The following is a 57,671-nucleotide window of genomic DNA, read 5'->3' on the forward strand; positions in this document are numbered from 1 at the left end:
TCAAAGAAGAGGCGGTACAGAAGGCAGTCGATCGGCTAAATAACCGCCCCCGCAAGTGTTTAGACTACCGGACGCCCGCTGAGGTCTTTGCTACTGCCCTCGCTGGTGCATTTGCAACTTGAATTGACAGCCCCCCTCCTCAGCTTCGAAGCTTTTCATCACGTCGGCCATGCTGCTGTACTCTTTTTCCGGCATTTTTTGAATTTCGTCTATCACGACCTTCTCGGCGTGCAGTTGTTGGGCGTGTTTGATCAGGTCCTGTTTTTCGGCCGGGAAGTCGATCCCTTTAAGGTGCTTGCTCACGTTGGCCTGCGAAACACCGGTTCCTCTGGTTGCCATATGAACCTCCTTTTACTTCTCTCCAGCTTTTGCTTCCTATTAAATTGTATTCTGCATAGATGCTGCCAGCAATTGAAAACGAACATCCTTCGATAGTTGCGATATTATAATTAGTCCCACCAATCCCGCCCCATAATGATCATCCTTTTAACGAAGTACTGCCCGCAGCTCCACCCTTTACCTGAACTTTAACGAAACAACCAGCATGGCGGCCAAGCCGGCCACCAGCCAGATCACGTAGTCGCCGATGTAGCCGGAGTGGATGGTCCGCAGCACCCCGGTCAGCCGTTTCATGGTGGCCTTAACTCCCCTTGCCCAAGGCGCCGGGAGCGGAAGGCCGAAAAGAAACCCGGCGGCGACCAGCACCGCCAGTCCCGCCGCCACCAGGGCCAGGGAGGGAAACCACATGTTCGCGCGGGTGGCTCCCCGGTAGCCGGAGGTCTCCGGGGGCTCGCGGTCCCCCGAGGTGGGGGCCGTCTCGGAGAGGGCGTTGGCGCTCCCGGTGCCGAAAAAGACCGTCGCGGCGACCCGCAGGACCGCTCCCCCGGTCAGCACCGAGGCGGCTAACAGGATCGGGGAAAACCAGGGGAAGCCGAGGTGGGAGGCGGCTATTTCGATGGTGGCCTTTCCCGCGGCCGTGCCGAAGGTGGGAGGCCCGCCGGCGCGAGTCCCCCCACCACGAAGAGGGGGGCGGTGAGCCACATCCCTCCCCCCTTGCCCCGCAGCTTCTCCTCGTCCAGCGATGCGTGATGGTAGATGATGATCCCGGCCCCGACGAAGAGCCCGGCCTTCACCAGGCCGTGCCCGACCAGGTACTGGAGGGTTCCCGCCAGGGCCGACGGGGTGAGGAGGCCGACCCCGACCAGCATCATCCCGCTGTGACTCACCGTCGAGTAGGCGAGGAGCCGCTTGATATGCCGCTGGAGGCAGGTCATCACCGCGCCGGTCAAGGCGGTGGCCAGACCGGTCCCGACCAGGAGAGCCCGCACCGCCCAGGCCATGAGTTGGAACCATCCCGGCCAGCGCTTCAGCTCTCCCTTCTCGTCTTCAGCCAGCAGCGCAGGGTCTCCGCCACGCTCCAGGCCTGGGCGATGCAGCCGCGCGGCTCGTAGGGGGATTCGGGGTCGCAGATCTCGCTGATCGATCCCACGCACTGCTCGCCAAGCTGGCTGGCGAGCCCGTCGAGGAAACCACGGGCGTCGGCCACCCGGTCGGGGTGGAGCCTTAACCAGGCGTCCACGAAGGGGCCGATCAGCCAGGGCCAGACGGTCCCCTGATGGTAGGCGGCGTCGCGCGCCCGGATGTCCCCCGTGTAGGTCGCCTTGTACTCCGGGTGCCCCGGGGCGAGCGTCCTCAAGCCGACCGGGGTGAGCAGCCGCTGCTGGACGGTCTCCAGCACCGGCTCCCACATCTCCCGCTCCAGGACCGGGTGATCGAGCGAGATCGAGAAGAGCTGGTTGGGGCGGCAGGCGGTGTCGTCGCCAGCTTCCCCGTCGACCACGTCGTAGAGATAGCCCCCCTCGCCGTACCAGAAGCGCCCGTTGAAGGAGCGGTAGCACTGCTCGGCAAGGCCCCCGAGCAGCTGCGAGTAGGGGCCGTCCTCCTCGGCCACCCACCCCTGCAGAAGCCTCAGGGCGTTATACCAGAGGGCGTTGATCTCCACCGCCTTCCCGCGGCGGGGGGGCACCACCCAGTCACCGACCTTGGCGTCCATCCAGGTGAGCTGGTACCCCTCGGCCCCCTGCCTCAGGAGGCCGTCCTTGGGATCGACCCCGATTCCGAAGAGGGTCCCTGCCAGGTGACGGTCGACGATCTGCCGCATCTGGGGGAGGATCAGCTTGAGGGTCGCCCAGTCCCCGGTCACCTCGAGGTAGCGGTGCAGGGCGTGGAAGAACCAGAGGCTCGCGTCGGCGGTATGGTAGAGCCCCTCGCTCCGCCCCTCGGGGAAGAGGTTGGGGATCAGCCCGTCCCTGACGTAATGGGCGAAGGTGCGGAGGATCCAGCCCGCTTCGTGATGGCGTCCGGTGGCAAGCGTGAGCCCCTCCAGCGAGATCATGGTGTCGCGACCCCAGTCGGTGAACCAGTGGTAGCCGGCGATGACCGTGCAGACCTCGTCCCCCATGGCGTGGGCCCGCACGGTGTCCTCGTGCCGGCCGGCCGGGGAGATGATGAACTGGTCGGCGGCCAGTACCAGCTCGGCCGGCACGCCGTCGTGGGCGTCCTGGGCCGTGGCCTTCAAGAGACGGCGCCGCTCCCTTTCGGTCACCAGGGCCTCGGCGGGGGAGAGGGCGCGGATGGTCTCCCAGCTCTCGGTGGAGGCGGTCAAGGCGGCATCCAGGCCGGGGGCGAGGTCCACGGCGAAGTACCCAGGGCTCCAGAGGCTCCCGACCGACTCGTAGCCGCGGGCGTCCTCCTGCGCGTAGAAGACGTTGGAGGTGTTGCGCTCCTCCAGGGTGAAGGTCCCCCTTCCCCCGGTGATGACCAGCCGGAGCTGGGGGGCGTTGGGGCCGGACGAGATCTGGTAGCGGTTCTCCACCGCCGAGAAGATGTAGGGGTGCTCCTCCTTGAGGTCGACCGGGGAGTCGTGGGGGCGAAAGTGCAGGGAGGGCTGGAGCTTCAGGCGGACCTTTCCCTCCCCCTCCACCATCCGGTAGATGAGGTGCGCGGTGTTCTGGCGGTGGGCGAGGATGAGCTGGCGTTCGATGACGGTGCCGTCGATCTGGTAGCGCCAGATGGGGAGCCCGTCCTCCAGGCGAAAGCCTGCCAGGTGCTCCATGCCGTGGAGTTCCAGGGCGCCTCCCTCTTTCTGCAGCCCCCCCAGCATGGTGGCGCTGCCGTCGGGAAACCTGATCACCTCGGTCACCCGGTTGAGGACCACGATGCGGCCAAGCGGGGCAGGGTAGGCGGCGATCAGCCAGCCGTGGTAGCGCCTGGTGAGCGCCCCGCAGACGGTCCCGGAGGCGTAGCCTCCCAGCCCGTTGGTGACCAGCCACTCGAGCTCCATGAGCTGGCGGTTCCTCTTCTCGGCATCCCTGTCGAGGACGATCTCCCGGGTCACGGTGGTCATTTTCCCTTTCCCTCCGGCACCTGCCTTAACACCACGGCAGCGTTACCTTGAACGATCCAGAAGCGTTCGGTATCGAGCTCCGCCGGGGTCCCCGATCCCCCGTACTCGATCCGTTCGCTGGTCCAAAGGAGCTCCCACCGGTACCCTTCCGGGGGGGCCAGCATCGGCTCGGGGGCGGGGGCGAGATGGAGCTCGCGCCCCAGGTTGAAGAGGAGGAGCCGGTGCTCGTCCTCGAGCTGGTAGCGGAGCAGGAAGGAGGCCCTCCCGAGCACGGCACCCTCGATGAAGGCGTGGTACCCCTTGCTGAAGACGGCATCGCTCTTTCTGAGCCGGATCAGGTCCCGGTACAGCGCGAAGACCTTGACGTTACGGGCCCGCTCGGAAAGGTCGAGCCGGGACTGCTCGAAGGTCGACTGGTCGTACGGCTTGTCGATCGCCTCGATGATATGGGGATTGTCGATGTTGGTGAACTGCTTGAGGAATTCGATGCGGCCGGTGTGCACCTGCCCGGAAATCTCGGGGCTTAGGTCGGCGAAGTACTGGAAGGGGGACGACGCCGAGAACTCCTGCCCCTGGAAGATGAGCGGCGTCTGCGGGGAGAGGAGCAGCAGGGTGACCACCGCCCGCAGCGCGCCGGGATTGGTGAGGGTGTGGATCCTCGCCCCCCAGGCCGAGTTCCCGATCTGGTCATGGTTCTGGATGTAATGGACGAAGCGGTTTCTCCCTATCCCCGCCGTCGAGGACCCGCGGCGATTTCCCTGCCAGTAGAAGCGCTGCCCCTGGTAGAGGTACCCCCACTTGATGCTGGAGACCAGCTCCTGGGGAGAGCCCAGGTACTCGGTGTAATAGGCATCGTGGTAGCCGGTCAGGGCGACGTGGGCGGCATGGTGGAAGTCGTCGTTCCAGACGGCGTCCATTCCGAAGCCCCCCTGGTCGGCGGGAAGCAGGCAGCGCTTGTCCTGGGGCTCGTTCTCCGCGAACATGAGGACCTTCCGCCCCCCCGCCGCGGCGCGGGCGGCGTCTGTGATGTCGCCTAATATGTGACGAGGGGAACGGTCGAGGATGGAATGGGTGGAATCGAAGCGGAGCCCGTCGAAATGGTACTCGTCCATCCAGAAGGCGCCGTTGGCGATGAAGAACTCCCTCACGGCGCCGCAGTTACGGTCGTCGAAGTTGATGGCCCGCCCCCAGCCGCTCTCCTCGGGGCTGTAGTAGTCGCGGGAGTACTTCTCCAGGTAGTTCCCCTCCGGACCGAAGTGGTTGTAGACCACATCCAGCACCACCCCCAGTCCCACCTTGTGAGCGCGGTCGACGAAGCGCCTGAGGTCGTCGGGAGTGCCGTAGTGGCGGTACGGGGCGAAGTGGTTGACCCCGTCGTACCCCCAGCCGAACCTCCCGGGGAAGCCGGCGACCGGCATGATCTCCACCACGGTCACCCCGAGGTCGAGCAGCGCTGGGAACTGCTCCATGGCGGCCGCCCAGGTGCCCTCCCGGGTGAAGGTGCCCACGTGGATCTCGTAGATGACGTGGCCGTCGAGGGGGATCCCTTTCCAGGCGGCGTCGGTCCACGAAAAGGCCGCCGGGTCGACCACCTGGGAAGGGCCGTGGGGCCCCTCCGGCTGGGAGCGGGAGGCGGGGCAGGGGAAGCTCTCGCCGCCGTCCAGGCGGAAGCGGTAGAGCGAGCCGCTCCCCGCCCGGTCGGTCACCCCGGAAAAGTAACCTCCCTTCTCCGGCTTCAACTCGAGGGCGGCAACCTCCGGGTGCCCCTCTTCCTCGCCCAGGATGACGGCCTCCACCCGGCGACAGTTCGGCGCCCACACCCGGAAGCTGACACCTTCCGGGACCACTTCCGCGCCGATGGGGTATCTCCTTTTTGTCCTCTTCGCCTTCGGCATCCGGCAACCTCTCTCCTTAAATTAATAACAATTAATGTAACATACTTTCCCTGTTTGAAAACCAGCCGGTCGGTTCCCGGAAGTCGCTCGTTCACTCACCTCAGGGGAGGCCAGAAGCGGTAACTCCTTACCAAGACCTATTATTTACAGGCACACATTTGACAGCAAAGTCGCCGCTGCTAATATTTAGAAAATATTAATTTAAATAAAATATAACGATATTCATTAGGGACGCAGGCGCCCTAAGTGAGTGATTTATGAAGGGTAGCGTGCTCATAACCGGGGGGGCGGATTCATTGGATCGCATCTGGCCGACGAACTGCTCCGTAGCGGCTACCGGGTACGGGAGCGGACCGTCCTCGTCACCGGCGGCGCCTGCTTCATCGGCACGAACTCGTGAAGCGCCTGGTCTCCGAGGGGCACCGGGGCATCGTCTACGACAACCTCTCCCGGGAGGGGGGGCGGCTCTTCTTGCAGTGGTTGTCCGATTCCTTGACCATGCCGGGGCGACCTGCCGGTTAAGCCTTCCGCCGGCAAATTGAGAGCGCCACCGGGTTGGAGGCCATCTGATGGGAGAAACCATGCAGGCTGCGGTGATCGCCGCACCCGGCCAGGCGGGGGTGCTGGAAGTCCCCCGGCCGGCCCCGGGAGTTGGGGAAGTGGTGGTGCGACTGGAGGGGTGCGGCGTCTGCGCGTCCAACCTCCCTCTTTGGCAGGGGAGGCCCTGGTTCAGCTATCCCGCGCTCCCCGGCGCCCCCGGTCACGAAGGGTGGGGGCGCGTGCAGGAGGTGGGGGAGGGGGTCACCGGCGTCTTAAAGGGGGACCGGGTCACCTTCCTTTCCTACAACGCCTACGCCGAGTACGACAAGGTGCCGGGCGATGCCCTGGTCAAGCTCCCCGCCTCGCTGGATGGGGTCCCTTTCCCTGGTGAGCCGGTCGGCTGCGCTCTTAACGTGTTCCGCAGAAGCGACATCGAGTCGGGGCAGACGGTGGCGGTGATCGGCGCCGGGTTCCTGGGGGCCATCGTCACCGCCCTGGCCCAGTCCCGGGGCGCCCGGGTGATCGCGATCTCGCGGCGTCCCTCCTCCCTCGAGATCGCACGCCGCTACGGGGCGTGGGAGACCGTTCCGCTCGACGACCACCAGGCGGTCCTGGACCGGGTCCGCGAGCTGACCGGCGACCAGTGGTGTGACCGGGTAGTCGAGGCGACCGGCTACCAGTGGCCGCTCGATCTGGCCGGCGAACTGGTCAAGGAGCGGGGGAAGGTCATCATCGCCGGCTTCCACCAGGACGGCGCGCGCCAGGTCAACATCCAGCTCTGGAACTGGAAGGGGATCGACGTGATCAACGCCCACGAGCGGGAGGCGAAGGTCTACCTGGAGGGGATCCGTCGCGGCATCGCCGCCGTGGAGAGCGGCCTTTTCCAGGTCGACGACCTGATGACCCACTCCTTCAGCCTCGACGAACTCGCGCAGGCCTACCAGGCGCTGGAGCAGCGTCCCGACGGCTTCATCAAGGGGATGATCCTGCTTTGACCGGTGAAGATGGAACGAGAGGATGGAAACCGCCATGACGATGCCCTTGACCCACGCAGACAACCACACGGCGCTGGAGCCCCTCCCCAGGCGGATCCTGATGACCACCGACGCCATCGGCGGGGTCTGGACCTATGCGCTCGACCTTTGCCGTGGGCTCTCCGAGTTCGGGGTCGAGGTCGCCCTGGCCACCATGGGGCAGCCGCTCACCGCACCGCAGCGGCGTGAGGCGGCGGATGAGGAGAACGTCACCCTCTACGAGAGCTGCTTCCGGCTGGAGTGGATGGACGACCCCTGGGACGACGTCCGTGAGAGCGGGGAGTGGCTTCTTTCGCTGGAGGCCAAACTACGCCCCGATCTCGTCCATCTCAACGGCTACGCCCATGCCGCGCTCCCCTGGTCGGCCCCCTGCCTGGTGGTCGGGCATTCCTGCGTCCTCTCCTGGTGGGAGGCGGTGCGGCACGAGGAGCCGCCCGCCACCCTCGATCCCTACCGCCAGTCGGTAGTCCGGGGTCTGGCCGGGGCAGACCTGGTGGTGGCCCCGTCGTCGGCCATGATGCAGGCGCTGGAAAGGATCTATAAGCCGCTTCCCAACGGCCGGGTGATCTACAACGCCCGCGGTCGGACCCGTTTCTCGCCCGGCAGGAAGAAGGAGTTCATCCTCTCGGTGGGGAGGCTTTGGGACGACGCCAAGAACATCGGGACGCTGGCCAGGACCGCCTACCGGCTGCCGTGGCCGATCTACGTGGCCGGAGAGCAGAAGCACCCCGGTGGCGGCACGGCCGCCTTCGACGGGGTCAACCGGCTCGGCTTTCTCTCGCCCGAGGCGCTCGCCCCCTGGTACTCGGCGGCCGCCGTCTACGCGTTTCCCGCGCGCTACGAGCCGTTCGGGCTCACCGTATTGGAGGCCGCCCTTTCCGGGTGCGCCCTCGTCCTGGGGGACATCCCGACCTTCCGGGAGCTTTGGGACGATGCCGCCATCTTCGTCGATCCCGAGGATGAGGAAGAGCTCGCCCGGGAACTTCGCACCCTCTGCATGGATTCCACCAGGCTTTCCGATTCCCGCGAACGGGCCCGGCTCCGGAGCCGGGCCTTCAACCTCGGCAAGATGACCGCCGGTTACCTGGCCGCCTACCGGGATCTCGTGCCCCGGCGGCAGATCGATCTCGACCAGGAGGCTCCGGCGTCGTGAAAAGAGGCGACCACCCGATGCGGATCGCGATGTTCTGCCATTCCATCCTCTCCGACTGGACCATGGAAATGCCCACTTCCTGCGGGGTGTGGTCACCGAGCTCATGAGCCGGGGCCACCACGTCCAGGTCTACGAGCGTTCCCATCTACAATGCCCTCGATCCCGACACCCACTTCCCGGTGGATGCGGACCCCCGCCTGAAGGCCGACCTCTCCTTTCTCGGCAACCGGCTTCCGGACCGCGAGAGCCGGGTGGAGGAATTCTTCCTGTCGGTGGCCGAGCGCCTACCCGGGAGATCGTTCCTGCTGGCCGGGGCCGGGTGGGGAGACAAACCGCGCAGCGGGAACGTCGCCTATCTCGGCCACCTGGGGACCGGCGACCACAACGTCTTCAACTGCAGCGCCCTGGCGGTACTGAACATAAGCCGGGCCAGCATGGCGAGAAACGGCTTCTCACCGGCGACCCGGGTCTTCGAGGCGGCAGGAGCCTGAGCCTGCATCGTCACCGACCAGTGGGAGGGGATCGACCATTTCTTCGAACCGGGGAAGGAGATCCTGGTCGCCTCCTGCGGGGACGAGGTGGTGGATATCATGAAGGGGCTCACGGCGGAAACCGCCGCCGGTATCGGGAGCCGGGCCCTCGCCCGCGTCCGTGCCGAGCACACCTATATGCACCGGGCCCGTCAGTTCCAGCAGATCTTCTCCGGCCGCGACCTCAAGATAATGCCGTCCCCCCTTTAGAAAAGGGCGTGTTTTTAATTAAATCCTGTACCAAAATTTCAGCAATTTCTCTGTGATGCCGATTTGTTAACCCCTCATTTCGGCGCGCCGAAATGAGACCTCCTCGCCCCTCCAGGGGAGATGATGGCCTACTAACCCCTCGCCCTTCAGGGGAAAAGGGTGGCCGATGGCCGCTATTGCTATACCCTCGCCCCTTTAGGGGAGAGGGTGGCCGAAGGCCGGGTGAGGGCAGGTTTTAAAACCTCCCTCACCCCTGCCCCTCTCCCCTAAAGGGGGGAGGGGGTACTTAACCGCAGAGTTATTCAATGTCATCGATCGGGGGGCACCCATGAACATCGTCGTCTTCGGCCGATTTGATCCCGCGCTACCGGCTCTACCTGTCGTTCACCGGCGGCCCCACCCTCAAGGTGCTGGAGCGGCAGTACGGCTCCCCCATGGCCCGTCCCCTGTACTGCTCGGTCGACCCCGCACTCCATTACCCGCTGGTGGAAAAGCCCACCTGGGACCTCGGTTACCTCGGCACCTATTCGAGCGACCGGCAACCCGGCCTGGAAAGGCTTCTCTGCAAGCCTGCCTCCCTCTGGCCACGGGGACGCTTCGTGGTGGCCGGTGCGCAGTACCCGGCCGAGATCCGCTGGCCTGCCAATACCGACCGCATCGAGCATCTGGCCCCCGACCACCACCGCGGCTTTTACTGTTCCCAGCGCTTCACCCTCAACTTCACCAGGCGGGCCATGCGGCGGGCCGGCTACTCCCCGAGCGGCCGTCTCTTCGAGGCGGGAGCCTGCCCGGAGGATGTTCGGCGCACCATGGGTGAGGGCGCACGCGCCCGCACCCTGCGGGAGCACACGGCATCCCGGCGTGCCGAGAAGCTGGAAGGGTATCTGCTGTCGGCCTGAGGGGCGCTACGCGTGATGGTGACGACATGAACGATCGACTACAGGCCGAGATTCGGGAACTTTCCCCTGGTTCCATAACCTCCACCTTCCCGATGGCACCCAGACCGATCCCGATCCCGATTCCCCCTCCTGCATAGGCACCTGGAACCGTGAAGAGTATCTCTCGGCGGCTCATTTAACTGAACCTGAGTGATAATCCGCACATTTTGGTGATTTGCCCCACATCTTTTTTGCTCATCGGCGGCGCTTATGCTATACATATGCCGCAAGAGAGGACACCGGTGACGTCAGTCGGGGCCTCTCTCTTATATTTTATGTCTGGAGGAAGGTAAATGAACCTGTCTCGAAGGATACTGTTTACACTATCTGCAGTCTTGGTCCTGTCAGTTGTGTCGTTACTGCCTGCCCTTGCGGCAGACAAGCACCAGACGCTGATTCTGGCCACCACCACCAGCACCCAGGACTCCGGTCTCCTCGATGTACTGGTCCCGATGTTCGAAAAACAGACCGGTTACTTCGTGAAGACCATCTCGATCGGCAGCGGCCAGGCGATGAAGATGGGGGAGCGGGGCGAGGCCGACGTGCTCCTCGTGCACTCTCCCGAGGCGGAGAAGGGGTTCATGGCCCAGGGGTTCGGCAGTGACCGCAAGCTCGTGATGCACAACGACTTCCTGATCCTCGGCCCCAAGAAGGACCCCGCCGGCATCGCCAGGTCAAAGACGGCCGCCGAGGCCTTCAACAAGATCGCCAAGGCCGGTGCCCTCTTCCTCTCCCGCGGGGACAACTCCGGTACCCACGCCAAGGAGAAGGCACTCTGGAAGACCGCCGGCATCAACCCGGAGGGGCAGAAGTGGTACCAGCAGACCGGGCTCGGGATGGGGGATACCCTGAACGTGGCGGCCGAAAAGGGGGGGTACCTGCTGGCGGACCGCGGTACCTACCTCGCCTTGAACAAGAAGCGGCACCTCGGCCTGGAAATCCTCGTCGCCGGCGAGCCGAAACTGCTCAACGTCTACCACGTCATCGTGGTGAACCCCGCCAAGTGGCCCAAGGTCAACAACGCGGGTGCCAAGGCCTTTGCGGATTTCATCGTCTCGCCCCGCGTGCAGGCGGTCATCTCCCGCTACGGGATGAAGGAGTTCCGCGCACCGCTGTTCTTCTCCGACGCGGGTAAGAAACCGGAGGCACTGGGCCTCTAGATGGATCTTGTCTGGGACGGTTTCATCACGGCCTTCCGGCTCCTTTTCTCGCTGGACGAAGAGGTGCTGGGGATCGCCCTCCTTTCCTTGAAGGTGTCGGGAATCGCCACCCTGATCAGCATCGTGATCGGGATCGGGACGGGAACCGTCGTCGCCCTCACCAGTTTCCCGGGGAAGAAGATCCTCGTCAGCCTGGTCAATACCGGAATGGGCCTGCCACCCGTGGTGGTGGGCCTTTTCGTCTCCATCCTCCTTTGGCGTAACGGTCCCCTCGGCTCGCTGGAGCTCCTCTACACCCCCACCGCCATGGTCATCGCCCAGTCGGTCATCGCCACCCCCATCGTCATGGGGATCACCATCGGCGCCATGCAGCATCTTCCCCCCGGCCTCCGCCTGCAGATCCTCGCCCTGGGGGCGACTCGCACCCAGATGGTCGCCATGCTGATCAGGGAGGCGAGGCTCCCTCTCATGGCGGGTGTCATGGCGGGCTTTGGCGGCGTCATCTCCGAGGTCGGGGCCTCGATCATGGTCGGCGGCAACGTCAAGGGGTATACCCGGGTGCTGACCACCGCCACCGTGATGGAGACCGGCCGGGGGAACTTCGACATCGCCATCGCCCTGTCGGTCATCCTCCTGGTCTTCTGCTTCGCCATCAACTACGTCCTGACCTGGATCCAGCAGAGAGAGCGGCCGCGATGACTATGGGACCGACCCTTTTGGAAATCTCCGGACTCAAGGTGGACCGGGGGGGAGTCCGGGTGCTGGATCTGGCCGACTTCTCCCTGACAGAGAATGAGTTCGTCTCCCTCATCGGTCCAAACGGTGCCGGGAAGTCGACCCTCCTCCTTACCCTGATGGGGCTTCTGAAGGCCGGTGAGGGGAGCATCTCCTACCGCGGGCGCCGGGTGAGCACCGGCCGCGAGTGGCTGGACGTGCGGCGCAAGATGTCCATGGTGCTCCAGGAACCGCTCCTCTTCGATACCACCGTCTACGACAACGTGGCCAGCGGCCTCAAGATCCGCGGGCTCTCCCGCACCGAGACCGCGGGACGGGTGGCCAAGTGGCTGGAGCGTTTCGGTCTGGCCGGGATGGCGGGCCGCTCGGCACGGAGGCTTTCGGGAGGTGAGGCGAGGAGGGTGAGCCTGGCGCGCGCCTTCGCTACCGAACCGGAGATCATCTTCTTCGACGAGCCGTTCTCCAACCTCGATGCGCCCACCCGGCAGTCCCTCACCGAGGACATGGACCGGATACTGCGGGACGCCGCCATGGCCGCGGTACTCGTTACCCACGACCAGTCCGAGGCGCTCAGGATGTCTACCCGGATCGTCGTCATGAACGGCGGGGAGATCGTCCAGTCCGGGTCGCCGGCCGCGGTCATGAATGCACCGGCCAACGAATTCGTCGCCAACTTCGTCGGGATGGAAACCATCCTGGAAGGAGAGGTGGTGGCCAACCTGGCCCAGCAGGTAACGGCGGCAGTCGCCGGGGTGGAGATCGACGCGGTGGGACCCTACCAGCCCGGCGAGGCCATCTACTGCTGCATCCGCCCCGAGAACGTCACCATCGCCCTCAGGACCCCCTCCGGCCCCACCAGCGCCAGGAACCTCTTTCCCGCCAGGGTCGGCGAGATCTCCTCGCTCGGCCCCTTTCTCAAGGTCCGCCTCGACTGCGGCTTCCCGCTGACCTCCTACGTGACCCGGGAGTCTTTTACCACCCTGGAACTGTATGAGGGAAAGGAAGTCTTTGCCTCCTTCAAGGCCACCTCCGTTCACCTCATCGCCCAGAGACGGAGCTGATTCCCCGCCAAGCGTCCTTTCCCGTTGCCATCTCTGTCACAACCTTTCACTTCAAACATTGTATGGTAAATTAGATTGTATTAATTCGCAGGCTGTGTCTGTCGGCATCCCGCCTGAGTCGTCCTGGCTGTCCGTGGAGGTGCTCGTGAACAAGAAACGGGGATGGGCTGTCAGTATCCCGGGGAAGGCGGGCGTGCATCCTCGCGTGCCAGCCTCGGCGCCCTCCCTCATTCGCGCGCTCTATCAACGGCAACGGAAAGGGCACACCGGCTCTCCCCTGGCGGACCGCGTGCTCTTCTCCGCCAGGGTGCAATGGACCTCCTTTTATCCCCGGCTCGCTCCGGGCTGCTCCGAGCCTCCCCCGGGTAGGGGCGCGGCGGCGGAAAAGGTCTTCCGGCATCTGCTGGAACTCGACCGCCGGCTGAACTGGGCCGCCGACCGTGAGGGGAGGGGAGGGGGGAGGACTTTGGGCGGGGAAGCGAAGGCCGAAGCCGGAGTGAGCCTTCCGTTGCCTTCCTCCCCTCATGACGCCGATCTCCGTGGAATGGTGGTCGAGGTGATGAGGCTTACCGTTCAACTTTGGGCGGAATCGACCGGCAGCACCAGGGCCGAACTCGCCCGCAGAAGCGGGCAGTGGTCGGTCTACGTCAACGAGGACGGGTGGGAGCGGACCCAGGGGCTCGACCGTTACCTCGACATCGTCACCCTGCCGTCGCACCCGAGGATCCGGAAGGTCCTCTCCACCGCCGATTTCGTCGTCGTCAGCTGTCTAGAACCGGCTCCGCTTCGGGTTCGTCTGCAGGACTCCCTGGCCGGGCTGCGCGACGCCTGCTCGTCCGGCGCGTGACAAGCCTGGGGCTTGCTCGCTCCGCAACGTGGCGGCCGCCGGCGCCCCCCCAGCCCGCTGCATGACGGGAGGTCGGCGCCTCGCCCACAGCATGATGTAACGGCGTGCCGGTGTCGCCTTCATTAGCAACCGGCGGCTCCAGCTCCTCTCGTCGCTTCCCACCCGGCACCCCCAACCCCGCAGCTTCACTGCAACCCCACCACTCATCGACTTCCATCAGCGCCCCAAACGTAACGGTTATAACGGTAAAGTCTCATTGGTTTTGATTAATATCCGTTTAAGCTTTTGCGAGGGAAGGAGCCGCTCGGCATCTCGCCGGCGGCTCCCGCACCCCTCGAATTCACCCGTGATGAGGCAAGTGCGGAAGGAGGAAACATGTTCAAGCGAACGGTCGTACTACTTTTTCTGCTGCTTTGGCCGGTGGTCGCCAACGCATGGACGGTGACGTTCACCGTCAACAACCCGACCCAAGGTGGGCTGTCGGGCAATTTGACCCAGGACGTGGCCGATCAGGGCTCCACCACCGCAGTAACCGCCACCGCCAATCCCAACTACCACTTCGTCGACTTCACCGGTACCGGATTCACCACCACCAACACCAATCCGCTGACCATCACCAATGTCACCTCCGACCTCGCCATTACGGCGAACTTCGCCCCCGACCGTTTCGACGTCATCAGCCATGGCCTTCTCGACGTGAAGGACTTCAAGGGTGGCGCCTCGCACTCGGTGGTCCTCAAAAACGACGGGTCGGTGATCGCCTGGGGGGGCGGCGACGGACAGAGCAACGTCAACGGCGAGACCTCGGTGAAGGCCATCGGGGCAGGGGTCTACCACTCCGTGGTGGCGAAGACCGACGATACCGTGGTCGTTTCCGGGAAGTGGTACGACAACAACAACGCCGCTGCACCGGTGACCGTTCCACCGGCGGTAACCACCTTCGTCAACCAGAATAACGGCATAAGGGCGGTGGCCGGAGGTTTCGGCCATACGGTGATCCTCTCCAACAACGGCACCGTCTTCGTCTGGGGTAGCAACGACTATTACGGCCAGCTCGACCTTCCCGGCACCTTGAGCGGGGCGACCATCACCGCCATCGCCGCCGGCCATAACCACACCCTTGCTCTCACCTCAGACGGGCATGTCATCGCCTGGGGGATGAACGACGTCGGGCAGTCTACCGTTCCCGGTACCCTGTCGGGGGTCGTTGCCATCGATGCCAAGGCGTACCACTCGGTCGCTCTCAAGGGTGACGGAACGGTCGTCTGCTGGGGCGCCGACGAGGCCGGGCAGAGTACGGTCCCCGGCGACCTCGCCGGCGTGGACGCCATCGCCGCCGGCGGGCACCACACCATCGCGCTCAAGCAAAACGGCACCATCGTCACCTGGGGGGACAACAGTCACGGCCAGCTCGACATCCCGACCGGGCTCAACGGCATCACCGCCATCGCGGGCGGCACCTACTTCACCCTGGCGAGAAAAGGGGACGTGGCCCTGATAGGGTGGGGGAACAACGCTTCCGACCAGTGCAACGTCCCCGCCACCGCCTACCTCGGCGTGAGCGGAGGGACCTTGACCTGCGATCCGGGTACCGTCGACTACCTCGGCTCTTCCACCTGCAGCGTCGTCCCCAACGGGACCTACGGGCTCTCCGGGCTCTTCATAAACGGCATCGACTCCCTCGCGGGGGTGGTTTCCGCTCCCACCCTCGGGAAGAATCCGTCCTTCGACCTCACCAGTATCCCGGCATTCAAAACCATCACCGGGGTCTACTCGACGGCACCGGGAGCGCCGTCCATCGCCTCGGTCGCCGCCGCCAACGGCCAAGCCACGGTCACCCTGAACCCGGGGCCCGACGGCGGCAGTCCGGTCACCCGGTACACGGTCACCTCCACCCCTTCGGGCGGGGTCGACGGTTCGGCCGCCACCGCCACCATCAGGGTCCTCACCGGCCTCAGCAACGGAACCCCGTACACCTTCACCGCCTACGCCACCAATATCGTGGGGGACAGCGCCTCGACGACTTCGGCGACCTTCACCCCGATCGGCACCGCGACCGTTGAACTCGGTAACCTTATCCAGAACTACAACGGAACGGCCAGGACCGTCACCGCCACCACCACTCCGCCCGGCCTGTCGACCTCCATAACCTACGACGGCTCCAGCACCCCCCCGGTCAATGTCGGGACCTACCCCGTGGTCGCCACCGTCGCCGCTACCGGCTATACCGGGAGCGCCAACGGAAGCCTCGTCATCAACCAGGGAAGCCAGGCGATCACCGTGACCACGCCGGCACCCGGCACCTCCCCGTACAACAGCACGTTCCCGGTCGCCGCGACCTCGAGCTCCTCGCTGGCGGTGGCCATCACCGCTGCCGGGTCCTGCCAGGTAGCCAGCGGTGGTTCGGCGACGGCGGTGATCCGCGTCACCGCCTCCAGCGGAACCTGCACCGTCCGCTTCAACCAGCCAGGCAACACCAACTATCTCGCGGCCAACGAGGCCACCTCCAGCGCGACCGCGACCATCGCCTCGCAAACCATCACCTTCGGCATCCTTTCCGATCGCACCTTCGGCGCCGCTCCCTTTCCCGTCAGCGCCACCGCGACTTCCTCCCTCACCGTCGGCTTCGCGAGCCTGACTCCGTCCGTCTGCACGGTCACCGGCACCACCGTCACCCTGGTCGGGGTCGGCACCTGCACCGTCCAGGCCTCCCAAGGGGGGAACAGCAACTATGCCGCGGCGACCCCGATCGACCGGTCGTTCCAGGTAGCCGCGGGGGCACTGGATCACTTCCTGGTCACGGCGAGCGGGCCGCAAACGGCTGGAACACCCTTCAGCATCTCCGTGACCGCCCAGGACTCCGGAAACCATACCGTCACCGGGTTCAGCGGCAGCGTCAACCTGACGACCACCGCCGGGCTGGTGACCCCGGCCACCATCGGCCCCTTCGTTAACGGCGCCTGGACCGGCAACGCCATGGTGACCACTGCCGGGATCGCCAAGACCATCACCGCGACCAACGCCGGAAGCGGCCAGACGGGGACCAGCCAGCCCTTCACCGTCCAGCCGGCAACCGCCATCGGCTTTACCGTCCAGGTCCCGACCAGTGCCGCGGCCGGCGCCCCCTTCACCGTTACCGTGGTCGCCAAGGACGCCTACGAAAACGTGGCGACCTCCTACCAGGGGACGGTCCATTTCGCCTGTTCCGACCAGAAGAACGGGGTCATCCTCCCCGCCGATTACCGCTTCCTCCCCGGGGACAACGGAAGCCACAGTTTCTCCTCGGGCGTCGCGCTGCAAACCGCCGTCCGCCAGACGGTAGACGCCAGTGACTCCACCGCCGGGATAACCGCCACCAGCAACACCATCACCATCAACCCGGCCGACGCTGCCAGGCTCCAGGTGACCGGTCCGGCTACCGCGACGGCAGGCGCTCCCCTTTCGGTCACCGTGACGGTGGTGGACGGCTACGACAACATAATCGCCGATTACGCCGGTACCGTTCGCCTTTCCTCCACGGACGGCAGGTCGGTCCTCCCGGCCGATTACACCTTCACCACGGGGGGATCCGCCGCCGACAACGGGGCCCATACCTTCACCGATCTGGTCACCCTCAAGACCTCGGGCGCCCAGAGCGTCACCGCAACCGATACCACGGCCGGTATGATCGAAGGGACCAGTGGCAGCGTGACGGTTTCGCCGGCCGCGGCGGCCGCCATCGAGTTCGCCCAGCAGCCGACCACCGTCACCGCCGGTTCCACCATCGCTCCTGCCGTCACCGTCCGGGTGGTCGACCAGTACGGCAACACGGTGACCGACAGCACTGCCACGGTGACGGTGGCGATCGCCAACGATCCGTCGGGCGGGGCACTCGCGGGGACCACCGTCCATGACGCGGCGGCGGGGACCGCCACCTTCGGCGACCTGAGCATCAACCGGAACGGCGCCGGTTACACGCTGGTCGCCACCAGCGATACCCTTGCCCCGGCGACCAGTGGCAGCTTCGACGTCACCGTGGGGGCTCTCGACCACTTCGCCGTATCGACGGTGGGAACGGTGACCGCCGGGGTCCCCTTTGCACTCACGGTGACCGCCAAGGACGCCTCCGGCAACACCATTCCCGACTTCACCGGCACCAGTTCGCTGGCCGTCTCGGCCGGGTCGAGCATCACCCCGGCGATAACCTCCGCCTTCACGGCCGGTACCTGGAGCGGTGAAGTCACCGTCCTCACCGCCGGCACCGGGCGGACCATCACGGGCACCAACAGCCAGGGGAGCCAAAGCGGGACCGGGAACCCCTTCGACGTCGTCAAGGCCACCCAGAACATCCAGGTGACCGGTGCACCCCCTGTCACTGCCGCTTTCCAGGAGTCCTTCACCACCACGGCGGCGGCGAGTTCCGGCCTTGCGGTCGCGATCAGCGCTTCCGGGGCCTGCAGCGGATCGGGCAGCGGCAGTGCGGTGATCACCATTACCAGCGGAAGCGGAACCTGCAGCATCAGCTACCTCCAGGCCGGGGACGCCGACTTCGAGGCCGCCACCGCGGCCACCGCCTCCTCCACCGCCACCAGGCTCCCCCAGAGCGTCACCGTCACCACGGCGGCCCCGCCATCGGCGGGCTTCGGCACGAGTTTTACGGTGGCGGCCACTGCCCCGGCTGGGTCGGTCACCTACGCTGCTTCCGGAGGCTGCACCAACAGCGGCGCCACCTTCACCATGACGAGCGGCACCACCCCCTGCACGGTCACCTACGAGCAGGCGGGGAACCCCGATTACCAGGCCGCCACCCCGGTCACTTCGAGCACCGCGGCGGTCAAGGCCGACCAGGTGATCACCGTCACCACCGCGGCTCCTTCCCGGGCGGTGCTGGGGTCGAGTTTCACCTTGGCCGCCACCGCTCCGGGCGGTCCGGTCACCTACGCTGCTTCCGGCGGCTGCACCAACAGCGGCGCCACCTTCACCATGACGAGCGGCACCATCCGCTGCACGGCCACCTATGAGCAGGCGGGTAACCCCGACTACCAGGCCGCCTCCCCGGTCACTTCGAGCACCGTGGCGGTCAAGGCCGAGCAGGTAATCACCGTCACCACCGCGGCCCCTTCCCGTGCGGTGCTGGGGGCTAGCTTCACCTTGGCCGCCACCGCTCCGGGCGGTCCGGTCTCCTTCGCGAGCGCCGGCGGGTGCACCAACAGCGGCGCCACCTTCACCATGACCAGTGCAACCACCTCCTGCACCGTCACCATCGACCAGGCGGGGAACGACGACTACGCGGCGGCTCCGCGCCACTCGGCCGAGACCGCGGCCCTCCCCACCGTCCCGGGGAGCCCCACCATGGGTGCCGTCACCGCGGTTAACGGACAGGCCTCCTGCACCTTCACCGCACCCGCCTTCGACGGCGGCAGCGCGATCACGACCTACACGGTGACCTCCTCTCCGGGGAACCTGACCGCCACCGGGACCGGTTCACCCATCGTCGTCACCGGGCTCACCAACGGTACCGCCTACACCTTCACCGTCCACGCCACCAACAGCGCCGGGGGGGGGAGCGAGTCCAACTCCTCGGCCTCGGTCACCCCGCTTCCGACCGGCGATATCAACGGGGACGGCGTGGTCGATATCCGCGATGCACAACTGGCCATCAAGGCCGCGGTCGGCGTGGCGCCGGCCACCTCCGCGATGGCCGCCCGGGCCGACGTGGCTCCGCTGGCCGGCGGCATCCCGCATGGCGACGGCAGGATCGACGTTGGCGACGTGACGGTCATTCTGCGGCGTGCGGTCGGGCTGGTGACTTGGTGATGGAAACGGCTAAATTCCCACAGGAAGGAGCTAACACTATGACAAGACTACTGTACGCGTTGATCGGATGCCTTTTGCTAATCCTGGCCGGCTGCGGTGGTGGCGGGGGCGGGGGCGGGACCACCTCCACGGTGTCGGGTACCGCATCCAAGGGGCTGATCAGGAACGGCACCGTGATCATCTACGCCATTAACCCCGACGGGACGCAAGGGGGGCAACTGGCCACGGCGACCACCGACTCCAACGGCCACTACAGCGCCACCCTGACCAACTACACCGGCCCCATCCTGGCGGTCGCCTTCGGGAGCTACGTCGACGAGGCAACCGGGCAGACGGTGACCCTTGCCGCGGCCAACCCGCTGAGAGCGGCCCTCCCGTCGGCCAGCGGCACGGTCTCGCTACCCGTCACCGGCCTGACCGAGTTGGCCGTGCGCCAGGCGGGCACCCTCACCCCCACCCACATCACGGACGCCAACGCGCTGATCAGCTCGGTCTTCAAGGTCGATATCCTCGCCACCACCCCGGTGGACGCGACCCCCTCTGCGCTCGGCGCGGCAGGCGTCACCCCGGGCCAGCGCGATTACACCCTGGCGCTCGCCGCCCTGTCCCAACTGGCCAGCACGAGCTCGGGGGGGACGCCGGGACAAAAACTCGATGCGGCCCTTGCCACGCTGTCGCAGGGGATCACCAGCAACATCAGCAGCCAGACGGCTTCCACCTTCGTAAACGCCTTGGACAGCTACCTTTCGAGTAACAGCGGGGTCAACGAAGTGGTGACCAGCCACGGCGGGAGCGCACTGGTAAGCGTGGGAAGCCGCAGGGCGGTGATCACGGTCGCGGTCTCCGGTGCCGGTACCGGGATACACGGCGCCGAGTTCAGCATGAGCTTTCCCGCCGGGGTCACCGTGAAGTCGCAAAGCGACGGGCTGACCGACAACTGCGTGCTGGGAGCCACCGCGGGCACCTCCGGAGCCCTCCTGGCCGGCAGCTTTACCGCGGCCTCCGGGAGCACGCCCGGCGTCCTCAGGGCGGTCCTGGTCTCGGCCACAGCGGTGACCGACGGCGCCATCCTGGTCATCAACGCGGACGTTGCCGACAGCCTCACCCCGACGGCGGCGGAATTCCCGATCTCCCTCGTTTCCGTGGTAGGGGCGGACGGGGCTCCGGTAAGCGCTGCGACGGTGGCAGTAACCGGGGTCAGCGTCCAGTAGCTCAAAATATCCGTCTCCGCTTATTCCATGACTCCCTCGACGACGACCGGCTGCCAGGCAGGGGCGTTTCTCCTGCGCTCCCGCCTGGTAGCCCTCTTTTCCTTTCGCACACGTGACAAGGGCTAATCCCTGGATCTCTTGAAGGAGGTGGCCATGCCTCGGAACCTGGTCGTCTTACTGCTCTTCGTTTGCCTGCTCATACCCGGTGTCAGCAGAGGGGATGTCCTTACCTATGCGGCGGACCCCAACGGCAGTGTCAGCGGACCCACCCCCCAGTCGGTCGCAAGCGGAGAACTGGCCCAGCCGGTCACCGCTTCGCCGGTTACGCCCGGCTACCGCTTTTACAATTGGACCTGGCCCAGCTCGAACGGTGACGGGGCCGTCTTCGGATCGATCGATAATCCGTTGGTATTCAGAGCGGACGGCAAAGACCATGAACTGACGGCGAATTTCGTGGTCGACACAGGGAGTAAGATACGTGTCAAGAGTGCAGCCCCGCTAGTAAACCAGATAATTGGAGGGGCGACCTTCACTGTGGTGGTGGCGGACAAAAACGCAAAGGCCTTCGGTGTGGATGCGGACCTCAACGTTATCGGTGACGGAGGATACCTTTGGTACGACCTCGAAGCGATAGCGGCGGGTCCTTACTACGTGGTCGGCTCCAAGAGTGATCACTCATGGCGTGAATACGGAAGATGGCTCGATCCCGTGTCGAAATTGATGGTAGGCATCCCCGACCCCCCTGATTTACAGGTGTTTTCAACTGCCCATGGCGGGACCAAGAAGTTTGCGGCCGGCGCGGGGCACCTCGTCGCACTAATGAACGATGGTTCGCTTTACTTTTGGAAGGTGGACAACACCTACGGCCAGGGTGAACAGCCTGCTGACCTAAACGGCGAAACCGTCATCGACGTGGCGGCGGGGGATTATTTCACCGTCGCTTTGACCAGCGGTAACAAGCTAGTTGCCTGGGGGAAGAATGACAAAGGTGAACTTGCCCTGGCCGCCGACGTGATAGCCTCGTTGGGGCTGGCAGGTGTGACGGTCACCTCGACGGGAACCACCGACAAGCCGGTCATGGTGACCGAGGGGCTTCCCCCCCTTGCCAAACTGGAGGCGAAATTGACCCACACGGTTGCGCTGACCGGGGACGGCAGGGTGATTTGCTGGGGGGGCAACGAGTATGGCCAAAGCAGCCCGCCAGCCGGACTTGGACCGGTGAGCCAGATCGCTGCCGGCGGTCATCACACCGTTGCTCTTTTAGCGGATGGGACAGTCACCGGTTGGGGCGACAACAAGTATGGTCAGATCTCGTTCCCGGTCGGGTTGAAAGACATAACCTTGATCGGTGCAGGGACGGATCACACCTTCGTCTCCAGGGGGGACAGAGCCTTGGTCGGATTCGGGCGCAACCAGGACCATCAGACCGATACGCCCGAGGCGTACTTTGACTCCGGCCCCAACTACCTGGCCTGCACGCCGGTTACGGTCAGTTACAACGGGAGCACGGTCTGCACCATCACCGATCCTGACCCCCGCTACAACCCACGGAGCATGTTTGCCAACGGGGTCCCGATCACCATGGCCGGGAATTCCTTCACCCTCAACAACGTCACAGCCCTCCAGACCATCACCCTTTCGATCGGCAATGTTCCTCCTCCGCCGGTCAGCGCCACCGCCGTTAAAGGGGTGCAAAGTGCCATGGTATCCTTTAGCCCCTCTCCGCGCGAGACAGCGGGGGTCACCGGTTACACCGTATCCTCCACCCCCTCCGGAGGGATCGATACTGCGGCCGGCACTACCTCCACCAACCATTACCTATCCAACCTGACCAACGGCACCTCGTACACCTTCACGGTGGTGGACAGCAATATAAACGGTACCGGTCTCCCCTCGTTCCCGTCCAACCCCGTGACCCCCCAGGGAGACCAGGAGATCACGGTGACCCAGGCTCCCACCAGCGCTATCTACGGTAACAGCTTCACTGTGGCGGGGACCGCCCCCGGCGGCCCTGTGGTATACACCACCTCCGGGGGGTGCACCAACACAGGGGCCACCGTTACCATGACCAGCGGGTCCACCCCGTGCACCGTCTACTTCGACCAGCCCGGGGGTGGGGCGTACAATCCGGCCGTCCAGGCAACGAAAACGGTGGCCGCGGTCAAAGCCGACCAGGCGCTCAACATCTACCAGCCGGCACCTCTCACCGCACCCTTTGCCACCTCCTTCACGACCTGCGCCTCGGCCCCGGGCGGGGCGATAAGCTATGCAAGCACCGGGGGGTGCAGCAACGTCTCGGGTACCTTTACCATGACGAGCGGCACTACCGCCTGCTCGATCACCTACCGTCAGGCCGGCAACGACAACTACAACCCGGTCCAGCAGACCGTCTCGGTACCCACCTCCAAGATCGCCCAGTTCCTCGCCGTGACCGGTGCCCCTCCCGGCTCCGCGCCCTATGGCTCCTCCTTCACGGTGGCGGCCTCCGCCGCGGGTGGAGACCTAGCCTTTAGCGCCTCGGGCGGATGCAGCAACAGCGACGGGACCTTCACCATGACCAGCGGGATCAGCGACTGTACCGTCCGGATCGACCAGGGCGGAAACGGCAATTACCTGGCGCTGTCCCGAACCTTCACGGTGACCGCCAACCGGGCGGCCCAGAACTTCACCGTGGTCGATCCCGCCCCCCAGCTGGCGGTGTACGGTATGAGCTTCACCGTGAGCGCCACCGCCCCGGGCGGGGCCGTCACCTACAGCAGCGCCGGCGGTTGCACGAACAGCGCCGGGGTCTATACCATGACGAGCGGCACCACCTCCTGTACTGTCCGCTTCGACCAGGCGGGGAATCAGGACTACCTGCCGGGTTCGTCCAGCATCACGGTAACCGCGGGGAAGGCGGGACAGGCCATCACGGTCTCCACCGCGGCCCCGACCGCCGCGGTCTTCGGGGATAGCTTCACCGTGGCGGCCTCCGCACCGGCGGGGGGCGTCTCCTACAGCAGTTCGGGCGGGTGCAGCAACAACGGGGCGCTCTTCACCATGACGAGCGGCACCACCCCCTGCACGGTCCGTTACGACCAGGGGGGGGACGCGGATTACGGCGCCGCGGTGAGAATCACCTCCACCACCACGGCAGCCAGGGCCGATCAGTCCATCTCGGTGACCACCGCCGCACCGGTGACCGCGCAATTCGGCACGGGCTTCACGGTGGCGGCGACCGCCCCGGCCGGGAACGTGACCTTCGGCAGTTCCGGCGGCTGCACGAACTCGGCCGGGAACTACGCCATGACGAGCGGGAGCACCCCCTGCACCGTCACCGTCGACCAACCGGGGGACGCCAACTACAACCCCGCCACCCGGAAAACCTCGGTCACCGCCGCCACCAAGGCTTCCCAGGGGATCACGGTCACCACCCCGGCTCCTTCCTCAGCCCCGTTCGGATCGACCTTCACGGTGGCGGCCACCGCACCCGGCGGCGGGGTCACCTACAGTGCCGCGGGGGGGTGCAGCAACAGCGGCGCATCCTTCACCATGACGAGCGGAACCGATCCCTGCACGGTCTATTTCGACCAGTCCGGTTCGGCGGACTACGGTGCGGTCAGGGACAGCCTGGTGACCACCGCGACCAAGGGGTCCCAGGCCATCACCGTGGTGACGCCGGCCCCGGCCACCGCGTTCTTCGGGGCGAGCTTCACGGTTGCCGCCAACTCTGCGCTGGGGACGGTGAGCTATTCAAGCGGCGGGGGGTGCAGTAACAACGGCGCCGTGTTCACCATGACCAGCGGGACCTTGCCCTGCACGGTTCGCTACGACCAGGCGGCGGGAGGAAACTACCTGGCCGCGCCTCAGATCACCTCGACCACCACCGCGGCCAAGGCGCCGCAGGCGATCTCGGTGGCTACCGCCGCACCGTCCACGGCAGCCTTCGGGTCGAGCTTCACCGTCGCGGCAGGCGCCCCGGGAGGGACGGTCACCTACAATAGCGCAGGTGGGTGCAGCAACAGCGGGGCGGTCTTCACCATGACGAGCGGCACCACTCCTTGCACGGTACGCTACGACCAGCCGGGGAGTTCCAACTATGCCGCGGCAAGCCCAGTCTTCTCCACGACGGTTGCCACCAAGGCGGCCCAGTCGATCACGGTAACCACCCCGGCCCCGTCATCCGGGACGGCCGGTGTGTCGTTCACGGTCGCGGCGACCGCGCCGGGAGGGACGGTGGGCTTTGCCACCTCCGGCGGATGCACCAACAGCGGGGCCACCGTCACCATCACCGGCACGGGCCCCTGCACCGTCATCTATTCGCAGGAGGGAAGCGTCAATTACAGTGCCGCCAACCCGGTAAGCTCCGTCACCAACTCCGGCAAAGCCGACCAGGTGATCACCGTGACCACCCCGCCCCCCGCCGTGGCCCCCTACGGTGCCAGCTTCACGGTGGCCGCCACCGCCCCGGGAGGCCCCGTCGCGTACAGCAGTTCCGGCGGGTGCACCAACTCCGGCGGTACCTTCAGCGTCATCGACGCCGGCACCCCCTGCCTGGTGATCTTCGACCAGGAAGGGGATGCCACCACCAACCCTGCCACCCGGGTGACCACCAGCACATCGACCCAGAAGGCCGATCAGGCCATCTCCATCGTGACACCCGCTCCCGCCTCCGCGCAGTTCGGCACGAGCTTCACCGTGGCCGCCACTGCCCCGGGAGGCCAGGTGGTCTATGGCAGCTTTGGCGGTTGCAGCAACAGCGGCCCCACCTACACCGTGACCAGCGGCACGGTACCCTGCACTGTCCTCTTCGACCGTCCCGCGAGCACCAACTACAACGCGGCTCCCCAGAAGAGCTCGGAGACCGCCGCTGCGAAAGCCGACCAGGCGATCACCATAACGAGCCCGGCACCGGCCTCCGCCGCTTTCGGGGCGACCTTCTCCGTGGCCGCAACCGCTCCGCGCGGTGCCGTGGTCTACGCAAGCCAGGGGGGCTGCACCAATGCGGGGGCAACCTTCACCATGACCAGCGGATCGCTCCCCTGCGCCGTCTTTTACGATAACCCGGGTGATGCCGATTACGCCCCCGCTCCCAGGAGGAGCTCAACCACCGCCGCCGCCAGGGTGGAGCAGGCCATCACCGTTACCTCCTCGGCGCCGGCCTCGGCCCCCTTCGGCGGGAGCTTCACCGTTGCCGCCACCGCCCCCGGCGGCCAGGTCACCTACGGTAGTTCGGGCGGTTGCACCAACAACGGAGGCGTATTCACCGTCACCAGCGCGTCGCTCCCCTGCACGGTCACCTACGACCAGGCAGGAGACGGCAACTACGCTCCCGCACCCCGCAGGACCACCGATACCTCCACGGTTCCCACCCTCCCTGGCTCACCGGTGCTCGGGGTCATCTCCGCCGCCAACGGCGAAGCGGTCGTCGCCTTCACGGCCCCGGATTTCGATGGCGGGAGCTGGGTCACCGGGTATACGGTCACCGCCAACCCGGGTAACATCACCGCCACCGGCAGCGGCAACCGGATCACGGTAACCGGGCTCACTAACGGCACCGCCTACACCTTCACGGTCAGGGCCAGTAATCGGGCCGGCACCGGGGGGGCGTCGGCCGTTTCGGCACCTTACACCCCGTATCCCAACGGGGACCTCAACGGCGACGGGGCGGTGGACCTGGCCGATGTCCTTTTGGCCATGAAATTGGCGGTGGGGGGCGCTCCAACCTCGGCCGTTCATCTGGCGCGGGGAGACGTGGGGCCTCTTGCGGCCGGAAAGCCACGTTGTGACGGGAGAATCGACGTGGGCGATGTGACGGTGCTGCTTCGGAAAACGGTGGGGCTTGCGAGCTGGTAAGCCGGTAAGCTGGTAAGTACCGGTATGTGCCCTACAGATGGGCGGTAAAAAGGGAGATGGGCGCGGTGCCCATCTCCCTTTTCTTTTCTAAGGTCAGGGGAGGGGAGGGGGAGGCTCGCTGGGGACCACGTACCGCACGTAGGCATCCCGCAACCTCAAAAGATGCTTGCGGATGTACGGTTCGCTCAGTCGGTCGCGGTTGAAGAAGAGGTTCTCGGTGCTGAAGGGGGGCTCCAGCCGGGCTCCGATCGGGGTGCCGAGCCAGTTGAGGCTGTTCTTCTTGGCGATCGAGGTCTCCTGGGAATAGGTCCAGTCGTCGGTCCCGCGCAGTTGCACCAGCCCCGGCTTCATGTCCTTTCGGAGGGTGAGGGGAAGGTCGAACTGGATGCCGGCCGCCTGGTGGTTCCTGTTGTCGGTGGCGACGGCGTTTTTGTAAAAGACCGTTAGCGAGGAGTCGCCCCAGAAGCGCTTGATCTCGATGGTGGCCCCCCGGTCCTGGGTCATGAACTTGCCTGCGGTCCCCTGGAAGTAGAGGTCGAGGGGGGCGTAGAGGTAGCGGTAGCTTCCGAGGTACTCCTGTTTCTTGTCCTGTTTGTCCTGCCCGGTCGTGTAGACGTGGAGGAACCGGAAGCGGTGGGTGCCGTCGCCGGGGGCCCAGCTCACCTCGTTGGCGGTGCCGTAGCTTTCGGTGGTGACGAGCCCGGCACCCAGCATCATCATCACCGTGTCGGCTGGCTTGATGGCCTGCAGGACCATGGCCCGCTCGATGCCGGCGCTGTTGCGGTCGGAGCGGAAGGCCTTGCCGTCGTCGAAGTTTCTGGACCAGGTCACCGGGATGTCCGCCCGCATGTCCACGAAGGCACCTTTCCAGAGGTTGACGTAGAAGTCGGGCTTGACGGAGATGAGGTAGTCGTAGATACCGACCTCGGTGCCGACGTAGGCCTTGAGCCCGGGATACACCCAGAGGGAGGTGGTCAGGTAGGAGCTGTTGCCGCCGCCGGAAACGAAGGTGAACCCGCTGGCGTCGGCGACTTCCCGGGAGATCTTCAGGTTATCCTGGAGCCTTTCCAGGTTGGTGGCGTCCTGGAAGAAGGCGCGCAGAACCGGGATGGGTACCTCGACCTGGAGCACGGAGATCCCCTTTTTCCGCTCCACCATGCGCACGGTGTCGAAGGCGGCCGGGGCCTCCAGTTGCACATAGCCCATGACCACGCCCATGGCGTCCAGTTCGTTGTGGTCGTAGCGCGCGTTCTCGTACTCGACCAAAAGCAGCGGGCCGAGGTAACCGACCCTGACGTTCTGGAACCCGTCACCGGTCAGCCGCTTTACCAGCCGCTCGAGCCCGGCGGCGTCCGCCGGGGTGGGAGCCTGCTTCACGGCCGCGGCAGCGGCGGGCGAGGGGGCTTCCACCTGCTTCCCGGCCGTAGTTTCGGGGACGGGGATCGGCTTGGCGTAGTTGTGGTCGAGCCCCAGCGGGAGCTGCAGACCTGCCGCGAATTCCGGGCGCAACGGCTCGTGGTCGAGCGAGCTCTTGAAGGTGAGATGGAGGTGGGCGGGAAATCCGAACACGCTAGGAGAGATGAGCCTGATGCCGACGTTCTTTTCGGTGGTGTCGTCCTCGGCGAGCAGGTAGAGCCAATCCGCCGCCTTGAACTCCACGCCGCCGAAGGTCCCCTTCATGCGGTCGGGACCGGTCCCGTATCCCAGGCTGAAACGGAACCTCCAGAGCTCCTCGCTGGCCACCGCGTACTTGGTCTTGAGGAAGGAGGCGTTGTGGCCGCCGTAGACGTCCTGGACCCCGACGGCGAAGGTCGGGATGTAGGGGCCGCGGGGGATGAAGGGGATGCGGAGCTTAAGGTTGCCGGAGAGGTCGCGCCCGTTGCCGTACGGGCGGGCATCGAAGAAGCGGCCGCTCAGCTCGAGGCCATCGTAGATCCCCAAGGCGAGGTTGACGCTCTCCTCGGAGGTGATCCGGCTGCGCCGCTCGGGCTCCTTCTGGTTAGAGTAGGTCAGGTAGACGGTGCCTTCCTCGGTGGTTTCGGCGTTGGGGGTGTTGAGCAGGCCGGTGAACCCCTGGAGGGAGAGGGCGTTGTGGAAGTCGGAGCCCCAGGACAGAGACGGGAGAAGGAGCAGGAGAACGAGTGGGATGCATCTCAACGGCATGGACATAATCGGTACCTGGCGTGAATGGTCTGATCGGAAGGATCGGGAGGGGAGAAGGGGAACAATGTTTCACTAAACGGCGGCCAATAATAGTAGGAGGGGGAGGATGCCGTCAACTAAATATTCATTAAGATTAACACCTTCGGACGGTCGGAGGCGTCGGCCGGGTGGCGCCATAAGAGGAGGGGCCTGCCGCTGTTCAAGGAAGGGCAAGCGCTGTTCAAGGCCGGTACCGCAGATAATGACATTCAACTTTCCACCAGGGAGTGGCGTCCGGATATTTAACCTGTCATTGCGTCAAGTTATAAAAATATTTCCCATTCAAAAATAGGTGGATAACTTTTTGAAAGACCATGATTAAGACAACCAAAAGGGGGCCTTGATCATGGCTAAGGTAAGAAAGATTTTAACCTCGATGGCGGCGGCTTTGGCGATCTCGCTCGGAATGCTGGGCATTCCAGCGGGTGCCGTCGCAGGGGAAACATCAGTTTATATCAAATCGGGTTGGTACAACTGGCGCGAGAACCTCAACGGGAGTTCCTTCGTCAAGGAAAGCGGTCTCATGCACGGAGTGGGGGCGGCCAGGAAAGACAGCTTCGAACCGGTCACCCTGCGGGAGAAGCTGGAAATTTGGGGGGGCAACCTCGACTACGACGGGCACGACATCACCGGCACGGTTCCGCTTAAGTCCGATACCTCCTACCTGGGGACCCGAGAGGAAGTGGCGGTCTCCCTGCCGCTGGCGGCGGGGGAGGGGGTGACGGTCGAACCCTTTGCCGGCCTCGGGCACAAGTTCTGGATCCGGACCCGTTCGAGTGAGGACTGGAATACCTTTTACTCCAAGGTGGGGTTGGGGGGCGAGGTGGTCGCCAGGGATCTCAGGATCTTCGCCAAGGGGGGGGCGCTCATTCCGATCTACACCCGGACCCGCGTGACGCTAAGTGATGCCGGCTACCAGGACGTCGTCACCGAGCCCCGGTCCCAGCCCTCCGCCTTCGTCGAGGGGGGCGTCAAGGTGGGGTCCTTCGTGTTGAGCGTCGAGTTCGAGGGGATGAACTTCGGCGAATCCTCCCGGGTGGCGACCCATTCCCTCTCTGCGGGGCAGGGGGCCGCGGTGGTCAACGGTTTCGCCTTCCAGCCCAAAGCCCACTCCGACTTCGTTTCCTTCAAGCTCGCCTACCAGTTCTGATCAAAAAGATCGCCGTCACGCATATGCCGCCGGGTCTTCTCCGGCGGCTTTGCTTATTGGACGAGGCTCTGGACCACCAGCGCCAGGGTCAAGACGATCATCACGATCACCGTGATCCACGAAATGATGTTGAAGCTCTTGGAGTTGACGTATTCCCCCATCAGCTCCTTCTTGTTGATCAGGATCAGCATGAAGATCAGCACGAAGGGGAGCATGGCGCCGTTCACCACCTGGGACAGGAGCATGATGGCGATCAAGGGCGCATTGGGAATCAGGATGATCAAGGCACCCACCACGATCAGTCCCGTGTAAAGCCACATGAACTGCGGAGCGCTCTCGAAATCGTGATCGACGCCGGACTCCCACCCCATCGCCTCGCAGACGCAGTAGGCGGTGGAGAGCGGTAGGATGGAGGCGGCGAAAAGCGAGGCGTTGGCCAGCCCGATGGCGAAAAGCGAAGAGGCGTACTTGCCGGCTAATGGTGCCAGCGATACGGCCGCGTCCTTCGCGTCGGCGATCTTGTCGCCGTGGACGAAGAGGGTGGCGCCGCAGGCGACGATGATGAAGAAGGCTACCACGTCAGTCATGATGCATCCGAAAATGACGTCGAACTTGCAGGCCGCGTAATCCTTAATCCTCACCCCTTTTTCCACCACCGCCGACTGCATGTAGAACTGCATCCAGGGCGCGATAGTGGTCCCGACTACCCCGATCACCATCATCAGGTAGGAAGGTTTCAACTGGAAGGACGGGGTGACGGTCGCCACCATGATCTCCCCCCAGGAGGGCTTGGCCAGGACGGCGGAGATGACGTAGGTGAAGTAGACGGTGCAGGCGAAGAGGAAGACCTTCTCGACGAACTTATAGCTCCCCTTGACGATCAGCCACCAGACCACCAGAGCCCCGATCGGGACCGAGATGTACTTGCTGACCCCGAAGATCTCCATGGCGGCCGCCCAACCCGCGAATTCGGCCACCGTATTCCCCAGGTTCCCCAAAAGCAGGAACAGCATCAGGTAAGCGGTCACCTTGACGCCGAAATTCTCCCGGATCATGTCGGCCAGCGTCTTGCCGGAGACCACCCCCATGCGGGCGCACATCTCCTGGACCACGATGAGGGCGACGGTGATCGGGATGAGGGTCCAAAGAAGCGTGTAGCCGAAGCTTGCGCCGGTCACCGAATAGGTGGCGATCCCTCCCGCGTCGTTGTCGACGTTGGCGGTGATGAGGCCGGGGCCGAGCACGGAGAAAAAGAGCATGATGTTTTTCTTGTTGAGTTTCATATAAGTGTCTCCAGGAAACGGTGCGACGCGTGCGGCGATAGCACTGTGGAGGTCAATAGCCGGGGTGACGTTTGAGCTTTAAGTCGAGCGGCAGGAAGCGCTCAAGGATATCGTCGACGGTGACGATGCCCGCCATCTTCCGCTCTTCGTCGAGGACCGGAACCGCTATCAGGTTGTACTTGGCGATGATCTCGAGGACTTCCTTGGGAGCGTCGTCGATGTCCACGGTCTTCATGTTCACGGTCATGATGTCCTCGATGGGAACGTATCCTTCGCTCAGGATCAGCTCCTTGAGGGAGATGACACCCAGCAGGCGCTCGTCCGGGTCGAGCACGTACGCGTAGTAGACGCTATCAACCTCGGCAGCCTGGATCTTGACCTCCGCCAGCGCCTCCTCCACCGTCAGGTCGACCGGCACGGCGATGAAGCTGTTGTTCATGATGCCGCCGACCGAGTCCTCCTCATGCTCGAGCAGTTCCTGGATCTCCTCGGCGTCTTCGGGTTCCATGAGGCCCAGAAGCTCCTCGGCCTTCTCGGCGGAGAGGTCGCCGAGGACGTCGGCCGCCTCGTCCGGGGACATCTCCTCGAGGATGTCCGAGGCGCGCTCGCTGTCCAGTTCGGTCATGACCCGGCTTCTCAGTTCCGGTTCCAGTTCGTGGATCGCCTCGCCGGCGGTTTCGTCGTCCAGCGAGTTGAGGACGGTGTGGAGGTTGGGGCGGGGGACCCGGGAGATGATGTGCGCGAGGTCGGCCGGGTGCATGTCCGAGATCTGCTCCCTCGCCATGGTGAGCGTCAAGCGCGCCGCGTTCGCCTCGAGGTGGCCGACGAACTCCCAGCTGATCTCCCGCTCGGGAATCTCCCTCTGGACCATCCCCCACAATCTCTCGTATCCCATCCGGCGCAAAAGCCCGCGAAAACCGACGTCGACCGCCATGAGGCAAAGGGCCTCCTTGTGGCGGCCGAGCTTCAGGTCGTTAACACGCACCACCTTGGCGCCGTTGACGTCCACGATCTGCTTGTCCAGGATATCGCGGCGGACGTGGATGTCACCGCCGGTTTCCCGGTACCCCTGCATCTCCTTGACCGAACTTCTGACCGAGATCACCGACGGGTTGAAGAGGACGACCTTCTCCCAGGCCACGGCGTAGGTGGCACCCTTGCGGCGCACCAGTATCTGGCTGACGATGGGGAACTCTTCGTCCGGGGTGATGGCGAGATCGTGCACCTTGCCAAGGACGGCACCGGTGACGTCGATGAGCGGCTTGTCGAGAATTGCGCTGAGGTACATCTGATGTGGGGTCATTGCGTGCTCCTTCCCCGCCGTGCGGGCGACCGCGCACGAGGCTCCGCCTGTCCCGTGGATCGGGCAGGTGAGATGACTGCTGGTGAGGCTGGAAAGGGTGTGACGAGGACACCTTCCGCCGGCTATTCTTTTTCCGCCCATCGAACGGAAAATACGGGGCCGGCAGGAGGCAAAGGGGGATGCCCGGCGTTATCCGTTTTGCGAGGGGGGAATGCTGCTATGGGAGATGCAACTGGGACTGTCCAAAGTGCTAAACTACCTCCGTAGCTGGTCCTGGCTGGACGTGACCGTGGAAAATAAAAAAGGCCGCGGGAAATCCCACGGCCCTGAAAAAAGGTCCCGGTCGATTCCCCTCTCGTAGATTTTCGGCAGTGCACAACGTAGGTTAGTGAAAACCAGCTACCTTAGGTAAAGCCTTATGCCGACAATACCTGGTCTACCCATTGGCGTCTTTCGACATTTCTGGGCAGTAGCTTCTGTTTGTGCAAACGCCTCATGCTAACGAGGAACATCTCCATATACCTTCCTCTCTCATGAATTGTCAAGCCTTTTTCAGTCGTTATCGGCGATTACCTTGCGAAGGATTAGGCATATTTCCGGCCGTCGGTGGGCAATGGTGGCTCCGCCGGTCCGGGTGTCCGTTACCGGTCTCATGAAGGGGGACGAGGTAAGGGAGATACCGCGTGGGCACGGGGTGCCCACCCCACGGAAAAGCGGTTTAGCAGGGTGGGGGCCTTCACCTTGGCGCTATTCCTTTACTCGGTAACGCGGGCCTGGTGCCGGTTATTTCAGCAGAGGAAGTGAGCTTCCGGAGTTTTTGCCCGGCGGGCTGTGCACGTATCCCCCCGTCTCACCGCGCAAATGGCCGGTTCCCGCCAGGATGGAACGAAACCTGCTAGAATCTCACCGACGACCACGCCAATCGACGGGATTCTTTGCTTTTCCCGGAGGCCGCGTGGTATATAGAAACGTCTATATCGTAACCCTACGCCAGGAACCCCCATGCCTCTTCTCACCGCAGCCGATTTGGACGCCATCAGGATATCGGTCAAGGTCGCCCTGGCCGCCACCGCGGTCACCCTGCCGTTCGGCTTTATCCTCGCCTACCTGATGACCTTCGGCCGCTTCCGCGGCAAGGCGATCGTCGAGGTCTTCATCAACCTCCCCCTGACCCTTCCTCCCGTCGTCATCGGTTACCTCCTCCTTTTGGCCCTTGGGAGCCACGGGTGGCTGAGTCCGCTGTTCGATCTGTTCGGTATCCGGCTCATCTTCACCTGGAAGGCGGCCGTGGTGGCCTCCGCCGTGGTCGGCTTCCCCCTCCTGGTCCGCTCCATCAGGCTCGCCATGGGGGCGATCGATCACCAGCTGGTACACGCCTCGCGCACCCTGGGGGCGGGTAAGCTCGATACCCTCTTCTCGGTCATCCTCCCCCTTTCCCGGTCCGGGATCGTCGCCGGTTCCTCGCTGATGTTCGCCCGCAGCTTAGGGGAGTTCGGCGCCACCATCATCGTCGCGGGAAACGTCCCCGGCGTCACCCAGACCATCCCCCTGGCCATCTACGACTACGTTTCGTCCCCGGGCGGGGAATCGGCGGCCCTCTCCCTCTGCGTGGTGGCCATCTCCATCTCGGTGGCGGTCCTCTTCTTCCATGAATACCTGGGCGCCCGGCTGGCGAGGAGAGACTGATGGAACTTGTCATGGATGTCCGGAAAAAGTTCGGCGAGTTCCAACTCGATGCCGGTTTCTCCCTGGCGGGGGATCACGTCGGGATCTTCGGCGAGTCCGGAAGCGGCAAGTCCACCCTGGTCGGGATGCTCGCCGGGCTCATCACCCCGGACGACGGGGTGATAAGGCTGGACGGGGAGACCCTCTTCAGCCGCCCGGAACGGATCGCGCTCCCCCCCGAGCGCAGGAGGATCGCCATGGTCTTCCAGCACGCCTGCCTCTTTCCGCACCTGGACGTCGAGGCCAACCTTCTGTACGGGTTCAAGCGCTGCGAGAAGGGCCACCGGAGGATCACCCTCGCGCCTCTCGTGTCGGTCCTCAAGCTGGACGGGCTTCTCAAGCGCGGGGTCAACAAGCTCTCCGGAGGTGAGCGCCAACGGGTGGCCCTGGGGCGTGCCATCCTTTCCAACCCGCGCCTGCTCCTGATGGACGAGCCGCTCTCCGCCCTGGACGACTCCCTCAAGCAGCAGATCATGCATTACCTGAAGAGTGCCAGCGAAGAGTTCGGAATCCCCTACCTTTTCATCTCCCACTCCCTCTTGGAGATCAGGCTGATGACCAGCCGCGTGCTGGCGGTCGGCGGCGGACAGGTCCTTCGCCAGGCGACTCCCGAGGAGGTGGCCCGCGAGCGGATGGGGCAAAGCCAGGTGGGATACATCAACCTCCTCCCGGCCGAGCTGGTGCGGCGAATCGACGGCCTCTACCAGTACCGCTGGGGAAGCCAGGACCTTCTGATCTCGGCCGGGACGGAGAACCCCTCCGCCATGTTCGAGCTTTCCTCCCGCGACATCATCCTCTTCAAGAAGCATCCCGAGGCGATCAGCGCGAGGAACCTGTTGCAGTGCCGGGTGAGCGAGATTTTCCCTTCCGGGAACAAGGTGGGGGTGGAGATGAGCTGCGGCGGGATGCCCCTGGTGGCCGAGGTGGTCCGGCCGGCCGCCGAGGAGCTGGAGATCCGGGTGGGAAGCGAGATCTACGCGGTGGTCAAGGCCTCGTCGTTCCGAAGGCTTGGGTAGCGCGGGATCTCCATGCGCGGTGAGCGCGGAAAGGGCGCATCGGCTCCGGCGCAGGGCCACAATCGGTGCGGGAAAAGAGAAAGGGGAGGGGACCGTGCGGTCCGCCTCCCCTTTCATCTGTGTGCTCAGGTCGAGGCGATCCAGCCGCCGCCGACCACCCGGGCCCCCTCGTAGAGGACCACCGCCTGCCCCGGGGTCACCCCCTGCTGCGGCTGTTCGAAGTCGACCCGCAGGGTACCGTCGGGGAGAAGTTCCGCCCGGCAGGGGACCGGCCGCTGCCGGTACCGGATGCTGCAGCTCCCGGCGAAGGTTCCCGAGATGGGCCGGTCGGTCCAGGTGGGATCCACCGCGATCAGGCGGCTCCGGTTGAGCTCTTCCCTGGGCCCGACCACTACCCGCGAGGCGGCGTGGTCGATGGCGGTCACGTAGAGCGGCTCCTTCCAGGCGATGCCGAGCCCGCGCCGCTGTCCAACCGTATAGTTGTGGATACCCTTGTGGGTCCCGAGTCGTTTGCCGTCCCGGTCGACGATCTCACCCGGGATGGCGGCGACCCCGTTCTCCTCGAGGAAGCGGACGTAGTCGTTGTCCGGAATGAAGCAGATTTCCTGGCTTTCGTTCTTCTGGGCCACCGGAAGGTTGAACTTCGCGGCCAGCTCGCGGGTCTGCCGCTTCTCCAGCACTCCCACCGGAAAGAGGACCCGCGAGAGCTGGTGCTGCTGCAATGAGAACAGGAAATAGCTCTGGTCCTTACCCGCGTCGTCCCCTTTGATGAGCTGATAGCTGCCGGCCGCGTCGCGCTCGATGCGGGTGTAGTGGCCGGTCGCCAGCAACTCGGCTCCCATCGAGTCGGCAATCTCCATGAGCAGCCCAAACTTGACCTTCTGGTTGCAGCGGGCGCAGGGGTTGGGAGTCAGGCCGGCCGTGTACTCGGCCACGAAGTAGTCCATGATCAGTTCCTTGAAACGCCCCCTGAGGTCGACTACCTCGAAGGGAATTCCAAGCTTCTTGGCCACCCGCCCCGCATCCAGCACGTCGGTGAGCGAGCAACAGGTCTTGCCGCCCGGATCCATCGTTTCCGGCCGGTCGTAAAGCTGCATCGAGACGCCAATCACGTCGTATCCCTGCTCCTTCAGCAGGGCGGCGCTCACCGAGGAGTCCACCCCTCCGCTCATCGCCATCAATACCTTGGTTGCCATTTTTTCGCTAATCCTCGCCCTTTTTCAGGGTCAGTACGTAGTGCCCGTCGACCTCTTTCAGGTCGAGGAGCTTGTGTCCGTCCGCCTTCAGGCTGCGGGGGACGTTTTTAACCGCTTCGCCGTCGTCGAGCAGGAACTCCACCTGGGTTCCCCTGCCGTAATCTTCCAGCGCCAGCTTGGCTTTCACGAAATTGGTCGGGCAGCAGACGCCGCGCAGGTCAACTGTTTCCATCCTGGTCGTTCCTTTCTTTAAACGGAAGCCGGGGCCCCGGTGCAGGGGATGAGGGCATCCACTTCGTCATGAAGCTCGGTTATGGTCGGCCGCTCGCCACAGATGGGGCAGTGCGGGTTTTGCTTGATCGGGACCTCGCGAAACCTCATCCGGAGCGCGTTGTAGGTCAAAAGCCTCCCGGTTAAAAGGTCGCCGGTGCCGAGGAGGTGCTTGATCGCCTCGGTAGCCTGCAGGGTGCCGATCACCCCCGGCAGTACCCCGATGACTCCCGCCCGGGAGCAGGCCGGGACGACCTCCTTGGGTGGGGGCTCGGGGAAGATGCAGCGGTAACAGGGGGATTCGCCCGGTTTGACGGTCATGGTCTGGCCGTCGAATTGGAGGATGCCGCCGTGGGAGTACGGTTTCCCGGTCAGGACGCAGGCGTCGTTGATCAGGAACTTGGCGGCGAAGTTGTCGGTGGCGTCAATGACGAAATCGTAGCCGGAGATGAGGTCCAGGATGTTGCCGGCGTTGACCACCGTCTGGTAGGCGCGGATCTCGATCCCGGGGTTGAGGGCGAGCATCTTCTCGCGGGCCGACTCCACCTTGGGCCTCCCCAGGTCATCGGTGAAATGGATCACCTGGCGCTGGAGGTTGGAGAGATCAACGACGTCGCCGTCGGCGATCCCGATGGTGCCGACTCCGGCGGCGGCGAGGTAGAGCGCGATGGGGGAGCCCAGCCCGCCGGTCCCGATCACCAGCACCCGTCCTTCCAATAGTTTCTGCTGTCCCTTTCCCCCCATCTCTTTCAGGAGGATATGGCGCGAATAGCGCTCGATCTGTTCTTCGGTGAGTGTCACCCTCGGCTCCTCGGTCGTGCTCTTCCGGTTACCGCCCGCCCCTAAAGTGGTAGCCAGCAGGTGGAGTATCCAGGTTGGGAAAGGTTATGTTTGTGAAGGTAAAAAGTCAAGAATAAGTGACCGGCTTCACGAACGCTAATATTTTTTACCTCGGGCGGCTGCCAAGCGTTAGAAAATTGCTATAATCGACCTTCGTTGAGGCGCCCCGGTCCCGCCGCAGGGGAGGGGGGCACGGCATCGCCGCCTGGGCCAACCGCTGGCCGACACTCTACTAAATTGGTCGTATAGGGGGAGCATCCATGGGGGTAATCTCCGGGCGCAGGTCAGTTCTCCCCGGCTTCGGGCCGACCCTGGGCTTTACCGTTTTCTACTTGAGCCTGGTGGTATTGATCCCGCTGTCGGCGCTCTTTCTGAAGACTGCTTCCCTGACCTGGGGCGAGCTGGTAGCCGCCGTCACCTCGCCGCGCGTGGTGGCCTCCTACCGGGTGACCTTCGGTTGCGCGCTCCTGGCGGCCATGGTCAACGCCCTCTCTGGCGTGCTGGTCGCCTGGGTGCTGGTCCGCTACCGCTTTCCGGGGCGTAAGGTCGTCGACGCGCTGGTCGATCTTCCCTTTGCCCTCCCTACCGCGGTGGCCGGGATAACCCTTTCCAGCATCTACGCATCCAACGGGTGTCTTGGCCGTCATCTCGAGCGCTGGGGGATCGAGGTGGCCTTCAAGCCGCTCGGCATCATGGTCGCCATGGTCTTCATCGGGCTTCCCTTCGTGGTGCGTACCGTCCAGCCGGTCCTGGAGGACCTCGACCAGGAACTGGAAGAGGCCGCCTGCTGCCTGGGGGCCGGCCGCTTGGACACCTTCATGCGGGTCCTTTTGCCGCTCATCCTCCCGGCCACCATCACCGGCTTCGCGCTCGCCTTCGCCCGGGCGGTGGGAGAGTACGGCTCCATCATCTTCATCGCCGGGAACATGCCGATGGTGTCGGAGATCACTCCGCTACTGATCATCACCAAGCTCGAACAGTACGACTACGCCGGCGCCACCGCCATCGCCACCGTGATGCTCGTCGTATCGTTCGTGCTCCTCTTGTCCATAAACCTTCTGCAGCGCTGGAGCAGGAGATTCTCCTCCTGACCCGGCCGCTGCCGCGGCGGGGAAACCATGTCCTTTACCGGAATCTACCAGGCCAGCAGCGGGTGTCGTGACACCGGCGAGCCGGTGGCCGTCAGGCTGCTGCTGGTGGCGGTGGCGCTCGGCTTTCTCGCGCTGTTCCTGTTTCTCCCCCTGGGGGCGCTCTTCGCCCAGGCCTTCGCCAAGGGTTGGGACGCCTACCTTTGCGCCCTTTGCGATGAGGAGACCCTCGACGCCCTGAGGCTCACCGGGGTGATCGCCGCCTGCTGCGTCCCGGCCAACCTGGCCTTCGGCGTCGCCGCTTCCTGGGCCGTCGCCAAGTTCACCTTTCCCGGCCGAAGCCTCTTGGTGACGCTGATCGATCTCCCCTTTTCCGTCTCGCCGGTCGTGTCCGGGCTCATCTACGTGCTGGTCTTCGGCCTGCAGGGATGGCTTGGCCCCTTCCTTAAGGCTCACGATCTCAAGATCATCTTCGCGGTGCCGGGGATGGTGCTCGCCACCGTCTTCGTCACCTTCCCCTTCGTCGCCCGGGAACTGATCCCGCTCATGGAGTCCCAGGGAAGCGACGAGGAGGAGGCCGCCCTGACCCTGGGGGCGGGCGGTTTGCAGACTTTTTTGCGGGTGACCTTCCCCAACATGAAGTGGGGGATCATCTACGGGGTCATCCTCTGCAACGCGAGGGCCATGGGGGAATTCGGCGCCGTGTCGGTGGTCTCCGGGCATATCCGCGGATCGACCAACACGGTCCCGCTGCAGGTGGAGATCCTCTACAACGAGTACAACTACGCCGCCGCCTTCGCCGTCGCCTCGGTGCTGGCCCTGCTGGCCCTGGTCACCCTGGCGGTGAAGAGCATGGCCCAGTGGAAGATCCGCCAGCTCAAGTGAGGGGGGATACATGAGCATCGCGATCGAGAAGGTCTGGAAGAGTTTCGGAGGTCTCCCCGCCGTCAAGGGGGTGAGCCTGGCGGTTCCTTCCGGTGAGCTGGTGGCGCTGCTGGGCCCCTCGGGGTCCGGCAAGACCACCCTTTTACGGGTGATCGCCGGCCTCGAGCGCCCCGACAGCGGCCGCGTCCTCTTCGACGGGGAGGAGGCCACCTTCCGGGCGGTCCGGGAGCGGAGGGTCGGCTTCGTCTTCCAGCATTACGCGCTGTTTCGCCACCTGACCGTCTTCGACAACATCGCCTTCGGGCTGGCGGTCAAGCCGAGGAGGGTCCGGCCCGGGAAGACCGAGATCAAGGAGAAGGTGACCGCGCTCCTCAGGCTCATCCAGCTCGAACAGATGGCGGACCGCTACCCGGCCCAGCTCTCCGGGGGACAGCGCCAGCGGGTCGCCCTGGCGCGGGCCCTGGCGGTCGAGCCGCGGGTGCTCCTCCTCGACGAGCCGTTCGGCGCCCTGGATGCCCGGGTCCGCCAGGAGCTGCGGCGCTGGCTCAGGCGGCTGCACGACGATCTGAAGATCACCAGCGTCTTCGTCACCCACGACCAGGAGGAGGCCCTGGAGGTGGCCGACCGGATCGTGGTCATGAATGAAGGGGTGATCGAGCAGGAGGGGACCCCTCTGGAGGTGTACGATCATCCCGCCACCCCCTTCGTTTTCGATTTCCTCGGCAAGGTCAACCTCTTCCGGGGGAGGGCGCCCCACGGCAGGTACTTGGCCAGCGCATCCCCGATTCCCGGTCCTCTTCCAGCCTTCATGATTGCTCCCGTCTCCCCGGCCGGCTTTCATGACATCGAGATCGAGCGCCAGGCGCGGGATGACCGGGCGGTGCCGGCCAAGGTCAGTTTTCTCCTCCCGGCCGGTCCGCTGGTCCGGGTCGAGCTCGCCGTCGACGGCTGCGACTCCTCGCTCGAGGTGGATCTCCCAAGGGACACCGCCGACCGCCTCGCCCTCCGGGTGGGTGACCTGGTCTTTGCCTTGCCCAAACGCGTGGAATCCCCCGCCGGCGACTACCAAATTTGAGTCCTTTTCAGCAGATGCCCGCCTAATGAGGTATCATTTCCTACCGTCGCCGATAAACGTTGCACGACCGGCTCCCTGTCTGCGGGGAAAGCCATTTCTGAAAACACACCATCCAGGTCAAGTAGCTCGAAAAAATACTTGACAAAGATAGATGATGAATATAAACATACCGTATCCGACTGCTATCGTTCCCACTTGCCGCGCTGGCACAACCTGAGAATACCAACCGAAAGGAGCAAGCCCATGTCCCGCATCTTCCTAGACAATTCCCAGTCCATCGGCAATACGCCGCTGGTCAAGCTGAACCACCTGACCAAAGGTGCCAAGGCCACCGTCCTCGCCAAAGTCGAAGGGCGTAACCCAGCGTACTCCGTTAAGTGCAGAATCGGCGCCAACATGATCTGGGATGCGGAGGAGCGTGGTGTGCTGAAGGCCGGCATGGAGATCGTGGAACCGACCAGCGGGAACACCGGCATCGCCTTGGCCTACGTGGCCGCCGCCCGCGGCTACAAGCTCACCCTCACCATGCCGGAGACCATGAGCATCGAGCGCCGCAGGGTGCTGGCCGCCCTGGGGGCCAACCTGATCCTTACCCCCGGCTCCGCCGGCATGAAGGGTGCCGTCAGCCGCGCCGAGGAACTGGCCGCCTCCGATCCCAGCCGCTACTTCCTCCCGCAGCAGTTCAAGAACCCGGCCAATCCGGCCATCCACGAGAAGACCACCGGCCCCGAGATCTGGAACGATACCGACGGCGTCATCGACGTCCTGGTCTCCGGGGTGGGCACCGGCGGCACCATCACCGGCATCTCCCGCTACATCAAGCACACCAAGGGGAAAAAGATCATCACCGTGGCGGTCGAGCCTGCCGAAAGCCCGGTCATCACCCAGAAGCTCGCCGGTGAGGAGTTGAGGCCTGGTCCCCACAAGATCCAGGGGATCGGCGCCGGTTTCATCCCCGAGACCCTCGACCTTTCCATCCTGGACCGGGTCGAGCAGGTGGACAGCAACGAGTCCCTGGAAACCGCCCGCCGGCTGATCAAGGAGGAAGGGCTGCTGGTGGGGATCTCCAGCGGTGCCGCGGTCGCCGCCGCGGTCCGTCTCGCCAACCTTCCCGAATTCGCCGGGAAGAATATCGTGGTCATCCTCCCCGACCTGGCCGAACGTTACCTTTCCACCGCACTCTTCGAAGAGGGCTGATCCGGCCCCTCGTTTCGCCCTAAAAGCCCCGGAGCCTGGTGTTCCGGGGCTTTTACGCGTCCCGGGTGCGCCATCTAGGCAAAAGCCCTACGAAAACAGAGCAATTGCATTGCATCATTCAATTTGGTAGGATACCGGACGATTTCCCTTCTTCCTCATGAGGTGCCCCCGTTTGAGAGTAGGACGTTTCCTGACCGCCGTTTTTTCATGCTTTTGCCTGGTGGCCCTGGCCCATCCGGCGCCGCTCCACGCCGATGCCCCGCCGCAGGTGGTGGAAGGGCTGGTGGTCGGGGTGGCCGAGGGGGATCGCATCACGGTCAATTCCTTCGGAACCGAGATCCACGTCCAACTCTACGGCATCGCCGCTCCCCAGCCTGCCCGCATGGACAAGTACACCGGCTGGTACAAGCCGGGCCAGCCCTACGCCGAGGAGGCCTTCCGGGCTCTCTCCAGCAAGATCCTCCACCAGGTGGTCAAGGTCGAAATCCGGCGCAACATCGTGCTCAAGAACGACCAGGTCGCGCTGGCGGTCGTATACCTCGATCACCGCAACATAAACCTCGAGATGCTGGCGGAAGGGTGGGGATGGGCCTACCGGAGGTTCCTCAACCGGGCCGATCACGCCCACTACCTCGGTGCCGAGAAGTACGCCCGCGCCAAGAAGAACGGGCTCTGGTCCCAGGACAACCCGCAGGCTCCCTGGGATTACCGCCCCAACGTCAGGTTACGCAGGCATACCGGGGGGTAAACTCTCTGGACTCCTTCGGACTGCCCGTATCCCACCCGGACGCCTGTTCTTCCCTCCGGCCAGACCGACTCCGCTGACTCCTTTCGTTACCCTTAACGATCCCGGTCCCGGCCCCGCCACTCCCTCTCTTTCCCGATCCCTCTCTGTCCCCGATCCTTGCCTTGGCTCGACCGCTTCTTTATCAAGGGTCGCTAACCTGCTGATTGCCCGCCTTTTCCTCCCCGCGGGGATCTGCCGATCATGTTATAATGAACCATCGCCGAGGTCGACGCTCACGGTCTGCCGGCGGTAAGGACTCATGACCATGACGGGGAGTAGAGGAGCTGAGGCATCCATCCAGGCCACCATCCTGGTGGTCGAGGACAGCCTGACCCAGGCGGCCATGCTGGAGCGCCTGCTCAGGGAGCGGGGGTATCGGGTCGAGGTCGCCAGAAACGGTCGCGAAGGACTGGAGAAAGCGATCGCCGCCATCCCCGACCTGGTCGTCAGCGATATCGTCATGCCCCTCATGACCGGTTTCGAGCTCTGCAAGGAGATCAAGAACTCCCCCCGCCTCAAAGAGACGCCCGTAATCCTCCTGACCTCGTTGAACGATCCCACCGACGTAATCCGCGGCCTCGAGTGCAAGGCCGACCATTTCCTGACCAAGCCGTACGACGAGGAGGTGCTCCTCGGGCGCATCCGCCAGGTGCTGCGCGCCCGGCGGGAACAGGTGGAGGATGATCCCCGCCTCGGCACCCCGGTCGAGTTCGCCGGCGGCAAGTTCCACATCAACGCCGAAAGGAAGCAGATCCTCGGCCTGCTCCTCTCCACCTACGAGACCGCGGTGGAAAAGAACGGCGCCCTCCTCTCCAGCCAGCAGTCCCTGCGGGAATTGAACGAGCAGCTCGAGGAGCGGATCCAGGCGCGGACCGCCTCCCTGCTCCAGGAAGTCGAAGAACGGACCAGGGCGGAGGAGCGGCTGGGCGAGGTGACCCGGCGCCTGCAGCTGGCCGCCGATTCCGCCCATCTCGGCATCTGGGACCTGGACGTGGCCGCCGACCGGCTCATCTGGGACGAAAGGATGTACCGGCTTTTCGGAGGCAATCCGGGGGAAGCGGTGGGGATCGCGTACTGGAGAGAACGGCTGGATCCGGCCGATCGCGACCAGGTGATGAAAGCCTTCGACGATGCCCTGGCCGGCACCCGGGAGTACGATCTCGAGTACCGGGTGCCGCACCCGGACGGCACCCTCCGGTGGATCAAGGCCAACGGTACCGTCATCCGGGGCGAAGGGGGCGAAGCGATCAGGATGATCGGGGTCTGCCAGGACATCTCCTCACGCAAGAATCTCGAAGATCAGCTCCGGCAGGCCCAGAAGATGGAGGCGGTTGGCCAGTTTGCCGGCGGCATCGCCCACGACTTCAACAACATCCTGACCGCCATCGTCGGTTTCGCCAGCATGGCGCAATTGAAGATGCGCGAGGACGATCCCCTGCGTCCCTACCTCGACCAGGTCCTCTCCGCCGCCGACCGGGCCGCCGGGCTGACCCAGAGCCTGCTGACCTTCAGCCGCAAGCAGGTGATCAACCTCACCCCGGTCAACCTGAACGACCTGATCAAGAAGGTCGAGAAGTTCCTCGGACGCATCATCGGCGAGGACATCAAGCTGGTGATGACCTTCAAGGAAGAGGAGATCATCGTCCATGCCGACGCCGGACAGATCGAACAGGTGCTCCTCAACCTGGCAACCAACGTGCGGGATGCGCTTCCCCACGGCGGCACCCTGTCGATCGTGACCGAGACGGCGGATATCGACCAGGAGTACGTCGATTTCTACCGCAGCGGGTCTCCCGGATGCTACGCCCGGATATCGGTCTCCGATAACGGTAGCGGGATGGATGCCGAGACCAGAAAGCGGATCTTCGAGCCCTTCTACACCACGAAGCAGGTGGGGAAGGGGACCGGGCTCGGGCTTTCCATCGTCTACGGCATCGTGCAGCAGCACAAGGGGTTCATCAACGTCTACAGCGAAGTGGGGCGCGGCACCACCTTCAGCATTTATCTCCCGCTGGCCGTCGGGGTCCAGCTTCCCAAGCCCGGCCAGGGAGCGCTTGCCCCGCCGGTGGGCGGCAACGAGACCGTGCTGTTGGCCGAGGACGAGGCCGTGGTGCGCGAACTGTCGCGGACCGTGCTGGCGGACTTCGGCTACCGGGTCATCGAGGCAAGTAACGGGGAAGAAGCGGTCGAGAAGTTTCGCGAGCACCGCGACGAGATCGACCTCCTCCTCTTCGATATCGTCATGCCGAAGAAAAACGGCAAGGAGGCCTTCGACGAGATCCGGAACATCGCCCCCCAGGTCAAGGCGCTTTTCCTGAGCGGATACCCTGCCGAGATCATCGGTAATACCGGGTTGATCGATGAGGGGGCGGCCCTGATCATGAAGCCGGTTCACCCCCAGGACCTCTTGCGGAGGATCCGGAGAGCGCTCGACGAGCCGGGGGGGGAGGGGGGGAGCCGATGAGAACCCTCTCCGACCCGGAGCTCGCCCGCCTCTGCGACCTGTTCGCCCGCCACATGGGGCTCTCCTTCCCGAAGGAGCGGTGGGATAGCCTGGACTCCGCCTTAGCCGCCGCTTCACGGCGTTTCAAATTCGGCGATCCCCGCGCCTTCGCCGCCTGGCTCCTCTCCTCACCGCTGCACCGCCAGCAGGTGGAGGTGCTGGCCGGTTACCTGACCATCGGCGAGACCTACTTCTTCCGCGACCCCCGCACCCTGGATGTGGCCCAGAAAGAGCTCTTTTCCCCCCTGGTCGCGGCCAGGCGCTGGCGTCAGCGGAGGCTCCGGATCTGGAGCGCCGGCTGCTCCTCGGGCGAGGAACCGTACACCCTCGCCATCCTGCTCGACCGGATGCTCCCCGAGATCGCCCGCTGGAACATCACCATCCTCGCCACCGATCTCAACCCCGACGCCCTTGGCAAGGGGGTCGCCGGCCGCTACGGGAAATGGTCGTTCCGGGCCACCCCCTCCTGGTTCCGCGAGCAGTATTTCGAAAGCTCCCGGGAGGACGAATTCCGGGTGATCGACCGGGTGAGGCGGATGGTATCCTTCGCCTACCTGAACCTGGCCGACGACCGTTATCCCTCGCTGATCACCAACACCAACGCCATGGACGTCATCTTCTGCCGTAACGTCCTCATGTACTTCACCCCCGACGTCGCCCGGGAAGTCGCCTCGAAGCTCGAGCGCTCCCTCGCCGATGACGGCTGGCTCATTCTCGGGCCCGCCGAGAGCCTCCCCCGCGGGTTCCTCCACCTAAAGCCGGTCAGCTTCGGCGGCGTCGTCGCCTACCGCAAGCATGTGCGCCAGCAGGCGGCCCCGCCCTCCCGAGCGGCCGGGAGGGAGCTTGCCGAAGCCGTCCCCGGTGCCCCGGCCGTGGAAGAGGAGGCTGCCGCAGCCAAGCCCCCGCCGCCGTCGTTTCCCGCTGCCGCCAACCTTTTCCGCCTCGGCGAATACGCCGAAGCCGCCCGACAACTGGAAGGGATCGGGGCGGCCGGCAGTCTCACGGCGGACGGCCGCTCGCTGCTGGTCCGCGCCCTGGCCAACGGCGGACGTCTCGACGAGGCGCTGGCCGCCTGCGACGCTGCGCTGGCCGGCGAGAAGCTGGACCCGGCCCTGCACGTCATGCGGGCGGAGATCCTCCAGGAAAAGGGGGAGGGGACCGAGGCCCGGGCATCCTTGCAGCGGGCGCTCTACCTTGATCCTTGTCTGGTGCCCGCCCATTTCGCACTCGGCAACCTCGCCCTTTGGAGCGGCGATGTGCCGGGGGCCTGCCGCCACTTCGAGAACGCGCGCCGGCTCCTCGACCCCCTTCCCGCTGAGGCCGAGGTCCCGGGATCGGAAGGGATGAGCGCCGGGCGGTTACGGGAAGTGCTGGACTCGATGGCCGTCTGCACCGGGCAGGGAACGGGAGGCCGATGATGGCCAAGCGGACGCTCTTCCAGTTCCGTCTCGGCGACCGTCATTTCGCCCTCGACATCGTCGCGGTCGACCGGGTGGTCGGCATGGTCGAACTCCACTCCCTCCCCTATGCCGCCGCAGGGGTGCTGGGGATGGTGACCGTACAGGGGGACCTCGTGCCGGTCGCCGACCTGCGGCCGTTTTGGGGGCTTTCCCCGCACCCCCTTTCGGTAAGCGGCGTGTTGGTCTTCTGCCATGGCGACGGCTCCCGCTTCGCCATCGCGGCGGATGAGGTCGAAGGTGTCCTCGTCGTCGACTCCGGAGAGATCCAGGTGGCCGGCGACCATCCCGCCGGCGGACTCGTTGAGGGGTTGATCCACCGGTACGACCGGCTGCTGGTGCTCCTCGATCCGGTCCGGATCGCCTCCCGTTGCCTGATGGAGCCGGAAGGGGAAGAGGCGCCGGCCGAGCGCGGGGCCGTGGTCAACCTCGTCGGCAGCGGGGGATCCCGGCAGGAGGAGGAGAGGAACCGGGTGGTGCTGCGGGAACGGACCCGGCGGCTTGCCGGAGTGGAGGCCAGGGAAGCGGGGGGGAAGCTGCAACTGGTCGAGTTCACCCTGGCCGGCCAGCCGTTCGCGCTGGAGACCCGGTTTGTCAAGGAGGTCGGGCAGCTGCGGCAGCTTACCCCCCTGCCGGGCACCCCGCCTTTCGTGGCCGGCATCGTCAACCTGCGGGGGACCATCATTTCGGTGGTGGACCTGCGGAGCCTTTTCGAGCTGGACTCCGCCGGTGCCGGCCCTCCCGGGAAGATCATCGTGCTCGGCTACGGCGGGATGGAGTTCGCCCTCCTGGCGGCCTCCATCGTCGGTGTGCGCGGCGTTGCCACCGCCGAACTGAAGCCGTCCCTGCCGACCCTGACCGGCTCCCGGGGGGAATACCTGATGGGGGTGGCCGGCCAGCGCCTCGCCGTTCTCGACGGGGGGAAACTCCTCGCCGACCGCCGCCTGGTGGTCAATCGCGACGTCTGAGTGAGAAGAAGGGAGGTTTCCATCATGAGATGGTTCGAGAAAATGGTAGCCGGCACCATGGCGGGGTCGGAGTTCGTCAGGAACCTGATCGACTTGAGCCTGGAACCGTTGATGATCGTCGGCCCCGACGCCCGGATAGTGGAAGCCAACGAGGCCTTCCTCAAGGTCACCGGTGTCGCCAGGGGGCGGCTTATGGGAAGCGACCCCGCCTCCTATTTCACCGACCCCGAGGCTGCTCGGGAGGGATTCCGCCAGGTACTGGAGCAGGGATACCTGAGCGATTTCCCCCTCTCGATCCGGCACCACGACGGAGCGGTCAACGAGGTGCTTTTCAGCGCCACCTCCTACCGGGACCACGACGGCAAGCTCCTCGGGCTCTTTGCGGTGGCCCGGGACGTCACCCAGCGGCAAAACGGGGAGGAGAAGTTCAAGGCTTTGCTGGAGAACGCTCCCGACGCCATCGTCATCGTCAATACCGATGGCGACATCGTGATGGTCAACGCCCAGACCGAGACGCTCTTCGGGTACCGGCGGGAGGAGATCCTCGGGAACAAGGTCGAGATGCTGGTCCCTCCGCGCTTCCGTGACGAGCACCCGCTGCTCCGCGGGAGATACTTCTCCGACCCGAGGGTGCGGCCGATGGGGGCCGGGCTGGAGCTCTTCGGCCTCAGGAAGGGGGAGGTCGAGTTCCCGGTCGAGATCAGCCTGAGCCCGCTGCAGACCGAGGAGGGGCTCCTGGTGAGCGCCTCCATCCGGGACATCACCCAGCGCAGGCGGGCGGAGGACAAGTTCAGGGGGCTCCTGGAAGGGTTCCCGGACGCGGTGGTGATCGTCAACGCCCAGGGGGACATCGTCATCGTCAACGCCCAGACCGAAGTGCTGCTCGGCTACCGGCGGGACGAGCTCCTCGGCCAGAAGATCGAGATCCTGGTGCCGGAGCGCTTCCGGCCGCGCCACCTGAGACACCGGGCCGGCTACTTCGCCGATCCCCGCGTCCGCCCGATGGGAGCCGGACTCGAACTGTACGCGCTCAAAAAGGACGGTACCGAGGTCCCGGTGGAGATCAGCCTGAGCCCGCTGCGGACCGAGGATGGGGTGCTGGTCACCGCCGCCCTTAGGGATATCACCAAGCAGAAGCAGGCCTCCCAGTACGTCCGGAGCCTGATCGAGGCGAGCCTCGACCCGCTGCTCACCATCAGCGGGGAGGGGAAGATCACCGACGTCAACGAGGCGACCGTCAAGGTGACCGGGCTCTCCCGCGAGGAGCTGCTCGGCACCGACTTCACCCGCTACTTCACCGATCCCGACCAGGCCCGGGAAGGGTACCGGCTCGCCTTCCAGCAGGGGGCGGTGACCGACTATCCCCTCACCATAAGGCACCGTGACGGCTCGCTGGTGGATGTCATCTTCAACGCCTCGGTCTACCGCGACGCCCAGGGCACCGTCCAGGGGGTCTTCGCCGCCGCGCGCGACGTCACCCAGAGAAAGCGGGTCGACCAGGAGCTCAAGGAGCTGAACCGGACCCTCGAACAGCGGGTCGCCGAGCGGACGGCCAACATCATGCGCCAGAACAGGGAGATCCTGGAGGCCGCCGAGATCCTCGCCGCCTCCTCGAGCCAGATCATGACCTCCATGAGCCAGATCGCTTCCAGCGCGGCGGAAACGGCGGCCACCGTCAACGAGACCAACAGCATCGTCGAGGAGGTCAAGCTGACCGCCGAGGTGGCCAGCCAGAAGGCGAGGAAGGTTTCCGATGCCGCCCCCAGGACGGTTTCCGTGGCCCAGAACGGCCGCCGCTCGGTCGAAGAGACCATCAACGGCATGGGGCGGATCCAGGAACAGGTCGCCTTCCTCACCGAGAGCATCGTCCGGCTCTCCGAGCAGAGCCAGGCAATAGGCGAGATCATGGCCACGGTAAGCGACCTGGCCGAACAGTCCAACCTCCTTTCCGTCAATGCCGCCATCGAGGCGGCCAAGGCCGGTGAGCAGGGCAAGGGGTTCGCCGTGGTCGCCCAGGAGGTGAAAAGCCTGGCCGAGCAGTCCAAGGAGGCCACCGGACAGGTGCGGGCCATCCTGAGCGACATCCAGAAAGCCACCAACACCGCCGTGATGGCAGCGGAGCAGGGGAACAAGGCGGTCGAGGAGGGGGTGCGCCAGTCCCGCGAGGCTGGGGAGGCGATCCGGCTGATGGGGGAAAGCATCGAGGAGTCGGCCCAGGCCGCGGTGCAGATCAGCGCCTCCAGTCAGGAGCAGTCCTCCGGCATGGACCAGGTCGCCCTGGCCATCGGCGACATCAAGCAGGCGAGCGAGCAAAACGCCACCGGCATGAAACAGGTGGAGGGAGCGGTCCAGAATCTCCACGAGCTGGGCAGGAAACTCAAGGAACTGGTCGAGCAGTACAAGGAATGACCCATGGAACGGGACGCCGAATTCCAGAGGCACCTATTGGAGACCTTCAGGCAGGAGGCCGACGAGCACCTGGCCGGGATCACCTCCGGGCTGGTCTCGCTCGAGGCCGGGGGGGAGGTGCCGGGCGAGGAGCTTCTCGAGACGGTCTTCCGCGAGGCCCACAGCCTCAAGGGGGCGGCCCGGTCGGTGGGAAGGGGAGACGTCGAGGCGCTCTGCCAGGCGATGGAGGGGCTATTCGCCTCCTTGAAGCACGGAACCGTCCGGACTTCTCCGGAACTCTTCGATCTTCTCCAGCAGGCCGCCGATCTGCTCCAGTTGCTGGTAACCGGCGGGGGAGAGGGGGGCAAGGGGGGAGGAGAGCGGGAAATTATCCGGCGCCTTGGCCAGGCCGCCCGCGGGGAGGCGTTCGGTAGCGGACCCGTTGAGGGGCAAGCGGCCGAGGCGCAGGCGGCCGAGGCGCAAAGTCGTTCTCAGTCTAAGGCCCCGGGTACACGACGCCAGGCTCAACCGGCCTCTGTTTCCCCGGCGGCGACTGGAGCACCGGGAGGCGGAGCTTCAGCTCCCGGGCTGGAGGGTGCCGGTGCGCTCGGGGAAACTCTCCGGCCGGAAGCGGAGCCCCTGGAGACGGTGCTCCCTCCGTCGGGTGGGGACGGGGAGGGGGGGCACCGCGACAACGGTGCGGTCGCGGCCCCCGCCTCTCCCGAAACCGTGCGGGTTGCCTGGAACAAGCTCTCCACCGTGCTCCTTCTCTGCGAGGAGATGCTCGCCGCCAAGCTCTCCGCCCGCCAACGGGCGGTCGGGCTGCGGCAGCTCCGCGCCTCCTTTTCCGAATGGCACAAGCAGTGGATGAGGATCGGCCCCGATTTCCAGCGGGTACGCGCCCTGGTCGCCATCGACGAGAGGGGACCGGCGGGACAGGGGGGAATCCGCCGCCTCCTCGATTTCCTTGCCTGGAACGAGGACTTCCTTGCCTCCCTCGAGGCCCGCTATTCCGGTCAGAGCCGGGAATCCGACCTGGAAAGCCGGACCCTCGCCGCCCTGGTCGATTCCCTCCTGGGCGAGGTCCGCAAGGCGATGATGTTCCCGTTTTCCACCCTGCTGAAGGCCTTCCCCAAGATGGCCCGCGATCTGGCCCGGGGGAGCGGCAAGGAGGTCGATCTCCTCATCAAGGGGGAAGAGATCGAGATCGATCGCCGGATCCTCGAGGACATGAAAGACCCGCTCACCCACCTCCTTCGTAACGCCATCGGACACGGCATCGAGCTCCCCGAGGAGCGTGAAAGCCGAGGAAAGCCGAGGCGAGGCACGGTGGTCTTCGAGATCGCCTCCCACGACGGTAAGGCGGAAATCGCGGTCAGCGACGACGGCAGCGGCATCGACCCGGAGCGGGTCCGGGAAGCGGTGGTCCGCCTCGGGAGGTTCTCCGCCGGTGAGGCCGGCACCCTCACCGACAGCGAGCTCCTCCCCCTGGTCTTCCTCTCCGGGCTCTCCACCAACCCTTCGGTGAACGAAATCTCCGGAAGGGGGCTCGGGCTCGCCATCGTGAGGGAAAAGGCCGAACAGCTGGGGGGGGCCGCCAGCGTGGAAACCTCCCCCGGGCGGGGAACGACCTTCCGCGTGGTGGTGCCGGTCTCGGTCGCCACCTTCCGGGGGATTCTGCTCCGTATCGGGGATCGGAGCTTCGTGGTGCCGGCTACCCACGTCGACCGGGTCCTCCGCCTGAAGGGGCGGGAGATTCACCGCATCCAGGAGGCCGATACCATCGCGGTGGACGACCGGCCGGTGCCGCTCGTTTCGCTTGGCGAGCTGCTGGGGATACCGCTATCCCTCCATGAGTTACCCCGCCTGCAGGCGGTGGTGGCGACCCTGGCCGGACAGACGCTCGCCTTGCTGGTGGACGAGGTGCTCGGCGAGCAGGAGGTGCTCCTGAAACCGCTCGGGCCCCAGCTCGAGCGGGTCCCATGGGTGACCGGGGCGGCACTCCTGGGATCGGGAAACGTGGCACCCATCCTCAACCTGGCCGACCTTTCCAAGAGCGCAACCGGGAGCAGGCGGCCGACCGGGACCCTGGCCGAGGCGGGTGCGGGGAAGGTGGGGCGGATCCTGGTGGTCGAGGATTCCATCACCTCCCGCACGCTCCTAAAGAACATCCTGCAGGTCGGCGGGTACCAGGTGACCACCGCCTACGACGGGGTGGACGCCCTCTCCAAGCTCGAGGAGAATGGCTTCGACCTGGTGGTTTCCGACGTCGACATGCCGAGGCTAAACGGCCTCGACCTCACCGCCGCCATCCGTCGCCATCCCCGCCACGGCACCCTTCCCGTCATCCTGATCACGGCGCTGGGAAGCCGTGAGGACCGGGAGCGCGGGATCGATGCCGGAGCCAATGCCTACCTCGTCAAGAGCCGCTTCGACCAGGATGACCTCCTGGCGGTGGTGCGGCGTTTCTGTTAGGAGGCGCCATGATCAAGGTACTGGTAGTCGATGATTCCAAGGTGGCCCGGGAGATGATCACCCACATCCTTACCGCCGACCCGGACATCAAGGTGATCGGGACCGCCGCCGACGGTTACCGGGCGCTGGTCGCCCTGGAACGCCAGCGGCCCGACGTCGTCACCATGGACGTCCACATGCCGGGGCTGGACGGATTCGCGACCACCAGGGAGATCATGCGCGAGCACCCGGTCCCGGTGGTCATCGTCACCGCCACCCTCGATCCCAAGGCCGATACCGCCCTTTTCCGCACCCTCGAGGCCGGAGCCCTCGCCATCCTCCTCAAGCCTCCGGGATTCGGGCATCCCGACCATGCCCGGGCGGCGGCGGAACTGCTCCAGACCGTCCGGCTGATGTCCGAGGTCAGGGTGGTCCGGCGCAGTTATCGCAAATCGCGGCTTACCTCTCCGGTGAAGCACGAGGTCACCGCGCCCCCCAAGCTGGTGGCCATGGGTGCTTCCACCGGCGGCCCCGTGGTGGTGAAGAACATCATCTCCGCCCTCCCGGGCAACTTCCCGTTTCCGCTCCTGGTGGTACAGCACATGGCCGGGGAGTTCCTGGCCGGGTACGTAGAGTGGCTCGGGGGATCGTCCGAGCTGTCGGTGAAACTCGGGGAGTCGGGGGAAACGGTGCGGGGGGGAAGCGTCTATATCGCGCCGGGCGGCGTCGACATGGGGCTCGACGGACGCGGACGGATCGTGCTCACTCCCGGCGCCCCGGGGCAGCTTCTCTGCCCCTCGGTGAATCATCTCTTCAGAAGCGTCGCCATCCAGTGTGGCAGCCAAGCGGTAGGGATCCTCCTGACGGGAATGGGGAACGACGGCGCCGCCGGATTGAAGGATATGAGGGACGAGGGTGCGCTCACCATCGTCCAGGACGAGGAGAGTTCCGTCATCTTCGGCATGCCCGGCGAGGCGATCCGGATGGGAGGCGCCCGGCAGGTCCTCTCGCCCGACAGCATCATCACCCTCTTGAAAGGGTTGGCGGGCCGTGTGGTGTAGACGAGGATTTACGATACACTCTCCTCATGCTAAGGCTTTGATTTCAGTCGTAGATGGTGCTATTTTGCATCACCGGTTTTCTATCGCCACCCGAAGGGACCCCCGATGCACCGACACCACCCCCCGACACAACCTCCGCAGGCCGGGCCATTGCCGCCCATCGGCCGAAGCGAACAGGAGTTTCGCACCCTGGTGGATGGGATCCCGCAGCTGTGCTGGATCGCCCAGGCCGATGGCGCCGTGATCTGGTACAACCGCCGCTGGTACGAGTTTACCGGGACCACCCCCTCGGAAATGGAGGGGTGGGGATGGGAGGCTGTTCACGATCCGGCGGTATTGCCAAAGGTGCTCGAGAGGTGGAACGATTCCATTGCCACCGGCGAACCGTTCGAGATGACCTTCCCGCTCAGGCGGGCCGACGGCGTGTTCCGGCACTTTCTGACCCGTGTGCTGCCGCTGCGCAACCAGGGTGGCCGCGTGGTCCGCTGGTTCGGCACCAACACGGACGTCACCGAGCAGCGGGAGGCCGAGGAGCAGCTGCGCCGGGCCCATGACCAGCTCGACCTGCGGGTGCGGCAGCGGACCGAGGAGCTCGACGCAACCGTACAGACCCTTTTGCACGAGATCGGGGAACGGCAGCGGATCGAGCAGCATCTGCGCCGCCTCAACCGGCTCTACGTGGTTTTGAGCGAGATCGACCAGGCGATCGTCCGCGCCAAGAGCCGGGGAGCGCTCTTCAGGGATTTCTGTCGGATCGCCACCGAGGAGGGAGGTTTCCTGCTGGCGTGGGTGGGGCTCGTGGACGGCAATGGCAACGTCAGGGTCACTGCCGCCAGTGGAGCCACCGGCTACCTCGAAGGGATGACGGTCTCCCTGACCGGGGAGTCCGCCAAAGGCCCGACCGGCATCTCCGTCCGGAAGGGGACCTACTACATCTGCAACGACTTCCAGAACGCGGAGTGCACCCGTCCCTGGCACGAAAGGGGGCGCTCCTTCGGGATCGGCTCCTCCGCTTCCATCGTTCTCAAGGAGGACGGCGCCGCGATTGGTGCGCTGACCCTCTACTCGACCGAGAAAGACTTCTTCGACGACCAGCAGGTGGCCCTGCTCCGCCAGATGGGGGCCGACATCTCCTTCGCCATGGAAAACCTCAAGCGTGAGCAGCGCCGGCGCGAGGCCGAGAAGGCGCTGCAGCAGGAGACGCTGGAGAGGCTTTGGACCATGGAGACCCTCAGGGAGAAGGAGCGGATGCTGATCCAGCAGAACCGGCAGGCCGCCCTCGGGGAGATGATCGGCAACATCGCGCACCAGTGGCGCCAGCCGCTCAACTCCATCGCCCTTTTGGTGCAGGAGCTCCCCATGACCTACGATGCGGGGAGTTTTTCCCGGGAGTACCTCGATAAGACGGTGGCGACGGTGATGTCGGTGATCCACCACATGTCGCACACCATCGACGACTTCCGGAATTTCTTCCGGCCGGACAAGGAGAAGGTGACCTTCCCGGTGCGCCAGGTGGTCGATAACGTCATCGGGATCGTCGATGCCAGTCTCCGGTCTCACGGGATCCGGCTCGAGGTGACCGGTCATGGCGATCCCCAGATCTTGGGCTACCCCAACGAATATTCCCAGGTGGTCATGAACGTGCTCCTCAATGCCCGCGACGTCCTCACCCACCGGGCCATCGAGGACCCCCGCATCCAGGTGGAGTTCGCCAACGAAGGGGAGCGCTCCGTGGTTACCATCCGTGACAATGCGGGGGGGATCCCTCCCGAAATCGCCGACAAGATCTTCGACCCGTACTTCACCACCAAGGGGCCCGACCAGGGGACCGGCCTTGGGCTCTACATGTCGAAGGCGATCATCGAAAAGAGCATGAACGGCCGGATCACGGCCAGTAACGCAGGGGAGGGGGCCGAGTTCCGTATCGAGGTGTAGCCTGTCGGAAGTTTCACCAACCAGCCGGGAAGGAGGATTCTATGGAACGCAAGACGATCAGGTTCAGCGCGAAAGTCGGAGTGGTTGCCATCATCTTTGGCGCCGGTTTCTTCTGCGGATCGGTTACGCAGCGTAATGCCGATGCCCAGATGGAAGAGGTGGGACAGTCGCTTCTAAAGAAAGCGGCCGGAAGCGGCGGCCTGGTTGGCACCGTGGCCCAACTGGGAACCACCATCGCCGATATGGAAAAGCAGGTGAACGGCCTGCAGCAAAACCTCGGCGTACTTAAGAAGGTGAAAAGCTCGCTCGCAGGCGGATCGCACTAGGCGGTGGAGGCCAGTCGAGCCGGCGGGCGGGGCGGGGTTGCATAATGGAGGCCCCCGTGCTAATTCTAGGGGAGCCATTCCAATGAGAACGGAAGTATCAGCGTAGTGACCGAATCCAACAACCTCGCCCGCCGGCTCCTTTTGACCGCCTGCATCATCAGCTTCTGCTGTTTCCTCGGATCCTACATGCGGATTCCGATCGTACCCTTGCTTGCCACCTCCCTCGGGGCGGACACCGCCGAGGTCGGGATGATCAACGGGGCCTTCATGCTGGTAGCCGGGGCCATGTCGATCCCTTCCGGGCTTCTCTCCGACCGCCTGGGGCGCCGCGTCCCGCTGCTCGGGGGGCTCACCCTGCTGGCCCTTTCCTCGCTTTTACTGTACTGGAGCCAAAGCCCGCTGCAGATGGGGCTCGTCTACCTCCTCTTCGGGATGGGGCTTTCCGCCTTTTCTCCCACCCTCATGTCGTACGTGGCGGACGTCACCCCGCCGGAGGTGATCGGCCAGGCTTACGGCCTTTACACCATGGCGCTCTACGGAGGGATGACCCTCGGCCCGGCCGCCGGCGGTTTCGTCGGCACCGCGCTGGGGCTGCGGACCGTTTTCCTCGTCTCCGCCGGGATCATCTTCACCATGCTGCTGGTGGCCGTCTTCTTCCTTCCGGCCCAGCCGCCGCACCGTCACCACGGGCGGCCGGCCATCCTCCCCCAGTTGAGGGAACTGATGGGAAACCGCCGCCTGCTGGCCTGCCTGGCCGGCACGGGGGGCGGCTGCATCGGCTTCGGCATGTTCGTCACCTTCATGCCCCTGTACATCAGAAGCCGCGGGCTGGGGACCATGGAGGTGGGCGCCGTCTTCGCCACCCAGGCCCTCTCCAACGCGCTCTCCCGTCTCCCCTCCGGAAAACTCTATGACAGGGTGAAGGACAAGAGCCTGCTGGTCAGTGGCGGCCTGGCGGTCTTTGCGGCGGCGCTGGCCTCCTTCCAGTTCTTCGGAACACTTTTGCCGCTGGTCGCGGTGGCGGCGATCATGGGAGTCAGCATGGGGGTGGCCTTCACGGTGATCGGTGCCCTCATCGCCGATGTCGTCGCCCGTCCGTTGCGGGGGCTGGCGATGGGATGCTATAACACCAGCGTCTACGCCGGGATGATGGCGAGCTCGGTCGGTGTCGGCCACGTCATCCGCGGCTACGGCTTCAACGCGGGCTTCACCCTGAGCGCGGCCGCAGTCGGCGTCGTCATGCTCCTCTTCGGATTTCTCTACCACCGGGCCGGGTAGCAGGCCCAGGGGACCTTTCACCATGTTTCCCGATCGATCGAGCTATCAAGCCATCTACGCGGTCGTTTCCCGGATTCCCCCCGGTTGCGTCGCCACCTACGGCCAGGTCGCGGCTCTCGCCGGGCTCCCGCGCCGTGCGAGGCTCGTCGGCTACGCCCTGAGCGCCCTGAGCGATAAAAGCGTGCCGTGGCACCGGGTGGTCAATGCCAAAGGGGAGATCAGCCACCGAAGCTCGGGCTCCGGCGGGGGAGACATCCAGCGGCTGGCCCTCGAACGGGAGGGGGTGGCATTCGATTCCCGCGGGAGGATCGATTTCTCCCGCTACCGCTGGCGCCCCGGACCCCAGCTTTTGAGCTGACGGGAGCCCCCATCTGCATGATCTTGTCGCTATGGGATTAAGGAGAAATTAAAAATGAACCTGGTATTGATTGGCTATCGGGGTACGGGGAAAAGCAGGGTGGGGCGGCTCTTGGCCCAGCGCCTGGGGATGAGCCGGGTGGCGATGGACGAGGAGATCGAGCGCAAGGCCGGAAAGACGACGCCGGAGATTGTCGCCGAAGGAGGATGGCCGAAATTCCGCGACCTGGAGAGCGAGGTGGCGCGGGAGTTGGCCGGGCGGGATGGCCTGGTCATCGACACCGGCGGCGGCGTGATCGAGCGCCCGGAGAACATGGAGGTTCTTTCCGCTGACGCCCTGGTGGTCTGGATGAAGGCTTCGGTGGAGACCATCGTCTCCCGCATCAAAGGGGGGACCCACCGCCCCGCTTTGGTGGACGGCAAGAGTTTTACCGAGGAGGTGGCTGAGGTGCTGCAGCGGAGGACGCCGCTCTACGAAAAGGCGGCAGACGTGGAAATCGACACGGACGGGCTGGCACCGGAAGCGATTGCCGCACGGATCATCGAGGCATGGAAAGAGCGGGTAGGGTAACTTTT

40 protein-coding genes, 2 pseudogenes and 1 riboswitch are annotated in these 57,671 nt (G+C 65.0%); of the genes and pseudogenes, 31 read left to right on the forward strand and 11 right to left on the reverse strand.

Annotated elements, in window-relative coordinates; translation table 11 throughout:
* Positions 1 to 122, forward strand: a pseudogene (locus ACYVL5_RS17185) (IS30 family transposase); the annotation flags it as partial.
* Here the strand turns inward: ACYVL5_RS17185 and ACYVL5_RS17190 are convergent.
* The 5 genes from ACYVL5_RS17190 to treZ all read right to left on the reverse strand — a co-directional run bounded on the left by ACYVL5_RS17190 (position 91) and on the right by treZ (position 5,301).
* Positions 91 to 339 carry a DUF2795 domain-containing protein gene (locus tag ACYVL5_RS17190; RefSeq protein WP_460596804.1) on the reverse strand — a complete coding sequence of 83 codons (249 nt, stop codon included), beginning with the start codon at positions 337 to 339 and terminating at the stop codon, positions 91 to 93. The pseudogene ACYVL5_RS17185 and the gene ACYVL5_RS17190 sit on opposite strands and share 32 nt — an antisense overlap.
* A 177-nt stretch (positions 340 to 516) precedes the next feature.
* On the reverse strand, positions 517 to 1,041 hold the full coding sequence (locus ACYVL5_RS17195; RefSeq protein WP_460596805.1) for a hypothetical protein: 525 nt from the start codon (positions 1,039 to 1,041) through the stop codon (positions 517 to 519).
* Entirely contained in the window at positions 948 to 1,340 is a 393-nt protein-coding gene (locus tag ACYVL5_RS17200; protein ID WP_460596806.1) for a proton-conducting transporter transmembrane domain-containing protein, read from the reverse strand. Before ACYVL5_RS17200 ends, ACYVL5_RS17195 begins: the two co-directional genes overlap by 94 nt.
* 26 nt (positions 1,341 to 1,366) lie before the next feature.
* A complete protein-coding gene (locus tag ACYVL5_RS17205) occupies positions 1,367 to 3,406 on the reverse strand; it encodes an amylo-alpha-1,6-glucosidase (RefSeq protein WP_460596807.1) in 2,040 nt (679 codons plus the stop codon).
* Positions 3,403 to 5,301: a malto-oligosyltrehalose trehalohydrolase gene (gene treZ, locus ACYVL5_RS17210; RefSeq protein WP_460596808.1), complete on the reverse strand. Its 1,899-nt coding sequence runs from the start codon at positions 5,299 to 5,301 to the stop codon at positions 3,403 to 3,405. Before treZ ends, ACYVL5_RS17205 begins: the two co-directional genes overlap by 4 nt.
* A 569-nt stretch (positions 5,302 to 5,870) precedes the next feature.
* Here treZ and ACYVL5_RS17215 point away from each other — a divergent pair.
* From ACYVL5_RS17215 to ACYVL5_RS17265, 11 genes and pseudogenes are all read left to right on the forward strand, one after another.
* Entirely contained in the window at positions 5,871 to 6,836 is a 966-nt protein-coding gene (locus ACYVL5_RS17215) for an MDR/zinc-dependent alcohol dehydrogenase-like family protein (protein WP_460596809.1), read from the forward strand.
* Between the two features lie 34 nt (positions 6,837 to 6,870).
* Positions 6,871 to 8,028, forward strand: a complete 1,158-nt coding sequence (locus tag ACYVL5_RS17220) for a glycosyltransferase family 4 protein (protein WP_460596810.1) — start codon at positions 6,871 to 6,873, stop codon at positions 8,026 to 8,028.
* A 251-nt stretch (positions 8,029 to 8,279) separates the two neighbouring features.
* Positions 8,280 to 8,768: pseudogene (locus tag ACYVL5_RS17225) on the forward strand (CgeB family protein).
* A gap of 353 nt (positions 8,769 to 9,121) precedes the next feature.
* Positions 9,122 to 9,667 (forward strand): CgeB family protein, encoded by a 546-nt coding sequence (locus ACYVL5_RS17230; protein WP_460596811.1) that lies wholly within the window; start codon positions 9,122 to 9,124, stop codon positions 9,665 to 9,667.
* 389 nt (positions 9,668 to 10,056) lie between these two features.
* Positions 10,057 to 10,866 (forward strand): ABC transporter substrate-binding protein, encoded by an 810-nt coding sequence (locus tag ACYVL5_RS17235; RefSeq protein ID WP_460596812.1) that lies wholly within the window; start codon positions 10,057 to 10,059, stop codon positions 10,864 to 10,866.
* Positions 10,867 to 11,565 carry an ABC transporter permease gene (locus ACYVL5_RS17240; protein ID WP_460596813.1) on the forward strand — a complete coding sequence of 233 codons (699 nt, stop codon included), beginning with the start codon at positions 10,867 to 10,869 and terminating at the stop codon, positions 11,563 to 11,565.
* Positions 11,562 to 12,662, forward strand: a complete 1,101-nt coding sequence (locus ACYVL5_RS17245; protein ID WP_460596814.1) for an ABC transporter ATP-binding protein — start codon at positions 11,562 to 11,564, stop codon at positions 12,660 to 12,662. Before ACYVL5_RS17240 ends, ACYVL5_RS17245 begins: the two co-directional genes overlap by 4 nt.
* 145 nt (positions 12,663 to 12,807) lie before the next feature.
* Positions 12,808 to 13,509, forward strand: coding sequence for a hypothetical protein (locus tag ACYVL5_RS17250; RefSeq protein WP_460596815.1), 702 nt, complete (start codon positions 12,808 to 12,810; stop codon positions 13,507 to 13,509).
* A gap of 375 nt (positions 13,510 to 13,884) precedes the next feature.
* Positions 13,885 to 19,305: an MBG domain-containing protein gene (locus ACYVL5_RS17255; RefSeq protein ID WP_460596816.1), complete on the forward strand. Its 5,421-nt coding sequence runs from the start codon at positions 13,885 to 13,887 to the stop codon at positions 19,303 to 19,305.
* Between the two features lie 38 nt (positions 19,306 to 19,343).
* Positions 19,344 to 20,516 carry a hypothetical protein gene (locus tag ACYVL5_RS17260; protein ID WP_460596817.1) on the forward strand — a complete coding sequence of 391 codons (1,173 nt, stop codon included), beginning with the start codon at positions 19,344 to 19,346 and terminating at the stop codon, positions 20,514 to 20,516.
* Positions 20,517 to 20,669: 153 nt separating this feature from the next.
* Entirely contained in the window at positions 20,670 to 26,351 is a 5,682-nt protein-coding gene (locus ACYVL5_RS17265) for a fibronectin type III domain-containing protein (RefSeq protein ID WP_460596818.1), read from the forward strand.
* Positions 26,352 to 26,444: 93 nt separating this feature from the next.
* Here ACYVL5_RS17265 and ACYVL5_RS17270 read toward each other — a convergent pair whose 3' ends face one another.
* The gene (locus ACYVL5_RS17270; RefSeq protein WP_460596819.1) at positions 26,445 to 28,520 is read right to left on the reverse strand and encodes a YjbH domain-containing protein; all 2,076 of its coding nucleotides are present in this window, start codon (positions 28,518 to 28,520) and stop codon (positions 26,445 to 26,447) included.
* Between the two features lie 379 nt (positions 28,521 to 28,899).
* Between ACYVL5_RS17270 and ACYVL5_RS17275 the strand changes: the two genes are divergently transcribed.
* A complete protein-coding gene (locus ACYVL5_RS17275; RefSeq protein ID WP_460596820.1) occupies positions 28,900 to 29,703 on the forward strand; it encodes a hypothetical protein in 804 nt (267 codons plus the stop codon).
* Positions 29,704 to 29,756: 53 nt separating this feature from the next.
* On the opposite strand, the gene ACYVL5_RS17280 is transcribed toward ACYVL5_RS17275, so the two are convergent.
* Together ACYVL5_RS17280 and ACYVL5_RS17285 are read right to left on the reverse strand one after the other, a co-directional pair.
* Positions 29,757 to 30,986, reverse strand: coding sequence for an NRAMP family divalent metal transporter (locus tag ACYVL5_RS17280; RefSeq protein ID WP_460596821.1), 1,230 nt, complete (start codon positions 30,984 to 30,986; stop codon positions 29,757 to 29,759).
* A gap of 52 nt (positions 30,987 to 31,038) precedes the next feature.
* The gene (locus ACYVL5_RS17285) at positions 31,039 to 32,289 is read right to left on the reverse strand and encodes a magnesium transporter MgtE N-terminal domain-containing protein (RefSeq protein WP_460596822.1); all 1,251 of its coding nucleotides are present in this window, start codon (positions 32,287 to 32,289) and stop codon (positions 31,039 to 31,041) included.
* Positions 32,290 to 32,632: 343 nt separating this feature from the next.
* Positions 32,633 to 32,802: riboswitch (M-box (ykoK) riboswitch) on the reverse strand.
* Positions 32,803 to 33,291: 489 nt separating this feature from the next.
* Between ACYVL5_RS17285 and modB the strand changes: the two genes are divergently transcribed.
* Positions 33,292 to 33,975, forward strand: a complete 684-nt coding sequence (modB, locus tag ACYVL5_RS17290; protein WP_460596823.1) for a molybdate ABC transporter permease subunit — start codon at positions 33,292 to 33,294, stop codon at positions 33,973 to 33,975.
* Positions 33,975 to 35,030 carry a molybdenum ABC transporter ATP-binding protein gene (gene modC / locus ACYVL5_RS17295; RefSeq protein WP_460596824.1) on the forward strand — a complete coding sequence of 352 codons (1,056 nt, stop codon included), beginning with the start codon at positions 33,975 to 33,977 and terminating at the stop codon, positions 35,028 to 35,030. Before modB ends, modC begins: the two co-directional genes overlap by 1 nt.
* Before the next feature lie 125 nt (positions 35,031 to 35,155).
* Here modC and mnmA read toward each other — a convergent pair whose 3' ends face one another.
* Genes mnmA through ACYVL5_RS17310 form a run of 3 tightly spaced genes read right to left on the reverse strand, consistent with a single transcriptional unit; the run spans position 35,156 to position 37,297 of the window.
* Entirely contained in the window at positions 35,156 to 36,238 is a 1,083-nt protein-coding gene (gene mnmA, locus ACYVL5_RS17300; RefSeq protein ID WP_460596848.1) for a tRNA 2-thiouridine(34) synthase MnmA, read from the reverse strand.
* Positions 36,234 to 36,458, reverse strand: a complete 225-nt coding sequence (locus tag ACYVL5_RS17305; RefSeq protein ID WP_460596825.1) for a sulfurtransferase TusA family protein — start codon at positions 36,456 to 36,458, stop codon at positions 36,234 to 36,236. The genes mnmA and ACYVL5_RS17305 overlap by 5 nt, the downstream gene beginning before the upstream one ends.
* Positions 36,459 to 36,475: 17 nt before the next feature.
* Positions 36,476 to 37,297: a HesA/MoeB/ThiF family protein gene (locus ACYVL5_RS17310; RefSeq protein ID WP_460596826.1), complete on the reverse strand. Its 822-nt coding sequence runs from the start codon at positions 37,295 to 37,297 to the stop codon at positions 36,476 to 36,478.
* A 299-nt stretch (positions 37,298 to 37,596) separates the two neighbouring features.
* Here ACYVL5_RS17310 and cysT point away from each other — a divergent pair, with 299 nt between their 5' ends.
* From cysT to ACYVL5_RS17390, 16 genes are all read left to right on the forward strand, one after another.
* Complete coding sequence (cysT, locus tag ACYVL5_RS17315) at positions 37,597 to 38,427, forward strand: ABC transporter permease (RefSeq protein WP_460596827.1); 831 nt, start codon at positions 37,597 to 37,599, stop codon at positions 38,425 to 38,427.
* Between the two features lie 27 nt (positions 38,428 to 38,454).
* Complete coding sequence (gene cysW, locus ACYVL5_RS17320) at positions 38,455 to 39,309, forward strand: sulfate ABC transporter permease (RefSeq protein WP_460596828.1); 855 nt, start codon at positions 38,455 to 38,457, stop codon at positions 39,307 to 39,309.
* A 10-nt stretch (positions 39,310 to 39,319) separates the two neighbouring features.
* Entirely contained in the window at positions 39,320 to 40,384 is a 1,065-nt protein-coding gene (locus ACYVL5_RS17325; protein WP_460596829.1) for a sulfate/molybdate ABC transporter ATP-binding protein, read from the forward strand.
* A 243-nt stretch (positions 40,385 to 40,627) separates the two neighbouring features.
* Complete coding sequence (cysK, locus tag ACYVL5_RS17330; protein ID WP_460596830.1) at positions 40,628 to 41,581, forward strand: PALP domain-containing protein; 954 nt, start codon at positions 40,628 to 40,630, stop codon at positions 41,579 to 41,581.
* Between the two features lie 172 nt (positions 41,582 to 41,753).
* Positions 41,754 to 42,329, forward strand: a complete 576-nt coding sequence (locus ACYVL5_RS17335) for a thermonuclease family protein (protein WP_460596831.1) — start codon at positions 41,754 to 41,756, stop codon at positions 42,327 to 42,329.
* A 304-nt stretch (positions 42,330 to 42,633) separates the two neighbouring features.
* On the forward strand, positions 42,634 to 44,832 hold the full coding sequence (locus ACYVL5_RS17340) for a response regulator (RefSeq protein WP_460596832.1): 2,199 nt from the start codon (positions 42,634 to 42,636) through the stop codon (positions 44,830 to 44,832).
* Positions 44,829 to 46,289, forward strand: coding sequence for a CheR family methyltransferase (locus tag ACYVL5_RS17345; RefSeq protein ID WP_460596833.1), 1,461 nt, complete (start codon positions 44,829 to 44,831; stop codon positions 46,287 to 46,289). The genes ACYVL5_RS17340 and ACYVL5_RS17345 overlap by 4 nt, the downstream gene beginning before the upstream one ends.
* A complete protein-coding gene (locus tag ACYVL5_RS17350; RefSeq protein WP_460596834.1) occupies positions 46,289 to 47,296 on the forward strand; it encodes a chemotaxis protein CheW in 1,008 nt (335 codons plus the stop codon). Before ACYVL5_RS17345 ends, ACYVL5_RS17350 begins: the two co-directional genes overlap by 1 nt.
* A gap of 24 nt (positions 47,297 to 47,320) precedes the next feature.
* Positions 47,321 to 49,705 (forward strand): methyl-accepting chemotaxis protein, encoded by a 2,385-nt coding sequence (locus ACYVL5_RS17355; protein WP_460596835.1) that lies wholly within the window; start codon positions 47,321 to 47,323, stop codon positions 49,703 to 49,705.
* A 3-nt stretch (positions 49,706 to 49,708) separates the two neighbouring features.
* Positions 49,709 to 52,159 carry a hybrid sensor histidine kinase/response regulator gene (locus ACYVL5_RS17360; protein WP_460596836.1) on the forward strand — a complete coding sequence of 817 codons (2,451 nt, stop codon included), beginning with the start codon at positions 49,709 to 49,711 and terminating at the stop codon, positions 52,157 to 52,159.
* A gap of 8 nt (positions 52,160 to 52,167) precedes the next feature.
* On the forward strand, positions 52,168 to 53,199 hold the full coding sequence (gene cheB / locus ACYVL5_RS17365) for a chemotaxis-specific protein-glutamate methyltransferase CheB (RefSeq protein ID WP_460596837.1): 1,032 nt from the start codon (positions 52,168 to 52,170) through the stop codon (positions 53,197 to 53,199).
* A 105-nt stretch (positions 53,200 to 53,304) separates the two neighbouring features.
* Positions 53,305 to 55,134: an ATP-binding protein gene (locus tag ACYVL5_RS17370; protein WP_460596838.1), complete on the forward strand. Its 1,830-nt coding sequence runs from the start codon at positions 53,305 to 53,307 to the stop codon at positions 55,132 to 55,134.
* Positions 55,135 to 55,175: 41 nt separating this feature from the next.
* Positions 55,176 to 55,460, forward strand: a complete 285-nt coding sequence (locus ACYVL5_RS17375; RefSeq protein ID WP_460596839.1) for a hypothetical protein — start codon at positions 55,176 to 55,178, stop codon at positions 55,458 to 55,460.
* Positions 55,461 to 55,565: 105 nt separating this feature from the next.
* Positions 55,566 to 56,738, forward strand: a complete 1,173-nt coding sequence (locus ACYVL5_RS17380; protein WP_460596840.1) for an MFS transporter — start codon at positions 55,566 to 55,568, stop codon at positions 56,736 to 56,738.
* A 22-nt stretch (positions 56,739 to 56,760) separates the two neighbouring features.
* Positions 56,761 to 57,096: an MGMT family protein gene (locus tag ACYVL5_RS17385; protein ID WP_460596841.1), complete on the forward strand. Its 336-nt coding sequence runs from the start codon at positions 56,761 to 56,763 to the stop codon at positions 57,094 to 57,096.
* Between the two features lie 54 nt (positions 57,097 to 57,150).
* Complete coding sequence (locus ACYVL5_RS17390) at positions 57,151 to 57,666, forward strand: shikimate kinase (protein WP_460596842.1); 516 nt, start codon at positions 57,151 to 57,153, stop codon at positions 57,664 to 57,666.
* Positions 57,667 to 57,671 lie beyond the last annotated feature (5 nt).

It is taken from the genome of Geomonas sp. Red276 (genome assembly GCF_054784495.1).

Coding starts and splice junctions, on each gene's coding strand:
- cysT (WP_460596827.1), top strand. CDS start 37,597: ATGGGGGTAATCTCCGGGCGCAGGTCAGTTCTCCCCGGCTTCGGGCCG.
- treZ (WP_460596808.1), bottom strand. CDS start 5,301: ATGCCGAAGGCGAAGAGGACAAAAAGGAGATACCCCATCGGCGCGGAA.
- ACYVL5_RS17190 (WP_460596804.1), bottom strand. CDS start 339: ATGGCAACCAGAGGAACCGGTGTTTCGCAGGCCAACGTGAGCAAGCAC.
- ACYVL5_RS17240 (WP_460596813.1), top strand. CDS start 10,867: ATGGATCTTGTCTGGGACGGTTTCATCACGGCCTTCCGGCTCCTTTTC.
- ACYVL5_RS17285 (WP_460596822.1), bottom strand. CDS start 32,289: ATGACCCCACATCAGATGTACCTCAGCGCAATTCTCGACAAGCCGCTC.
- cysW (WP_460596828.1), top strand. CDS start 38,455: ATGTCCTTTACCGGAATCTACCAGGCCAGCAGCGGGTGTCGTGACACC.
- cheB (WP_460596837.1), top strand. CDS start 52,168: ATGATCAAGGTACTGGTAGTCGATGATTCCAAGGTGGCCCGGGAGATG.
- ACYVL5_RS17255 (WP_460596816.1), top strand. CDS start 13,885: ATGTTCAAGCGAACGGTCGTACTACTTTTTCTGCTGCTTTGGCCGGTG.
- ACYVL5_RS17220 (WP_460596810.1), top strand. CDS start 6,871: ATGACGATGCCCTTGACCCACGCAGACAACCACACGGCGCTGGAGCCC.
- cysK (WP_460596830.1), top strand. CDS start 40,628: ATGTCCCGCATCTTCCTAGACAATTCCCAGTCCATCGGCAATACGCCG.
- ACYVL5_RS17355 (WP_460596835.1), top strand. CDS start 47,321: ATGAGATGGTTCGAGAAAATGGTAGCCGGCACCATGGCGGGGTCGGAG.
- ACYVL5_RS17345 (WP_460596833.1), top strand. CDS start 44,829: ATGAGAACCCTCTCCGACCCGGAGCTCGCCCGCCTCTGCGACCTGTTC.
- ACYVL5_RS17245 (WP_460596814.1), top strand. CDS start 11,562: ATGACTATGGGACCGACCCTTTTGGAAATCTCCGGACTCAAGGTGGAC.
- ACYVL5_RS17340 (WP_460596832.1), top strand. CDS start 42,634: ATGACGGGGAGTAGAGGAGCTGAGGCATCCATCCAGGCCACCATCCTG.
- ACYVL5_RS17205 (WP_460596807.1), bottom strand. CDS start 3,406: ATGACCACCGTGACCCGGGAGATCGTCCTCGACAGGGATGCCGAGAAG.
- ACYVL5_RS17280 (WP_460596821.1), bottom strand. CDS start 30,986: ATGAAACTCAACAAGAAAAACATCATGCTCTTTTTCTCCGTGCTCGGC.
- ACYVL5_RS17215 (WP_460596809.1), top strand. CDS start 5,871: ATGGGAGAAACCATGCAGGCTGCGGTGATCGCCGCACCCGGCCAGGCG.
- ACYVL5_RS17350 (WP_460596834.1), top strand. CDS start 46,289: ATGGCCAAGCGGACGCTCTTCCAGTTCCGTCTCGGCGACCGTCATTTC.
- ACYVL5_RS17390 (WP_460596842.1), top strand. CDS start 57,151: ATGAACCTGGTATTGATTGGCTATCGGGGTACGGGGAAAAGCAGGGTG.
- ACYVL5_RS17275 (WP_460596820.1), top strand. CDS start 28,900: ATGGCTAAGGTAAGAAAGATTTTAACCTCGATGGCGGCGGCTTTGGCG.
- ACYVL5_RS17325 (WP_460596829.1), top strand. CDS start 39,320: ATGAGCATCGCGATCGAGAAGGTCTGGAAGAGTTTCGGAGGTCTCCCC.
- modC (WP_460596824.1), top strand. CDS start 33,975: ATGGAACTTGTCATGGATGTCCGGAAAAAGTTCGGCGAGTTCCAACTC.
- modB (WP_460596823.1), top strand. CDS start 33,292: ATGCCTCTTCTCACCGCAGCCGATTTGGACGCCATCAGGATATCGGTC.
- ACYVL5_RS17200 (WP_460596806.1), bottom strand. CDS start 1,340: ATGGCCTGGGCGGTGCGGGCTCTCCTGGTCGGGACCGGTCTGGCCACC.
- ACYVL5_RS17305 (WP_460596825.1), bottom strand. CDS start 36,458: ATGGAAACAGTTGACCTGCGCGGCGTCTGCTGCCCGACCAATTTCGTG.
- ACYVL5_RS17370 (WP_460596838.1), top strand. CDS start 53,305: ATGCACCGACACCACCCCCCGACACAACCTCCGCAGGCCGGGCCATTG.
- ACYVL5_RS17260 (WP_460596817.1), top strand. CDS start 19,344: ATGACAAGACTACTGTACGCGTTGATCGGATGCCTTTTGCTAATCCTG.
- ACYVL5_RS17385 (WP_460596841.1), top strand. CDS start 56,761: ATGTTTCCCGATCGATCGAGCTATCAAGCCATCTACGCGGTCGTTTCC.
- ACYVL5_RS17265 (WP_460596818.1), top strand. CDS start 20,670: ATGCCTCGGAACCTGGTCGTCTTACTGCTCTTCGTTTGCCTGCTCATA.
- ACYVL5_RS17270 (WP_460596819.1), bottom strand. CDS start 28,520: ATGTCCATGCCGTTGAGATGCATCCCACTCGTTCTCCTGCTCCTTCTC.
- ACYVL5_RS17375 (WP_460596839.1), top strand. CDS start 55,176: ATGGAACGCAAGACGATCAGGTTCAGCGCGAAAGTCGGAGTGGTTGCC.
- ACYVL5_RS17360 (WP_460596836.1), top strand. CDS start 49,709: ATGGAACGGGACGCCGAATTCCAGAGGCACCTATTGGAGACCTTCAGG.